Here is a 54,787-nt window from a genome sequence, read left to right on the forward strand (position 1 = left end):
AGAGGTGTATAAGAGACAGGGGTGGGGGCGGCCCGGCGTGCCGATACCGATCCTGGGGTCCTCCCGGCCATTGCGCCATCTGGTCTTCCCGTCACGTCGTCACTACTGGGCGAGAACCGTAGCAACAACCCCGAACGCTTCAGAAATGCTGGAAATCTCCCCGCCTCGCTTTACGTGATCTTTCGGTGCCCGCTGGTTGAGTGACCACCGCGACGTTGATCCGATCCCTACGGAGGCATGATGAAGGCGAAGGTCGTCCTGGCCGCTCTGACCGCGCTCGTGGCCCTTCCCGCCCTGGCGACGCCCGCGTCCGCCCGCCCCGCCGACCCCGCGCCGGGCGGGCCGCAACGGCCCCACGAGGCGGACGTGGAAGGCACCCGCAACCTCGACTCCCTGGCGGTGACGGCGACCGCCGGGCCGGGCCGCAGCGTGACGCTCGCCTGGGACCGCAGCAGCCGCGCCGAGACCGGGCAGGTGCCCGCGGGCGCCAGGCGGTTCGTGTTCCTGTTCGACCGGTCGGTGCGCTTCAACCCGGACGCCTTCCCCACCTGCGCGCGGGCCCTCATCGAGGAGAAGGGCGCCGCCGCCTGCCCGGACGGCTCCCAGGTGGGCAGCGGGCTGGCCGAGTACGCCACCGGGGAACCGCGCGAGGTGCTCGCCTTCAACAGCCGGATCGGCGGCTCGCCCGGCGTGCTGGTCGTGCTGCCCTCCAACGGAGTGGTGCTGGAGCAGACCCTGGAACATGTCTCGCACCAGTACCGCGAGCACTACCGGTGGGCGCTGGACGAGATCCTGCCGCCGAACGACACCCCGCCGCAGGAGCGCGCCGGCACCACCAGGTTCCGGTTGTCGTTCGGCGCCACCCGCGAGCACCGTGGCCGCACCGTGGGCTTCGTGGAATCCACGGCCAGGCCCGGGGCGGCGCTGAGGTTCGGGTTGTGGAGCGAGTTCGTCACGGGGCAGGTGCTGGTGCCGGTCGCCAAGGCGCGGCTCGGCCGCTGAACGCGCCGGCCTCCTCTCGGAAACCTCCACCCTCGGCCGCTGAGCGCGCCGGCCCTCTCGGAAACCTCCGCCCTCGGCCGCTGAGCGCGCCGGCCCTCTCGGAAGCCTTCGCCCTCGGCCGCCGGGCGCCTGGCGGCGGCCGTCACCTCAGCCGGGGTGGTCGCCGCGGTCGAGCAGGCGGCGCTGCTCCTCCTCGACCACCTGACGGGCGAGGGCCTGCTCCGAGATGTCCACGGCGTCGGCCGCCGACTCGGCCAGGTCGCTGCGCCGGGCGTAGGCGTCGAAGAGCCGCGACTTGCGGTGCAGGAGGGACAGCATGCGCTGGTCGACCGAGTCGACCGTGAGCAGCCGGTGCACCTGCACCTTGCGCACCTGCCCCATCCGGTGCGCGCGGCCGATCGCCTGGTTCTCCATGCTCGGCTTGACCTGCGGCTCGCACAGCACGACGACGGAGGCCGCCTGCAGGTTGAGCCCGACGCCGCCGGCCTGCACCTGGCTGAGCAGCACCGCGTGGCCCTTGGCCGCGGTGAACTCGTCGACCACCTGCTGCCGGCGCGCGGCGCCGACGTCCCCCGACAGCGGCCCGTGCACACGGCCGTCCAACTCAGCCTGTACGCAGGCGAGCACCGCGCGGAAGTAGGAGAACACGACCACCTTGAGCCCGTTGGCCTCGGCGTCCTCGACGAGTTCGAGCAGGCGCTTCAGCTTGGCCGAGGTGGCGGGCTCGGCGTAGGCGGCGCGGCGCATGGCCATGAAGTTGCCCTCGGCCACGGCCCGCCGGTAGGCGGTGAAGTCGGCGCCGCTGAACTCCACCCACTCGTCGGCGTCGACCCGGTCGGGCAGCTCGGCCAGCACGTCCTGCTGGTTGCGCCGCAGGTAGACGGGCGCGACCGCCTTCCTGAACGCCTGCGCGCCCGCCACCATGTCGCTGTTGCGCAGGCCGGCGGCCAGTTCGGGCCGCAGATAGGAGACCAGGACGCGGAATTCCTCCACACGGTTCTCCATCGGGGTGCCGGTCAGGAAGAGCACCCGGTCGACGCGCCCGCACCACGAGGCGACCGTCCGGGACCGCTTGGCCTGCGGGTTCTTGACGTAGTGGGCCTCGTCCACGACGAGCAGGCCGGGCGCGGCCTTCGTGTCGAGGCGGTGGAGGCTGTCGAGGGTGGCCACGGCGACGCCGCCCTGCCGCTCCCACTCCTGCTGGGCCGCGAGCCGGTCGGGCCCGTGCAGCGGGTGGGCGCGCAGGGTGCTGCGCGACTCGATCTCGCGCACCCAGTTGATGAGCACGCTCGTGGGGCACGTGACCAGGAAGTGCGTCGCCCCTTTCGCCGCGAGGTGGGCCATCACGGCGATGGCCTCGATCGACTTGCCGAGGCCCATCTCGTCGCCGATGATCACCCGTTCCTGGGCGAGGGCGAAGCGGGCGCCGAACGCCTGGTAGCCACGGAGCGACACCCGGCGGCAGGTGTCGTCGAGGAGCTGCCCGCCGACCTTGGCCGCCAGGTCGCCGGGCAGCGAGGTCTCGCCCGTCGGCAGGGGTTCGCCGGCGAGCTCGGTCAGCAGGCCGAAGTATTCGGGGGAGCGGGACTCGAAGTCGGTCCAGGCCTCCAGCTCGGAGGCGGGCGGGCGCAGCAGGTCGGCGGTGACCTGGGCGATCAGCAGCGGCGTCTCCTGGGAGGTGTCGAGCAGCCCCGAGATCTCGGCCAGCGCCTCGCGCGCCCGCCGGCGCCTCTTGGGCAGCGTGAACCACATGCGCAGGCGGCTGCGCGCCGGCCGGGCCGCGGCCAGCAGCGGCCCCAGCCGTCCCTCCAGGTCACGGGCGGCATCGAGGGCGCGGGGCAGGTCGGGGCCCACCCGAACCAGGCGGTGCAGGGCGATCACGAGGTCGGTGACCGGCTGGTCGTGGTGCTCGACGTCGATGCGCACGCTCGCGGCGTCGGCCGCCGCCCGCTCGAGCTGCCGCGCGGCCGCGTGGATGTGGCCGGCCGTGCGCGCGCCGATCCCCGGCAGTAACTGCAGCCGGTACGCCGAGGCCTCCAGCACCTGCCGCACCGTGGTGTATCCAGCGTTCTCCAGCGTGGCGACCCGCAGCCGGCCGTCGGTGACGTCTTTCAGACGGGAGACCGGGACCGACTCCAGTTGCGCCCTGGCCGCGTCGAGACGGACCTGGTCGAGGGCGGCCGCGGCCTGCCGATGCACGACGGCGTGCTCGCCCAGCAGCGCGCGTGCGGCGGCGAGGAGGCGGTCCGCGTCACGGAGTTCCACCGAACCTAGGATGCCGTAGCCGAGGTCGCGACCGTGTAACGGCCCGCGCGGGCCAGGGTGATCTTCCTGGCCCGCGCGGGCTGAGGTGATCTTCCTGTCCGGCGGGCGAGCGTCACAGCGTGAGAGCGCGGTCGAGCAGCGACTGCAGGGTGACCGCGCCGACCAGCCGGCCGTCGTCCACGATGGCCACCAGCGGGCTGCGCGTGCGCGCCATGAGCGCCGCCAGCTCCAGCACGGTCGCCTGCGGGTCGGCGACCGGCAGCTCACGCGGCTGCTCGGGCAGGCACTCACGGACGGTGCGCCCCCCGAGCTGCCGCAGGAACAGGTCGGCGTGGGCCTCGTCGACCACCCGGGCCAGAGCCGGGTCGTCGCGGCAGTAGGCGGGCACCGCGAGGCGCAGCACCTGGGTGCCGGGCAGGATGGTGATCGGCAGCCCGGCGTCGTCGACCAGGATGAGCCCGGGCAGGTCGCGTTCGGCGAGCAGCCGGGCCGCCTCCAGCGCCGGGGTGTCCAGGGTGGCCGTGGGGAACTCGGCCGCGAGAGCGTGTGCGCGCATCATGACCTCCGCTGCACGAGCCTAGCCCTCATGGCAGCTCGGCGAAGCGTTCGACCTGTTCGGTGCGGCCGGACACGAGAATCACGTCGCCGTACGAGAGCTCGGTCTCGGCGGTGGCGTAGGTGAACTCCTCGCCGGGCGGCTTGACGGCCACGATGGTGACGCCGTACTTGCGGCGCAGGTTGGACCGGCCGAGCGGGATGCCGACATATTCCTTGGGCGGCGTGGTCTTGGCCAGCGCGAAACCCTCGTCCACCTGCATGTAGTCGAGCATCCTGCCGCTGACCAGGTGGGCGACCCGCTCGCCCATGTCGTGCTCGGGGAAGACGACGTGGTGGGCGCCGATGCGGCTGAGGATGCGGCCGTGCTGGGTGCTGACGGCCTTGGCCCAGATGTCGTTGATCTCCAGTTCGACCAGCAGCGACGTGGTGAGGATGCTGGCTTCGACGTCGCTGCCGACGGCCACCACCGCCTGGTAGAAGTCGGGCACGCCGAGTTGGCGCAGCGCTTCGATGTCGGTGGCGTCGGCGGTCGCGATCTGGGTGATCCGCCCGGCGAGGCTCTGTGTGATCTTGGGCCGGCTGTCGATGGCCAGCACCTCGGTGCCGCGCCGGGTGAGCTCCAGCGCCAGGGACGTGCCGAATCGCCCCAGGCCGATGACCACGACGGGGTCGCCCTTGTACTCAGCCAACGATGACTCGCTCCTCGGGTAGCTCGTAGTGGCGGGCGCGCCTGTTGAGTGCCAGGGCGGAGCCCAGGGTGAGGGGGCCGATCCGGCCGATGAACATGAGCACCGTCAGCAGCAGGTGCCCTGCCGTGCCGACGGCGGGGGTGATGCCGGTGGACAGGCCGGCCGTACCGAACGCCGAGATCACCTCGAACAGCACCTGGTCGAGCCTGTGAGGGGTGAGCGCGAGCAGTGTGTACGTCGCGACGGTCACGAGGGCGACGCCCAGCACCACAATCGTGACCACCTGGCGCTGCGTCGTCTCGGGGAGCCGGCGGTGACCGATGTTCACCCGGCTCTCCCCGCGCAGCTCGGCCCAGACGATGAAGGCCAGCATGCCGATCGTGGTCACCTTGATGCCGCCCGCGGTGCCGGCGCTGCCGCCGCCAATGAACATCAGCAGGTCGGTGGCCAGCCAGCTCGAGGGGTACATCTGCCCGATGTCCACGACGTTGAACCCGGCCGAGCGCGGCATCACGGACGTGAAGAAGGCGGCCAGCAGCTTGCCGCCGTCGTCGAGCGGGCCGAACGTCCGGGGGTTGCGCCATTCGGTGGCCAGGAAGACGAGCGTTCCGAACACCAGCAACGTCACGGTCACCGCGACCGTGATCCTGGTCAGCACCGTCCACCGGCCCGGGTGCCGCCACGAGCGGGCCAGCTCGAACACCACGGGGAAACCGAGCCCGCCGACGATGGCCGCGACCGCGATGGTCAGGCAGATCCACGGGTCGGCGACGAACCGGATGAAGTTGTCCGGCCAGAGCACGAATCCGGAGCTGTTGAAGGCCGAGATCGCGTGGAAGACCCCGAGGTAGGCGGCGCGGCCTAAGGACTCGCCGTAGCCGATGACGAAGCGGCCCGCGAGCAGGACCGCGGCCACGGCCTCGCAGGCGAGGCTGAACAGGGAGATCTTCAGCACCAGCCTGCGCACGTCGCTCATGCTGAGGGTCTTGGTCTCCGTCTGCGCGGCGATCCGCGCCCGCAGGCCCAGCCGGCCCGACAAGAGCAGGGTGAACACGGTGGCCAGCGTCATGATGCCGAGGCCGCCCGCCTGGGACAGCCCGGCGATCACCACCTCGCCGAACGTCGACCAGTGCGACGCGGTGTCGACCACGGCCAGCCCGGTGACGCAGACGGCCGAGGCGGCGGTGAACAGCGCGACCACGGTGCCGGTGGACTCGCCCTCGGAGGTGGCGATCGGCAGCGAGAGCAGCGCGGTGCCGGCGGCCACGGTGAGCCCGAAGGCGGCGACCACGAGCTGGGCGGGATGCCGGAACCTGGCAGGAGCCGACGGTGTCGCGCTCATCATCGGTCGCCGCCCCGCATGTCACGCATGTGAACGCCCCTAGGGAACCCTCAACCGGCAGTCGAAGCACGAGACTCCCCTGCTCACAGCGCACTACGGTAACAGCCTCCGAGGACGCCGGCGCACCGGAGCCGCCGGTCCGTCCAGGCGCCCGGCGTCACTTGAGCGGATCATGGCCCCAGTTCATCAGCGAGTAGCGCCACCTGGACGACGTCACGTCGCCGGACGGACGTTGCGCGAGATGGCGGTGCACGTAACCGACGACCTTGTTCATGTGCTCGTAGTCGTCGTCCGTCCACTCGCCCTTCTTCTTCCGCAGGAGCGTGATGATCCTCCTGCCGGACTCGTGGCCGACCGACTCGCCGCCACCGTCCTTCTGGCCGACCGACTGCGACTCGTCGGTGGCCAGCCAGCGTTCGAGCTCGCCGGCGGTCATGTTCACGGCCTCGCCGAACTCGGCCGCGACCGTGCGCCGGTCGTCGCTCACTTGCCCTCCTTACGCAGCGCCGACGGCTTGTGCACGGCCTTCTTGCCGCTCTTCTCGCTGCGCACCACGTACTGGGGCTCTTCCGGAGAGGCCGCGACCGTGCGGCCGGCCTCCTTCTGCCTCTTGGTGAGCTTCTTCTCCACCTTGCCCTTGGCGGTGGAGCCGTGGCTGCTCCAGGTGACCTCGTCACCCTCGGACGGTTCCTTCTTCTTCCCCATGCGCTCCGGCTACCCGGCGCCCGCACGGGTAGCCCCGGCACACCCGTTCTTTACCCAGGTCAGGCGAGGGAACGGAAGAACTCCCGCAGCTCGGTGACCAGCACGTCCGGCGTATCCAGGGCGGCGAAAGGGCCACCGTGACCGAACTCCGGCCACCGCACCACGTGGTGCGTCTGCTCGGCCCGCGGACGGACCGGTGCCGGCGCGTGGGACGGCTGCAGCCGGGTCTCGTAGGTTGGGGACATGACAGGCGAAGCCTCCCTGCCGATGAACGTCGAGGAGACGGTCGCCGCCGAACGCGCAGCAGAGCGCGGCCAAGATCCTCGCCGCCGGCCACCCAGGGGAGGCCAAAGCCCTCGGCCGCACCGTGCGCGGCTTCGACGAGGCGACATGGAACGCCCACCGCTACGGCATCGTGGTGCGGGGGAACATCGCCAAGTTCGGGCAGCACGCGGAACTGGCCGCGTTCCTGAAGGGGACGTCGAACCGGGTGCTGGTGGAGGCGAGCCCGCTCGACCGGGTGTGGGGCATCGGCCTGGCGGCCACCGACGAGCGCGCCGCCTCACCCACGACGTGGCTGGGCCTCAACCTGCTCGGCTTCGCTCTCATGGCCGCCCGCGACGCGCTGCGCCCCGCCACCACGTGATGATCGCGATCACCTCGCCGCGCCGGACCTTCCCGCCGCCGGGCCGCGATCACACCGTCGCACCCTGATCGTGACGTTGCGGCCGCACCGACGCCCGCGGCGCATCACCGGGGAGCCCCGGAACCGGAGGGGAACCGGAGGTAGCCGGGCGGCACGTGGCCGACCAGCCACACCCCGTTGTCGCTGCGCATGAACACGTGTCCGTCGCCGTGCATCGCCCCGGCCGCCACCACGAGCACCACGGGAACGCCCCGGCGCCCGCCCACCCGCGTGGCCGTCTCCCGATCGGGGGACAGGTGCACGTGGTGCCGGTTCATCGGGCGCAGTCCCTCCTCCTTGATCGCCGCCACGAACCGCCCCACGGTGCCGTGATAGAGCACCTCGGGCGGCGCGACGGCGGGCAGATCGAGGTCGACCGGTACCGAGTGCCCCTGATTGGCGCGGATGCGGTGGCCGGCGATCGTGTAGCGCCGCTTGTCGTTGGAGGCGACGACCCGCCGCAGCTCCGCCTCCGTGAACGGGAACCCGTGCGAGGCGGCGGCCCGCAGCACCTCGTCGACCGGTGCCCACCCCTGGGCGTCGAGCTGCAGGCCGATGCGCTGCGGGTCGTGCCGCAGGTGCCGGGCCAGGTATTTCGAGATCCGGATCAGGCGACGCTCGTCCATCACGCCATGGTCCCGCGCCCGTCAACCGTTTTCCCGGGCAGGTCAGCTCTGGAGGCTGAGGGCCAGGCGGCGGGCCAGGCCGGTGTTCCTGCGCTGACCCACCCGGTGCACCGCCAGTTCCAGCGCCTCGCGCTGGCCCACCAGCACGACCCACGCCTTGGCCCTGGTGACCAGCGTGTAGAGCAGTTTGCGGCGCAACATGACGCCGCCGGACTCGGCCACGATCGGCGCGACCACGAACGGGTATTCGCTGCCCTGCGAGCGGTGCACGCTGATCGCGTAGGAATGGGTGAGATCGTCGAGCTCGTCGAACCCGTAGCGCACGCTCTCGCCGTCGTCCGTGCGGATCTCGATCAGCCGCTCCTCCGGGATCACCGCGGTGACGGTCGCGGTCTCGCCGTTGAAGACACCTTTGTCGTAGTTGTTGCGGATCGGCATGACCCGGTCGCCCACCCGGAAAACCGTCGCCCCCGACCAGTGCTCGGCCTTGCCGTCGGCGGCGGGGTTGAGCTGGTCCTGGATCAGCCGCCCGAGCGTGGTGGCGCCGGTCTCGCCCCGGCGCATCGGGCACAACACCTGGACCTGGTCGGGCTCGACCTGCTGCTTGCGCGGGATCGCCACCATCGCCAGGTGGGCGACCCGCCGGGCGACCTGCTCGGGATCGTCGAGTTCCTCGAACCAGAACCCGCCGCCCACCGCCGGCGACCGCCCGGCGCGGATGCGGTGCGCGGCGTCGACGATGCCGCTGCCGCCCGCCTGCCGGAAGACGTGGGTGAGCTGGACCCGGGGGATCTCCGTGACGCGCAGCAGGTCGGCCAGCACGTCGCCGGGCCCGATGCTCGGAAGCTGGTCACTGTCGCCGATCAGCAGCAGATGGCTGCCGGACGGCACGGCGGCGGTCAGCCGGGTCGCCAGGTGCAGGTCGAGCATGGACGCCTCGTCGACCACGATGAGGTCGGCCTGGGCCGGCCGCTCGTCGAACAGCGTCTCGGGATCGGGGTCGGGCTGCTGGGCGAGCATCCGGTGCACGGTCATGGCCGGCAGCCCGGTGAGCTCGGACAGCCGCTTGGCCGCCTTGCCCGTGGGCGCGGTGAGCGTCACCGTGCCGCCCGCCGCCCTGACGGTGGTCGCGATGGCCTTCACCGTGTGGCTCTTGCCGCACCCCGGGCCGCCGGTGAGGAGGCAGAGCGTGCTGGTCAGCGCCATGTTGACGGCGGCGCGCTGGTCGTCGTGGAGCTCGGGGTCCTCGCGGAAGGCGCGCAGCGGCAGCGTGGAGCGGGCCCGCGCCAGCCGGGTGAGCTGCTCGGCCAGCGCCATCTCGCGGGCGTGGACGTGCTTGGCGTAGGCGACCGCCTGCCCCGGCCGGTCAGGAGCGGCCTCCACGACCAGCCGGCGCTCGCCCACGAGCGCGTCGACCATCGGCCGCACCAGCTCCTGATCCTGCTCGATCAGCTCCGCCGTCTCCCTGACCAGGGCCGCGACGGGCACGAAACAGTGCCCGTCGCGGCTGCCCGCCGCCTCCAGCCGGTCGAGCAGGGCGGCCTTGACCCGTTGCGGGCTGCGCTCGGGAACCCCCGACTGCAGTGCGATCTTGTCGGCGACGCGGAAGGCGATGCCCCTGACCCGCCCGATGAGCCTGTAGGGGTCGGTGGCCAGGACCTCGTCGGCCTCCGGCCCGAACACCTGGTAGATCTTCGCGGCCAGCAGCGGGCTGACGCCCAGCCCCTGCAACGTCACCATGAGCGCGGCGATCGCCTTCTGCTCCTGCCACGCCTGCACGATCTGGCTCTGCCGCTGCGGCCCGATGTTGACCACCTCGGTCAGCCGCTCCGGCTCGGCGTCGATCACCTTGAGCGTGGCCTCGCCGAAGTGGTCGACGATCGCGTACGCCAGCCGCGGCCCGATGCCCCTGATCAGGCCGGACCCGAGGTAGATGCGGATGGCGCGGACCGACGAGGGCGTCACCCGCTCGCACGCGCTCACGGCGAACCGCCTGCCGTGGCGCGGGTGCCTGCTCCACTCCCCGAACAGCCGCAGCGTCTCGCCCGGCTGCACCCCGCCCAGCGCCCGCCCGGTGGCCACGAAGCCGGGCACGCCGTCGGCGCTCATGCGCGCCACGGTGTATGCGTCCTCGCGGACGTAGACGAGCTGCTCGACCGACGCCTCCACAGCAGCGATCCAACCACCCGCGACCGACAATCGTCCAAAACCATGGTCCGGGGGCACCGCTTCCACGACCCGTCCCGGCGCAGCGGGATCGCGGCTCCCGGCGACGCCCGGGTCCGTCACGGGCCGGTGTCGGCGAGGACGACCAGGCACTCGCGGGCCAGCTGCAGCTCCTCACGTACCTGGACCACCAGGACCGGTACGGCGGCTCCGGGCGCGCTGACCGGCCCGTCGTCACGGCGGTTGCCGCGTACGGGAGGCAGCACGCCGAGCAGGCCGAGACGCGCGCAGACGGCCTCGCGCACCTCCGGCTGGTCCCAGCCGATCTCCCCGGTGAACACGAGGGCGTCGATGCGCCGCAGCGAGGTGGCCGCGGCGGCGATCTCCCTGCTCACCCGGTGGGCGAACACGTCCAGCGCCAGCGCCGCCGCGTCGTTGCCCTCGCGCACGGCCGCGACCAGGTCCCGCGTGTCGCCGGACAGCCCGTCGGACAGGCCGAGCAGCCCCGAGCGCCGTTCCAGCCCTTCGCCGAGCTCCGCCACCGACAGGTGTCCTTCCGACAGCAGCCACACCAGCATCCCCGGGTCCACGCTGCCCGAGCGCTTGCTCATGGGCAGGCCGTCGAGCGGCGTGAACCCCATCGAGGTGTCGAGGCTGCGCCCGCCCGACACCGCGGACACCGAGCAGCCGCCGCCCAGGTGCGCCAGCACCAGCTCCAGCTCGGCGAGGGGCCTGCCGAGCAGGTCGGCCACCCGGTCGGCGGCCCACGCGTACGACAGCCCGTGGAAGCCGTGACGGCGCAGGCCGTGCCGCTTGCGCCATTCGGCGGGCAGCGGGTAGACGGCCGCGGCGTCGGGCAGGCCGGCGTGGAAGGCGGTGTCGGGGCAGAGCACGTGCGGCACGGCGGGCAGCTGCTCGCGGGCCGCGTCGAGCAGGGCCAGCGCGGGCGGCAGGTGCAGCGGCGCGAGGCTTGTGAGGCCGCGCAACGCCGACACCGTCTCGTCGTCGGCGACGGCCGGGGCACGCAGGAGGTCGCCGCCGTGCACGAGCCGGTGCGCCACGGCCCGTACGTCGCGGTCGAAGTGGCCGCCGAGGAAGGCCGACAGCTCCTCCCGCGCGGCGCCGGGGTCGGCGGCGCGCTCGGCGTGCGCGCTGTCGAGCACGCTGCCGCCCTCGACGAGGTCGAGGCGCAGGCTCGACGAGCCGGCGTTCACGGTCAGAATCGCCGCGGAGTCCGTCGTCTGCTCGTCCATGGCCCGCCTCATGACCGCGCGCTACCCGGCAGCGTCCCCGCAAAACTGGGCAAATCAAGGCTCCGTCTGGATTTGGCGTCTGCAGGGTTGCGTGGTCAGGGCGTCGGGTAGTCGTGCGCCATGGACATCACCGTGAAGGTGAACGGCACACCCCGCGCGGTCGACGTCGACCCGCGGATGTCGCTGCTCGACCTGCTGCGCGAGCGGCTGGGGCTGATCGGGGCCAAGAAGGGGTGCGACCACGGCCAGTGCGGCGCGTGCACCGTCATCATCGACGGGCGTCGGGCCAACGCGTGCCTGGCGCTGGCGGTGGCCGTGGACGGTTCCGAGGTCACCACCGTCGAGGGGCTGGCCGAGGGGGACGACCTGCATCCGCTGCAGGAGGCCTTCATCGAGCATGACGCGTTCCAGTGCGGCTACTGCACGCCGGGGCAGCTCTGCTCCGCCGTGGGCATGCTGGGGGAGCCGGGCCCGAGCGCGGTCACCGGCGACCTCGCGGTCGACCCCGAGCTGACGCCCGAGGAGATCAGGGAACGCATGAGCGGCAACCTGTGCAGATGCGGCGCGTACGTCAACATCGTCAGCGCGATCGGCGAGGCGGCACCATGAAACCCTTCGAGTACGCCCGCGCCGGCAGCCCGTCCGACGCGGTGGGCCGCTACCGGCCGGGCACCATGTACCTGGGCGGCGGCACCAACCTGGTCGACCTCATGCGGCTGGGCGTGGCCGAGCCCGACCGGCTGGTGGACGTCAGCCGGCTGCCGCTCGGCGAGATCGAGCAGGCCGGCGACCGGCTGCGCGTCGGCGCGGCCGTACGCAACACGGACCTCGCCGCCGACCCGCTGGTACGCACCCGCTACCCGATGCTCGCGCGCGCCGTGCTGGCCGGGGCGTCGGGACAGGTGCGCAACATGGCGACCGTGGCGGGCAACCTGCTGCAACGCACCCGCTGCGCCTACTTCCAGGACGTCAGCAGGCCGTGCAACAAGCGCCGCCCCGGCTCCGGCTGCCCGGCCATCGAGGGCGACCACACCAACCTGGCCGTGCTCGGCGCCTCCGGCTCCTGCGTGGCCACCCACCCGTCGGACATGGCGGTCGCGCTGGCCGCGCTGGACGCCGAGGTGCACGTCACCGGCCCGGGAGGCGACCGGATCATCCCGATGCCGGGGCTGCACCGCCTGCCGGGCGACGAGCCGGAACGGGACACGGTGCTGGAGCCCGGCGACCTGATCACCGCCGTGGAGCTGCCCGCGCCCCCGCCGGGGGCGTCCACGTACCGGAAGGTACGCGAGCGGGCGTCGTTCGCGTTCGCGCTCGTGTCCATCGCGGCGACGCTCGACGTCGGCTCCGACGGTGTCGTGAACGACTGCCGCATCGCGCTCGGCAGCGTGGCGCACGTCCCGTGGCGGGCCGAGCGCGCCGAGCGGCTGCTGATCGGCGGGCCCGCCACCGGCGCGGCGTTCCTGCGGGCCGCGGAGGCCGAGCTGGAGCAGGCCCGCCCGCTGCCGCGCAACGCCTACAAGCTGCCGCTGGCCAGGAACCTGATCGTCGCCACCCTTGAGGAGCTGGCACCGTGAACCGCGTCGAGGGCCGCGTCAAGGTCACCGGGCTGGCCACGTACGCGGCCGAATACCCGATCGAGTCCGTCGCCTACGCCTACCCCGTGCAGTCGCTGGTCGCCAAGGGCCGCGTCGTGCGCGTGCACGACGCCGAGGCGCGGGAGATGCCCGGCGTGCTGGCCGTGCTGTCGTGCGCGGACCCGCCCCGGCTGGCCGAGGACGCCGACCCCGAGCTCGCGCTCTTCCAGAGCGGCGACGTCGCCTACCGCGGCCAGATCGTCGCCGCCGTCGTCGCCGACACCTACGAGAACGCCCGCGCCGCCGCCGCGGCGGTGCGCGTCGAGTACGACCCGGACGACCACGACGTGGCCCTGCGCACCGGCCATCCCGGCTTCTACCGGCCGGACGTCGTCAATCCCAACTACCCGTCCGACACCGTCAAGGGCGACGTCGAGGCGGGCCTGGCCGGGGCCGCGGCGAGCGTCGACGTGACGTACTCGACGCCCGTCCTGCACAACAACCCGATGGAGCCGCACGCCGCCATGGCCGTGTGGGACCCCGAGGGCAGGCTGCTGGTCTACGACAGCACGCAGGGCGCGTCCCCGGACCGCGACACCATCGCGCGGACGCTGGGCCTGCCGCGGGAGGACGTGCGCGTGGTGTCCAGGCACGTCGGCGGCGGCTTCGGGTCGAAGGGCTCCACCAGGCCGCACGCGGTGCTCGCCGCCCTGGCGGCCAGGGCCGCGGGCCGCCCGGTCAAGATCGCGCTGACCCGGCAGCAGATGTTCGACGTCACCGGCTACCGCACGCCGACGATCCAGCGGCTGCGGCTCGGCGCCGACGCCGGCGGCCGGCTCACGGCGGTCGAGCACCTGGCGTACGAGCAGACCTCGACGCTGGTCGAGTTCGCCGAGCAGACCGCGACCCCGGCCCGGGTCATGTACGCCACGCCCGCGCTGCGCACCGCGCACCGGCTGGTCCGGCTGGACGTGGCCACCCCGTCGTGGATGCGCGCCCCGGGGGAGTGCCCCGGCATGTACGCGCTGGAGTCCGCCATGGACGAACTGGCCTGCGCCCTCGGCATGGACCCCGTCGAGCTGCGCATCGTCAACGACGCCGACGCCGAGCCGGAGAGCGGGCTGCCGTTCAGCTCCCGCAACCTCGTCCTGTGCCTGCGCGAGGGCGCCCGCCGGTTCGGCTGGCGGCACCGCGACCCCGAGCCGGGCGTCAGGCGCGAGGGGGAGTGGCTGGTCGGCACCGGCGTGGCCGCCTCCACCTACCCGGCCAGGCGCCGCCCTGCCCAGGCCTTCGCCTTCCTGCGCGACGACGACTACGTCGTCCAGGTGGCCGCCGCCGACATCGGCACGGGCGCCCGTACCGCGCTCACCAGGATCGCCGCGGAGACGCTCGGCGTCGCGCCCGATCGGGTGCGCCTGGAGCTCGGCGACAGCGACCTGCCGGACGCGCCCGTCGCGGGCGGTTCGATGGGCACCTCCTCGTGGGGGTCCGCCGTCGTACGCGCCTGCGAGGAGCTCATGGAGGACGGCAAGGAGGGCCGCGCCGACACCACCGACGAGGTCAAGGGAGACGCCAAGCTGGCCAGGCACGCCTTCGGCGCGCAGTTCGCCGAGGTACGGGTCAGCTCGGTGACCGGCGAGATCCGCGTGCCGCGCCTGCTCGGGGTCTTCGCCGCCGGCCGCATCGTGGACGCCAAGCTGGCCAGGTCGCAGTTCATCGGCGGGATGACGATGGGCCTGGGCATGGCGCTGATGGAGGAGACGCTCACCGACGAGGAGTTCGGCGGGTTCCTGCGCAGGGACCTGGCGCAGTACCACGTGCCCGCCTGCGCCGACGTGCCGCACGTCGAGGCGGTCTGGCTGGACGAGCAGGACGGCGAGCTCAACCCGATGGGCAGCAAGGGCATCGGCGAGATCGGCATCGTCGGCACGGCCGCGGCCATCGGCAACGCCGTCCACCACGCGACCGGCCGTCGCGTACGCGACCTGCCCATCACCCCGGGCAGCATTTTGTCCACGTTTTAGACGACGCGCCCGAGGAAGGAGGAAGGCGGCCACGGGCAGGAGGGTGCGGTGAAGAACGAGTCGCACGGGGAGCGGGCGGACCGCAACTTCGCCGAACTCCTGCAGGGCGCCCGCGTGGCGGTCACCGGCGTCCAGGTGTTGTTCGCGTTCCTGCTGACGGTGCCGTTCTCGCCGGGGTTCACCCGGATCGACGCGGTCGACCAGTGGCTCTACTACGCGGCGCTGGTCAGCGCCGCACTCGCGTCCATCTGGTACATCGCGCCGACCGCGCAGCACCGCGTGCTGTTCCGGCAGGGGCGCAAGGAGACGCTCGTACGCCGCTCGAACCGTTACGGCCTGGCCGGCGCGCTGGCCCTGGCCGTGTCGATGACCACGGCCACCATGTTCGTGATCGACCACCTGTTCGACGCCGCTCTGGCGGGGGTCACCGCGGGACTGCTGGCCCTGCTGGCGTTGTGGACCTGGTTCGGCCAGCCGGCGCTCACCCGGGCGGATCAGTCGCCGGACGGCATGCCCGAGCCGTCGTCGGGCGGCGCCGACGACCCCCGGGCGTAGGAGGCCCGGGCCACCATGTATGCCGCGACCGACACGGTGATCATCTGGGAGATCCCGGCCAGCAGCAGCGTGCCCGCGATCGCCCACGTGGGCCGGTGCAGCCACATGGCGAACAACACCAGCAGCACGCCCAGCACCTGCGGTTTCGTGCCGGCGTGCATGCGGTCCAGGGTCGTGCGGAACCGTACGAGGCCGACGCCGGCCGCCAGCGCCAGCACCGACCCCAGCAGCAGGCAGGCCGCCGAGGCCACGTCGAGCGGGCTCATCGCGAGGTCCCCGAGAAGAACCGGGCCAGCGACACCGAGCCGACGAACCCCAGCAGCGACAGCACCAGCAGGATCGGCAGGTCCGAGTAGTCGTCCATGACCACCGCGAACGCCCCGGCGCCGCACATCGCCATGGCCGTCAGCACGTCGAGCGCCACCGCCCGGTCCAGCATGGACGGCCCCCGCCCCAGCCGGTAGAGCGTGGCCACGGCCCCGCAGCCGAGCAGCCCGATCACCACCAGATACACCGTCGTCATCGCAATTCCTCCCTGTCGGCCCGGGTGCCGAAGGCCTCGACGATGCGCCGCTCCAGCGCCGTGATGTCGGCCCGTACGGCCTCGGTGACCTCGCCGGGCAGCCCCAGCACGTGCACCGCCAGCTCGCGCTCGTCGGGGTAGAACTCCGCCACCAGGCTGCCGGGCACGGACGTGATGGCGACCATGGTGAAGACGATCATGGACTCCGACGACGTGCGCAGCCGCACGCGTACGACCTGCGTCGGCGGCTGACCTGGGTGGACGACCCAGTACACCACCCGCGCGGTCGAGACCACCGTCTCCCTGGCGAACCAGAGCAGGAACCGCACCAGGCCGGCCGGGTTGACCCTGATGCCGGGGTCGACGGCGGGCAGCGGCAGCAGCCAGGTCACCACGAATCCGGCGGCCAGCCCGCCGATCACGTTGCCCGCGCTGAGCTCTCCCCACAACGCCGTCCACACCAGCGCCAGCCAGGCGACCAGCGGCAGCGGCACCCGCCTGCCGAACAGCCGCGGCGCCAGCACGTTCAGGTTCACCGTTGCCTCCCCAGGACCGCCGTGATGTACGGCTCGCGCGCCATGAGCTCGTCCGCCGCCCGCCCGGCCAGCGCCGACAGCGGCCCGGCCAGCACCGTGAACGACAGCCCGAGCACCACCAGCGCCGTCACCGACACGGCCAGCGCCGCAGGCAGCGACGTCGTGGTCACCGTCGGGTCCTCGCCGGTGTCCTCCTCGCTCTCCACGACCGTGCCCACCCGTTCGGCGCGCACGCCGCTCCAGAACGCCCTGTTCCACACCTTGGCGATGGCGTACAGCGTGAGCAGGCTCGTGACCAGGCCCGCGGCCACCAGCGTGACCGGCAGCCAGCCGCCCGCCGCCAGCCCGGCCTGGACCAGCAGCAGCTTGCCCAGGAAGCCCGACATGGGCGGGATGCCCGACAGGTTCATGGCGGGCACGAAGAACAGCACCGCGATCAGCGGCGTGGCCTTCATCAGCCCTCCGATCCCGGTGACCGACGTCGTTCCGGTGCGCCGCTCGACCATCCCCGCCACCAAGAACAGGCTCGTCTGCACGGTGATGTGGTGCACCACGTAGAAGATCGCGCCCGCCATCCCGGCCCGCGTGGACAACCCCACCCCGAAGACCATGTAGCCGATGTGGCTGACCAGCGTGAACGAGAGCATGCGCTTGAGGTCGGTCTGCGCCACCGCGCCCAGCACGCCCACCAGCATGGTGGCCAGCGCCAGCCACATCAGCAGCGTCGACACCGGCCCGCCGGGGAACAGCAGCGCCTCCAGCCTGATGATCGAGTAGACGCCGACCTTGGTGAGCAGCCCGGCGAACACGGCCGTCGCGGGGGCCGGCGCGGTCGGGTAGGAGTCGGGCAGCCAGGCCGACATGGGGAAGATCGCCGCCTTGATCGCGAACGCCAGCAGCAACGTCAGCTCCACCAGCAGTTTGACCTGCTCCGGCAGGCCGGGGAAACGCTCGGCCAGCTGCGCCAGCGCCAGCGTGCCCGTGGCGCCGTAGGTGATCGCCAGCGCCACCAGGAACAACATCGACGAGGCGAGGGCCATCAACGTGTACGTCGCGCCGGCCCGGATCCTGGCGTCGGTGCCGCCGAACGTGAGCAGCACGTACGAACCGCTCAGCAGCAGCTCGAACGCCACGAACATGTTGAACAGGTCGCCGGACAGGAACGCGTCCGCCACGCCGGCCACCATCACCAGGAAGGCCGGATGGAAGATCGCCATGGGAGCGTCGTGCTCCTGCTCGTCGTAGGCGTTGGCGACCGAGTACACCATGACGCAGAACGTCACCGCCGACGACACCACCAGCACCAGCGTCGACAGGCGGTCGGCGACCAGGCAGATGCCGATCGGCGACGGCCATCCGCCGATGTAGGTGACCAGCGGGCCGCGCGACTCGGCCGCCACCAGCAGCACCACGGACACGGCGAGCGACACGCCGAGGGTGACGAGGCTGATGAGCGACTGCAGCCGCCGCAGCCGCCCGCCGATGGCCAGCTTCACGCCGGCGGCCAGCAGCGGCAGCAGCACGGGCAGGCAGACGAGGCGCTCCACGGGAAGGAACGGCTCCACACTCACTCCCCTTCCGCGCCGAACCGGCGGCCCACCACGCGGCCCACCACGCGGCCCATCATGCGGCCCACCACGCGGCCCATCATGCGGCCCACCACGCGGCCCATCATGCGGCCCACCGGGCGCTCCACCAGGCAGCTCTCCACGCCGTCCACGCGGCCCATCAGTCGTCGCCCTCCAGGTCGGGGTCCTGCGCGAGCGCCTGGCGCTCGCGTTCCTCCCTGATGGCCGCCCGCATCTGCCTGCGCGCCTCCCGCTGCCGCGCCCGCAACCTTCTGCGCAGCTCCTTCTCCTCGGCCGCCTGCGCCGCCCGCCGGCGGGTGTGCTCCTTGCGCAGCTCCTCGATGCGCTCCAGGTTGTCGCCGGCTCCTGCCTCCTCCTGCAGTCCGACGTCCTCGAAGCGCCGGTGCAGCTCCTCCTCCGACAACCCCTGCTCGCGGCCCTGGCGCATCCACTCCTCGAGCTCCTCGTACACCCGGGACAGGCGCTGCTCCAGGTCGGCCTCCTGCAGCCGCTCCCGTTCGGCCTGCTCGGCCTGCAGGTTCGCCAGCTCGGCCCGCTGCCGGACAACCAACCGGCGATAGTCGTCCACCCTGCGGCGCACCGCGTCGCCCAGCTCGCCGCGCCGCGACAGCAGCCGTACGCGCCGGTCCTCGGTGTCGTCCTGGACCTCGTCACTGCCGGTGAGCTGCCACGTCCTGTGCACCATGGCCAGCAGGAACGCCGTCGCGCCCATGGTGATCACGATGGCGGTGAGCACTATGGCCTGCGGCAGCGGGTCGGCCATCCGGCCGGGCGGTGTGACCCCCAGGATGGGCGGGCCCCCGGCGCTGCTGCCCGCGGTGACGATCAGCAGGTTCACGCCGTTGCCGAGGACGATGACGCCGGCGAGCGTACGTACCAGGCTCCTTTCGAGCAGCAGCGTCGCGCCCGTCGTGAGGAGCACGAAGCAGGCCAGGAACGGCGCCAGGGATACCATCACGCGCCCTCCTCCGCGTCGATCTGGCGGTCCAGCTCGGCGCCGAGACCGCGCAGCACGTCCTGCACCATGCCGATCACCGAGATGTAGACACCGAGGTCGAACAGCAGCCCGGTGGACAGGTGCACATGCCCGACGAGCGGCACGCTCACGTCCGTGTCCAGCATGTCCAGCGCCGCCGAGCCGAACAGCAGCCCGATCGCCGCCGTGCCCGTCGACAACGTCAGCCCGACGCCCATCAGCACGCCCGCGTGCACCGGCACCGCCACGGCCAATTCGTTCCGCCCGCCGGCCAGGTAGCGCACGGTGATCGCCAGCCCGGCCACGATGCCGCCGGCGAACCCGCCGCCGACCCCGCTGTGCCCCACGAACAGCAGGAACACCGACAGCAGCAGCACCGTGTGGAACGTCAGCCTGGCCACCACGTCGAACGCCAGCGCCCGCGGCCCGCGCGGAAGCGTGGAGGCCAGCCAGTGCGGCTCCGCCGCCGGGTGCTCCGCCTCGGCCGGCTCGATCCGGTACGACCTGCGCCGCAGGAACACGAGGCTCGTCACGCCCAGGGTGAGCACCACGAGCACCGTGCTCTCACCCAGCGTGTCCCAGGCGCGGATGTCGACGATCAGCGCGGTGACGATGTTGCGCGCGCCCGCCTCCTCGGCCGCGGACGCCATGTGCGCCCCGACCGGTACGACGTCGCGGGCGCTCGACGCCAGCATGCCCGCGCCCGTGACCACCGCGCCCACGGCCAGCCCCAGCCCCAGCCTGACCGGGAACGGCAGCCGTCCCCTGCCCGAGTCGATCGGCAGCCGCCGCAGCACCAGGGCGAAGACGACCAGCAGCAGCGTCTCGGCCAGGAACTGGGTGAGCGCCAGGTCGGGCGAGCCGTGCGCGAGGAACAGCAGCGCGGTCCCGTACCCGAGCATGCCCACGACGACGGCGAGATGGATGGAGGCGCGGACGAGCAGCGCCAGCACGGCCGCCGCCAGCACCAGCAGGGCGATGACGGGCTGCCCCGGCCGCTGCCAGGCGACGATCGGCACGTCCAGGCGCGGCCCGCCCCCGTAGACGATGGAGAACACGCCGACGCCGACCGCGGCCAGCATGGTGAGCATGAGGTAGTCGGGCACCGAGCCGCGCTGCACGAGCCCGGTCAGCTGGACGGCGAAGCGGTCGAGGCGGCGTACGATGATCCAGAAGACCTGGCTGGAGTCCAGCACCGGCAGCATCGTCCCCGCCCTGGCCACCGGCTCCCTGGCCGCGAACAACAGCACGCCCGCCGCCAGCGCCGCCACCGACAGCAGCAGCGGCGGGCCGAACCCGCTCCACACCACGAGGTGGGTCTCGTGCCCGGGATCGCGCAGGGCCTCCGTGTAGGGCGACATCGCCTCCGCGTACGACGAGGCCGCCGGCGCCAGCGCCAGGCCCAGCACCGACAGCAGCGCGGCGGGCACGAACATGGCCGCGGGCACGCGGCTCACCGGCCGCTCCGCCACCCCCGGCTTGGCGGCGAACGCCCCCCACAGGAAGCGCAGGGAGTAGGCCGCCGTCAAGGCCGACCCGGCCACCACGCCCGCCAGCGCGAACGGCGTGTCGAGCAGCGACTCCAGCGCCGCCTCCTTGGCGGCGAACCCCACGAGCGGCGGCAGGCCCGCCATCGACGCCGCCGCGAGCGCCGCCGCCGCGCACACCCACGGCATCGCCCGGCCCATCCCGCTGAGCTCGCCCGTCTCGCGGCTGCCCGCCGCGTGGTCGACGATGCCCACCACCAGGAACAGTGACGCCTTGAACAGCGCGTGCGCCACCAGCATGGCGGCCCCTGCCAGCGCCGTCCCCCGCGTGCCCGCGCCGAACAGGGCCACCAGGAAGCCGAGCTGGCTGACCGTGCCGTAGGCCAGCAGCCGCTTCAGATCCGTCTCGCGCAGCGCCCGCCAGCCGCCGAGCACCATCGTGACCAGCCCGAGCGGCACGGCCACCGCCCGCCACAGCGTGACGTCGCCGAACGCCGGCCCGAGCCTGGCCACCAGGTACACGCCCGCCTTCACCATGGCCGCCGCGTGCAGGTACGCCGACACGGGCGTGGGCGCGGCCATCGCGGCGGGCAGCCACGTGCTGAACGGGAAGATCGCCGACTTGGCCAGCGCGCCCGCCAGCACCAGCACCAGCGCGGCCGCCCCGGCCGCCGGGGGATCGGCGACGATGGCCGACACCTGGTACGTGCCCGCCGCCTGTCCGACCAGCACGAACCCGGCCAGCATGCACAACCCGCCGAACGTGGTGACCATCAGCGCCTTCATCGCCGCCTGCCTGCTCACCCGGCTCTCCGGGTGGTACCCGATCAGCAGGTAGGAGAAGACGGTGGTGAGCTCCCAGAACACGTACAGAAGGAGCAGGTTGTCGGCCGTCACCAGCCCCAGCATCGACCCGGCGAAGGCCACCATGACGCCGCCGTAGCGGCCGAGCCCGTCGTCGTCCGCCGGCAGGTACGCGGCGCTGTAGACCAGCACCAGCACGCCGACGCCCGACACCAGCGCCATCATCACCACGGACAGCTGGTCGGCGCGGAAGGCCAGCTCCATCTGCATCACCGGCGCCCACACGGTGGACTCGGCCGCCGGCAGCCCCCGGATCGCCACCCACAGCGTGAAGGCGAAGGCGGCGGCCGGCGGCACGGCCAGCACGACGAGGGATCCGCGCCCCATGCGGGTGGCCAGCCAGGGAGCGCAGACCGCCGCCACCGCGTGCAGGATCAGCAGCAGCTCCATGGGCTCCTCGGGTGGGAGATTCCGGTTACGTCCGCCCAATCTCTCCCGTCGTGCCGCCGCGGGCGCGCAGGCACGACCGGGGTTGACCCGAACCTCACCACTCCCACACCGATGGGTGGGACGCGGGGTCAGCCCCCCGGACGCGCGCTCACCCCGGAGCCGTCAGCTCCGTGGACGTGCGCTCAGCCGACCTCGTCAGCGCGTCAGCCGGCGGCGTCGACGCGCCGGCGCACCTCGTCGGCCAGTTGCCCGAGCGACCGGTCGAGCAGCTCGCGCACCTCGTCGGCGTGGGTCCCCGAGCCGGGCTCGTCGAGCAGCGAGATGTGCACGGTCACCTCGCTCGTGCCGCTCGCCGAGTCGGACACCTGCAGCCAGCCGGCGTAGCCGGGATTGTCGCGCCCGCCCCACTCCACCCGCAGCTGCTCGTCGGAGGCACGGAGCAAGCCCTCGTGCGTGCCCGTGCCGGGAACCAGGTCGCCGCCCGCCTCCACGGTGCCGGGGCCGCTGCCGGTCACCGTCAGGCCCTGCGGCAGCCACCTGTCCATGATCTCCACGTCGGACGCGACGCCGTACACGATCATGCTGTCGGCCGGCATGCCGCGCGTCGCCTCGAACTCCGCCATCGCAACCCCCTGAACAATGCTCCCGCCGTACCCGCGTGATGTGCGGGCAAACAGCCGCCGGAGCGCCGGGCCCTGCCGCTACCGTTGCTGTCGGCGCGAGTCCGTGCGGCGAGGGGAGCGGGGCGATGGCGGAGTTGCCACGGGTGCCGCCGGAGATGTTCCGGTTCACCACCACCGAGCGGGCCGACCTGCACACCGCCGTGCTGTGCGCCTTCGGCGAGGCCAACGAGCGGCTGGAGACGGCGCTGACGTCGGAGGAGGTCCGCGAGCGGCTGCGGGCGATCGGATGGTACGCCCCGGTCGCCGACCACGACCTGTCCGGCACGCTCAAGCAGCTCGCCGGCTGGGGGCTGCTCGACGTGATCTTCAACCACGCCGGCACCTTCGCCACCGCCGAGGAGTACGAACGCAAGAACCTGCAGTACTCGCTGACCAGGCGCGGCGAGGCGGCGTTCGCCGGGGTGCAGCACGCGATGGCGATGCTGGCCTCGGCGGGCGCCCTGCAGACCGCGGTCCTCGACGCCGTCGCCGACCGGCTGGGGGAGCTGGAGACGCTGTTGCGCGACCCCGATCCCGGGCGCAACCGGCGCGTCTTCACCTGCCTGCAGGAGCTGGAGGGCCACCTCGACGGCCTGCGCAACAACACCAAACGGTTCAACGGCGAGCTGCAGCGGCTGCTGCGCCTCGAAGGCGCCGACCTCGCCACGTTCCACGAGGTCAAGTCGGCCACGGTGGCCTACCTTCAGGAGTTCGTGACCAACCTGGAGCAGCGCGGCGACACCATCGCCGCCGCCCTGGAGAAGGTCGAGGAGCACGGCGTCAGCGTGCTGCACGCACGGGCGCTCGACGGCGCCGACCTGCCGAGGGTGCCCGGCACCGACCACGCCACCCCGTGGCTGGCGGCGCGGGCGGCCAAATGGGACGGGCTGCGGTCGTGGTTCGCCCGGCACGACGGCTCGGGTGACGGCACCGGTGAACCCGTCGTGCCGCGCGTGCGGCACCTGCACGACGTGGCCAGGCGGGCGATCGTGGCGCTGCTGCAGGTGCTCGACCGGATCACCGACTCCCGCCGCCGCTCCTCCAGCGCCGCCGCCGACTTCCGTACGCTGGCCCGCTGGTTCGCCACCGCGCCCGCCGAGGACGACGCGCACCGGCTGTGGGACGCGGCGTTCGGGCTCGGCTCCGCCCGCCACGCGCACCTCGGGCACCCCGACGCCGAGCTGATCCCCCCTGGGGTCCCCTGGTCGGAGGCCGAGCCCGTGGAGGTGTCGGCGCTGCTGCGCTCGCGCGGTCGCACCGAGCGGATGGGGCGCACGGGCAAGGTCCGCGACGTGGCCGAGCTGCGGGCCGGGCGCCGCGCGCGGGCCGAGAAGGAACGCGCCGAGCTGGAGGCCGCCTGGGCCGCGCTGGCCACCACGGGGACCGTACGGCTGTCGCAGCTGGGGGAGCTCGACCACGAGGCGTTCGGGCGGCTGCTCGACCTGCTCGGCCGGGCCCTCGCCGAACGCCCCGACGCGACCGGCGTGCGGCGGGCCGTCACCTCCGACGGGCGTGTCGAGATCGTGCTCAGGGCGCCCGGCGACGGGGCCGTGGCGGTGCTGCGTACGTCCGAAGGGTGGTTCCGCGGCCCCGACTACCTCATCGACGTGCGCGCGCTCGGCGACTCCCACGCCGGCCGGTCCGCGGCCGGATCCCGGGCGGCGGGCGCATGAGCAGCCTCGCCAACCAGCTCGTCAGGGCCGAGAAGGAGGAGATCGCCCGGGCGATCAGGACCCTGCTCGGCCGGCCGCTCGTGTCCCTGCAGAGCGACCCCGCCGCCTTCGACCTGATCAGGAAACGCCGCCAGCCGCTCATCCAGTGGTTCGACTACTTCTGCGGCTGGCGGCTGGTCGTCGAGCCACGCCAGGGCTACGCCCGGCTGGTCAAGATCAGGACCAGGCCGAGCGCCACCCGGCCCGCCCGCCGGCGGCGTGCCACCAGGGCGCCCTTCGACCGCCGCCGCTACACGCTGTTCTGCCTGTGCGCGGCCGAGCTGCTCACCTCGCCCGTCACCACGATCGGCATGCTCGCCCAGCGGGTCGTGCAGGCGGCCGCCGTCGAGGCCGGCGTGCCCGCGTTCGACCCGGTCAAGGCCGCAGAACGGGCCGCCCTCGTCGACGCGCTCAAGCTGCTCGAACACCACGGCGCGATCACCGTCATGGACGGCACGACCGACTCCTACCTCGACGACGAGGACGCCAAGGTGCTCTACCGGGTCGACACCACCCGCGTGATCAGGCTGCTCGCCGCGCCCGTGCCGCCGTCCCGGATCGCCGCCCGCGCCGCCGAGGAACCGGACCCCGGCACGCTCGCCGAGCTCACCGCGGCCCTCACCACCGAGAGCCGCTACGGCGGCGACGAGCCCACCGAGACCCAGCGCAACCTGTGGGCCCGCCACTCGCTCATCCGGCGGCTGCTCGACGAGCCCGTCGTCTACCGCGCCGACCTGAGCGGCGCCGAGTCCGACTACGCCGCCTCGCTCACCGGCCGCCAGATCCTGCGCCGCGCCGCCGAGGAGGCCGGCTTCGTGCTGGAGGAGCGGGCCGAGGGGTTCCTGCTCGTCGACCCCGACGGCACCGCCACCGACACGAGGTTCCCCGACGACGGCAGCCACGCCAAGGTGGCCGCCCTGCTGCTGCTCGACCTGCTCGTCTCCGCCGGTCCCGTCACCGCCCGGCGGCTCGACGCCGAGGCCAACGGGCTGCTGCGCCGGTTCCCGCAGTGGGCGAAGGCGTACCAGTCCGACGGCGGCGGGGCGCGGCTGGCCGCCGACGCGCTGGACGTGCTCACGATGTTCGGGCTGGCCCGCCGCACGGGTGACCGGGTCGCCGCCCTGCCCGCCGCGGCCCGCTACCGGGTCGATCGCGGCACGGCCGTCCAGGAGGATGCATGACAGTCACCGAGCTCACACCCGCGCACGCCGCGCAGGTCGTGGAGGACCGCTGGGTTCCCGTACGCGCGGGCATCCTCAACGTGTGGCGCTACTACGACGAGGTGTTCGAGTTCCACCGGGGCCGGCTGCTGCTGCGCGGGCCCAACGGCAGCGGCAAGTCCAAGGTGCTGGAGCTGCTGCTCCCGTACCTGCTCGACGCCAGCCTCAAGCCGAGCAGGCTGTCGACGTTCGGCGGCACCGAACGCACCATGCACTGGAACCTCATGGGCGACGGCGCCGCCGGCGCCACCCGGGTCGGCTACGTGTGGATCGAGTTCCGGCACTCCGGCGGCCGCTGGTTCACCTGCGGCGCCCGGCTCCAGGCCACCGTCCACACCAAGAACGTCACCGCCGCCTACTTCACGACCGAGGCCCGTGTCGACACCGCTGACGGCATCCGGCTCAGCGGCGAGAGCGGCCAGCCGCTGACCAAGGCCCAGCTCGCCGAGGAACTCGGCACGTCGGGCACGGTGCACGAGTCCGCCGACGCCTACCGCACGGTCGTGCGCCAGACCCTCTACCGGGGGCTCAACGAGCAGCGCTACGACTCTCTGCTCACCGCGCTGCGCCAGTTGCGCACCCCCAAGCTGTCCGAACGCCTCGATCCCGGGCTGCTGTCGGAGCTGCTGTCCAGCGCGCTGCCGCCGCTCGGCGAGGGCGAGATCCACGAGATCGCGGAGGGGTTCGAGCGGCTCGACCGGCAGCGCGAGGAACTGCGGCTGCTCGACCGCGACGTGGAGGAAGCCGACCGGCTGGCCGCCCGTCAACGCGGATACGCCCAGCGCGTCCTGCGGGCCGCCGCGGCGGCCGTCACGTCCGCCGGCTACACGCTGGACTCGCTGGCCGCCGAGGTGCGGAACAAGCGGGAGGCGCTCAAGGGGGCCGAGGGCGAGCTGGAGGCCGCCACCGTGCGGCTGGCCGAGGAGGAGTCGCAGGAACTGGCGCTGACCGCGCAGATCGAGGGGCTCAAGGAGAGCGAGGCCTACCAGGCCGGGGGCGAGCTGCACCGGCTGCGTACGGAGGCGCAGTCCGCGCACGAGACGGCGGCCCGGCAGCGCGACCAGGCCGGGACTGCGGCCCGCGCCGCCGCCGCCAAGGAGGAACTGGCCGCCCGGGCCCAGGACGGCGCCCGTACGGCCGCCGCGCTGGCCGACCGCGCCAGGGGCGAGGCCCGCAGGGCGGCGGAACGCGCCGGCCTGCTCGGCGTCCACGAGGAGAGCGAACGCGCCGCCCACAGCGCTGGTCACGGCGCTGGTCACGGCGCTGGTCACGGCGCTGGTCACGGCGCTGGTCACGGCGCTGGTCACGGCGCTGGTCACGGGGCTGCTCAGGACGCCGCCCATGGTGCCGGCCACGGTGCCGGGGGCGAGGTGGGCTCCCCGCCGGGCGGGCCGGACGGCGAGCAGGGCGGCGAGCCAGATGGTGCGCAGGACGGGGAGGAGGACGTACGCAGGGCGCGGGAGCTGCTGCGTGCCGCCGTGTCCAGCCGCGCCGCCCAGATCAGGGAGGTCCGGGCGGGCATCGCCGGGCACCAGGAGGCCGTCAACCGCCGCGCCACCGCCGAGCAGGACCGCGACGACGCCAGGGACGACCTCGGCGCCGCCAGGGCCGCCCACGACCAGGCCGAACGCCTGCGCGACGAGCGGGCCCGCGACCTCGCCACGGCTCTGGCCGAGTGGGCGGGCGGCTGCACCCAGCTCCAGCTCGACCCCGGCGAGCTGGCCGACCTGGCCGAACGGTTCGAGCAGGCGGACGAGCTGGTCGGCGCCGCCCGCACCGCCGCGGCCGTCCGCTACGCCGCCCGGGAGCAGCACCTGACGGGGCTGCGCGACCGGCTGGTCGCCGAACGGGCCGACCTCACCAAGGAACGCGAACGCCTCAACGACCAGACCGTCCTGGATCCGCCCGCCCCGCACACCCGCACCGCGAGCCGGAAGGGCCGTCCGGGCGCGCCGCTGTGGCGGGCCGTGGCGTTCAGGTCGGGTCTCGACCCGGTCGCGCAGGCGGGCGTGGAGGCCGCGCTCGAAGCGGCCGGGCTGCTCGACCTGTGGCTGCTGCCCGACGGCGGGTTCGACGCGGGCGAGCACGACGCCTTCGCCGTGGCCTCGCTGGCCAAGCCCGCGCCCGGCTACAGCCTCGCCCACGTGCTGTTCACGGAGGCGGACTCGCCGGTGCCCGCCGACACGGTGTTGTCGGGCATCGCGTTCGCGCCCAGCGCGATCGGCGTCGACCATCCGGCCGTCATCGGCGCCGACGGCACCTGGCGGCTCGGACTCGCGGCGGGCCGCTGGGTCAAGCCCGAACCCTCCTACATCGGCGCCACCGCCCGCGAACGCGCCCGGCGCCGCCGTATCGCCGAACTCGACGACCGGCTCGGGGAACTGGCGGGCACCATCGCCGAGTGCGACCACCTGCTCGCCGTGGTCGAGGGCGACCGCGACACGCTCGCCGCCGAGCTGCGGCGCCGGCCCGACAGGACACCGTACGCCGAGGCGGTGCAGGAGCTCGACGGCGCGGTACGACGGGTGGCGCTGCTGGAGGACCGTCTCCACGCCTGCGAGCAGCGCCTGCACGAGCGCGAGCAGGACGTCGCCAGGTCGCTGCGGCGGCTCACCGAGCTGGCCGCGAGCCACGCGCTGCCCACGGGCCCGCCCGCGCTCGACAACCTGGAAGACGCCCTGCGCACCGCCGAGATGACCGGCACCGTCTGGCACGACCGGCGCGCCGCCGCCCGCGCCGCCAGGGAACGCGCCGGGCACGCGCGCGAGACGGCCCGCGAGTACGAGGCGCTGGCCGTGGCCGCCGTCGAACGCGCCGAGGAGGCCGCGGCCGCCGCCGTCGTGCTGGCAGAGAAGCTGGCCGCGGTCGAGTCCACGGTCGGCGCCGAGCACCACCGGGTCCTCGGGCAACTCCAGGACGCCCAGACCGCCTACCACGCCTGCCGCCGGCTCATCAAGTCGGTCAACGAGAGCCTGGCCCAGCTCAACGCCAGGCTCGGCCGGCTCAGGGGAGAGCTGGGCACGGCGGAGGAGCGGCACGCCGAGGCCGGGCGCACGCGGGACGAGGTGTCCGAACGGTTTCGGCGGCTGGCGGCCGGGCACCTGCCGGCGGACGCGCGGGTGACGGTCGAGCCGGCCGCGGGCACCGGGGTCAGGGCGGTGCTGGAGTCGGCCAGGGCCGTCGCCGAGCAGCTGTCGTCCGTGCCGTACGAGCTGAAGAACGTCAGGGAGGCCGAGGCACGGCTGCAGGACGCCTTCCACCACGCCAGGGAGATCCTCGCCGACCGGGCCGACCTGGAGCTGGCACCCGACGACGACGTGCAGATGCTGACCGCCACCGTCAGCGGCGTGCGGGCGGGGGCCGCGGCCCTCAGCGCGGCGCTGCGCAAGGAGCGCGACGAGCGGCGTTCCGACATCACCGAGGCGGAGCGCGACCTGTTCGACCGGACGCTGGCCGGCGACACACGCCGGCACCTGGCCGACCGCATCAGGCAGGCGAGCGCGCTGGTCGAGGGCATGAACCAGCGCCTCGAACGGGTCCGCACCGCCTCGCGGGTGGCCGTGCGGCTGGTCTGGCAGGTCGATCCCGCCCAGTCGGCCGGCACCCGCGCCGCCCGCGACCTGCTGCTGCGCGACCCCGCCGGGCTGAGCGAGGCCGACAAGGAGGCCCTTTACGTCTTCTTCAGGGACCGCGTGGAGGAGGCGCGGGCCGACAACTCGTCGGCGAGCTGGGAGGACCAGCTGATGAAGGTGCTCGACTACACCTCCTGGCACCGGTTCGTGGTCAGGCTGGAGCGGGGCGACGGTCAGGGCTGGCAAGACCTCACCAGGAAGCTGCACGGGGCGCTGTCCGGCGGGGAGAAGGCGATCGCGCTGCACCTGCCGTTGTTCGCCGCGGTGGCCGCGCACTACCAGACCGACCCGGGGTGCCCGCGCTTCATCCTGCTCGACGAGGTGTTCGTCGGGGTCGACAGGACCAACCGCGGGCAGGTGTTCGACCTGCTGGTCGACCTGGGGCTGGACCTGGTGCTCACGTCCGACCACGAGTGGTGCGAATACCGGGAGCTGGACGGCATCGCGATCCACCAGCTCATCACGGGGGACGGCGACGACGCGGTGACCACGGCCAGGTTCGTCTGGAACGGCTACCGTACGGTGCCGGCCGAATGACCGTGCCCGACCGGTTGCGCGTCCCCGAGCTTCGGCCGGTGTGGCTGGCGCTGCACGAGCGGCTCTCGTCCGGCCGCCCCGTCAGCCGGGTCAGGGTGACGGGCCTGGCCGACGGGCAGCAGGCGGCCGTCGCCGACCTGCTCGGCCTCGACCGCTACCCCGGCCCTTCGATCACCATCGAGGTGTCCCGGCTGGCGGCCGTGCTCGGCGGGCTCGACGTGCGCGCCGTCACCGAGGAGATCGCCGGCCCGCTCGGCGACCGCCGGCGCAGACGCGAGGAGCGGGAACAGGAGCGGGCGGCGCTGGACGCCTGGTTCGCCGCGCACCCCGTGGTCGTGGCCGAGCCCGCGCTGCTCGCCCTGCCGGCCGCGCGCGCCGGCCGCGACCTGATGGAGCGGGCCCTGGCCGTGCTGGCGGCGCTGCCCGCCGCGGGACGGCCGCTGGCGGCGGTGGCCGCCGACGTGACTGGCGACCCGCACGCCCTGGACGACGGCACGCGGCTGTCGTCGCTGGTGCTGAAGGCGCTGTCGGTGCTCTACGACGTGCCCGCGCCGGAGGGCGCGCAGGCCAGGCGGGCGCTGTGGGAGCGGGCGGGGGTGGCCTGCGACGCGCTGTCGACGACGGTGCTGGTCGCCGGCTTACGGCCGGCCGGTGAGGAGCCCCTGGCCAGAGCCCTGCGCGTCTGGGACGGCAGGCCCAGCGTGATCACCCTGGCACAGCTGCACGACACGCAGGAGCTGCGGGTGCGCGAGCGGGTCGTCTGGGTGGTGGAGAACCCGACCGTGCTCGCGCTGGCCGAGCAGCGCCTCGGCGGCGACTGCCCGCCCATGGTGTGCACCTCCGGCTGGCCGAACAGCGCCGTCATCCGCCTGCTCCGGGCGTTTCCGCGGGACGTCAGGCTGCGGTATCACGGCGACTTCGACGGGGAGGGCCTGCGGATCGCCGCCTACACCATGGCCAAGACCGGGGCGGAACCGTGGCGGATGTCCGCCGGCGACTATCTACGCGCTCTCGCGGACCGCCCTCCGTCCGGCCCTCCGTCCGGCCCTCCGTCCGGCCCTCCGTCCGGCCCTCCGTCCGGCCCTCCGTCCGGCCCTCCGTCCGGCCCTCCGTCCGGCCCGCCGTCCGGCCCGCCGCCGGGCCGGGTGACCGACGCCCCCTGGGACCCCGGCCTGGCCCCGGCCCTGCGCTCGCACGGGCTCGCCGTGCCCGAGGAACTGGTCGCGGAGTGCCTGCTCGCCGACCTGGCCGCCGCCGTCAGCCCTCGAAGCGGACGGTCGCGTCGGTGTCGGTGATGCGCGGCACGTGTACGGACAGGCCGTTGATGCTGCCCCGGGTGCCCGCGCCGAGGGTGGTGGCCGCGCCGGAACTCGTCGACTGGATCGTGACGGCGTGGAACATGCCGGCGAGGTGCACCTTGGAGACCCGTACGTCGGACAGGCGGAAGCGGGGGTCGATGGGGAAGGTCACCGGTTCGGTGATGGTGAGTGTGCAGGTGCCGTCGTAGCAGTCCTTCAGGTCGTTCTTCGCGTCGGCGCTCGCGGGTGCGGCGAGTGCCGCCCCCGGGAGCATGCAGGCGGCGAGGGTCAGGGCGGTGATGGCCTTCCTGGGCATACGCTCTCCTCAGTTCGTTCCGGATCCGGCGCCTGGTGTGCCGGTACGGTCACTCTCCGTGGTGAGAAGCGTGCCCGAGATCGGACACGGTTAGGCAACAATGTGTGCTGCCATGGATTCCCAGAAGCGAGGGAAGAGCTTACCTTGGTATGGGAGCGCTCCCAAAAACCGAGAGATGTGATGCGCATGCCCCTCCGCCACGGGTGCCCGCCCGCGACGCCGATCCGGACGGCGGAGCACCTGCTGCCCTCGGTGCCCGCCGGCGTCGGCGAGGCGCGCGATCTGGTCCGCGCCGACCTGACCGCGTGGGGCCACGACGACATACTCGACGACTGCCTCGTCATCGTCAGCGAACTCGTCACCAACGCCGTCGTGCACGGCGGGTCGGCGTACGCGCTGCGCCTGGAGGACCACGACGGCCGCCTCTACGGCGAGGTGTTCGACCCGGGCGACGGCCTGCCGCGTCCACGTGCCCCCGCACCCGACACACCGTCGGGCCGGGGCCTGCAGATCGTCGCCGCGATCGCCGACGAGTGGGGCGTACGGGCGGCCGACGGCGGCAAGGTCGTGTGGTTCTCGGTCACCTGTACCGCGTCGGCGGGCGTGACGGCTCTTCAGCCGATCAGATCCAACCGCGCCGGGTCGCCTCCATCGCCACCTGGAAGCGGGTCCGCGCCCCCAGCCGCCGCATCAGCTTCGTGATGTGCCGCTGCACCGTGCGCTCGCTCCACCCCAGCGCCCGGCTCGCCGCGCGGTCCGTCGCACCCGCAGCCAGCAGGGTGAGCAACCGTTCCTCGTCGTCCGACAGCTCTCCGCCAGGGGCCGTCATGCGGACGGGGACGCTGCGCTCCCACAGAGCCTCGAACAGCGCCACCAGGGCGTCGAGCAACGGTGACGGATGGATGAGGTACGACGCCGTGACCGTGTCGTCGCCGGCCCGCAGCAGCGGGATGATGGCCAGCCGGTCGTCGGAGATGGCCAGCTTCATCGGCAGGTCGGCGGCGATCCTGGCCTGTTCCCCGTGCTGCATGCCGGCCGTCACGTCCTCCAGCCAGCCGGGGAGATCCAGCACGCTGGTGTCGTAGATGACGCGATATTTCACACCACGGCGGAGCAGGTTGAGCTCGATCGGGTTCGACTCGGCGTGCTGCTGGGGAGCCGCGTACGGCGGCCGGTCGAACCCGCGCACCTGAGCCCGCGTGTCCTGCTGCATCCGCACCCAGCGGTGGTTGACCTCGTCGCGGCCCGAGACCACCTCGATCAGCTCGCCCGGGTGGGCGAAACGGGTGCCGGCGCGGTAGACGTCCATCAGCGATCTGATGTGGGAGCGCACCCCGTCCAGCTCGCGTTCGCGTTCGCGCAGGATCGCCTCCAGGCTGCTGTCGGGCGAGACCGCCACGTAACGGACCGGCCGGCCGGCCGAGCGGGTGGCCAGACCCAGCTCCACCAGCGACTGCAGGATGCGCCGCGCGGCCGTGGCGGGAAGGTGGCAGTCGTCGGCGATCTCGGTCGCCGTCGCCTGCGTCCGGCGGACCAGGGTGTCGTACACCTCCTCGTCCTGAGGGCCGAGTCCGATGGCCTCGAGCACGCCGCTCCTCCTGAATGTCGGGATCACGTCATGTGACGGAAACTCGTCACAAACCGATCTTGTCAGGAAATATCGGGAGATGTCAGCGTTCCAGGTGCACCATCGGCCCACGTGGCCACAGCACCGAAGGAGCACCATGCCGCCATCCTCCCGACGATCCGCCACGCGTCGCCTGCTCGCCTCACTGTTACCGGCCGTCATGCTCGGCGCGCTGGCAGCGGGCCCGGCCGCGGCGGAGACCCGTACCGCGGAGCCGGAGGCCCCACCGAAGATCGACCAGAAGCTGACCGCGCAGCTCAAGAGCGCCGACGCGCGCGTCGAAGCGGCCGTCGTGCTGCGCGCCCCCCACACGCCGCCCGGCGCGCCGGAGTCCCGCGCCGAGGCGCGGGACACGCTGCGGCGCAGCGCCGAGGCCAGCCAGAACCCCGTGGTCCGGCTCGTCACCTCACGCGGCGACCAGGTGGTCAACACCTTCTGGCTGAAGAACATGGTCCTGGTACAGGCCACGCAGGGCACGCTGAACGCCCTGGCGGAGCTCGAGACGGTCGAGCGCATCATCCCCAACTTCACCTTGACCGCGCCCGACCCCGGGAAGGGCGCCACCACCAAGGCCGCGGGAACCTCCACGTGGGGCATCGCCAAGATCGGCGCCGACCGGGTGAGCAGCGAGCGCGGGCTCACCGGCAAGGGCGTGCGCGTGGCCGTGCTCGACACCGGCATCGACATCACGCACCCCGACCTGCAGGGCAAGCTCGCCACCGCCGACCCCTCGGACCCGAGGCATCCGGGCGGCTGGATCGAGTTCGGCCGTGACGGCATGCCGGTGGCCTCGGAGCCGCACGACAGCAGTTCTCACGGGACGCATGTGGCGGGCACGATCGCGGGCGGCGACGCCTCCGGCACCCGCATCGGCGTGGCGCCCGGCGTCAGCCTGATGGGCGCCCTGGTCATCCCCGGCGGGCAGGGCACCTTCGCCCAGGTGATCGCCGGCATGCAGTGGGCGATCGCGCCGTTCGCGGCCGACGGGACCAAGGTGGGCGAGCCGGCCGACATCGTCAGCATGTCGCTGGGCGGCGAGGGCTACGCCGACGAGATGATCCAGCCGGCCAGGAACATCTACTACGCGGGCGCGTTCCCGTCGTTCGCCATCGGCAACAACTGCCGTCCCGGCGCGTCGGGCAGCCCGGGCAACGTGTACGAGTCCGTGGCCGTGGGCGCGACCGACGCCGACGACAACGTGCCCGGCTTCTCCTGCGGCGGGGTGGTCAACCGGACCGACTGGTTCGACGCCCCGCCCGAGTGGCCGGACTCGTACGTCGTGCCCGACGTGTCGGCGCCCGGCGTCGAGGTGCTGTCGTCCATGCCCGGGGGCGGGTACCAGGCGCTCAACGGCACCTCGATGGCCACACCGCACGTGTCGGGCACGGTCGCGCTCATGATGGAGGCCCGTCCTGACCTGACCGTGGACGCCGCGCTGGACATCCTGACCGGCACGGCCGTCTCCGACGACCGCTACGGCCCACGCCCCAACCCCCGCGTCGGCGCCGGCCGGATCGACGCCTACGCCGCCGTCGCGGAGGCCGCGCTCGAAAGCGGCGTGCGCGGTGTCGTCACCGACGCACGTACCCGCAGGCCGCTGGCCGGCGTGAAGGTGGCCAGGACGGACGGGCGCAGCGTCGAGACCGGCGAGGACGGGCGTTTCGAGCTGCGGCTGCCCGAGGGAAGGCACCGTCTGACGCTGTCCCGGTTCGGCTACGAGGACCGCACGGAGACCGTACGCGTCCGGGCCGGCCATCTCTCCGACGAGCGCATCAAACTGGAGCGTACGAGCTGGGGCACGCTGTCCGGGCGGGTGACCTACGGGCCGACCGGGTCGACGGTGCCCGGCGCCACGGTCACGGTGCTCGACGTGCCCGACGACCTGTCGGCCACCACCGACAAGCACGGCCGCTACACCATCAAGGACGTCCCCTACGGCGACGGCTACCGCGTCTCCGCGAACGCCCCCGGCATCTCGCGGTCGGAGCCCGTGCGGACGAACGTCGGCAGGGGCAGGAACACCGCCGACCTGACCCTCCCACGGCGTCCCGGCACCGAACGGGTGTCGCTGGGTACCGACGGCCGCCAGGCCAACCACGAGACGTGGTGGCCGGAGCTGAGCGGGGACGGGAACGTCGTGGTGTACGCCAGCTTCGCCTCCAACCTCGTCGGTGACGAGGACACCAACGGCGAACTGGACATCTTCGCCACCGACCTGCGGACCAGGACGACCGAGCGGGTGTCGGTGCCGACCGGCGGAGGCCTGGGCGACTCGTTCTCCCTGTCGCCGACGGTCAGCCACGACGGAAGGTTCGTCGGCTTCACCAGCGGGTCGACCAACCTGGTGCCCGGCGACACGAACGGGCAGACCGACGCGTTCGTGCGTGACCGGCAGACCGGCACGACCGAGCGGATCTCCCTGTCGTCCGAGGGCGCCCAGGGCGACGGGATCTCCGGCGCGCCGGACTTCTCGTCGGACGGCCGGTTCGCCGTCTTCGTCAGCGACGCCGCCAACCTCGTGCCCGGCGACACGAACGGCCGCGCCGACATCTTCCTGCGCGACCGCCAGGCCGGCACGACCGAGCGGATCTCCGTCGCCCACGACGGGTCGCAGGCGGGCGACCAGTCCCGCGAGCCGTCCATCAGCGCCGACGGCCGTTTCGTGGCCTTCCAGAGCGACGCGGACGGCCTCGTCCCCGGCGATGACAACGGCCAGACGGACGTCTTCGTCCTCGACCGCGAAACCGGCGCGCTCAAGCTGGTCGTGGTCCCGCATCCGGAGACCGACACCAGGTCCCCGGTGCTCAGCGCCGACGGCAACGCGCTGGCCTTCACCAACGGCGTCGGGCTCGGCCAGATCTATGTCCAGGACCTCACGACCGGCACGTCGACGCTGGTGTCGGCGAACAAGGACGGAGGCGAGGCCTCCAACATGTCGTTCGCGCCGTCGCTCAGCGCCGACGGGGGCCTGGTCGCCTTCTACAGTCTCGCCGACGACATCGTCGAAGGAGACACCAACAGGTCGAACGACGTGTTCGTCCGCGACGTCGCGGCCGGCACCAGCAGGAAGATCTCAGGAGCTCCCAAGGGAGCCGAGGGCGACGGCGGGGCCGACCTGCCGTCCATCAGCGCCGACGGAAGGTACGTGGCCTTCGAGAGCTCCGCGGGGAACCTCGTCGAAGGAGACACCAACCACCGCTCCGACGTCTTCGTGCACGACCTGGCCCCTGGCCCCGAGCCGCTGTTCGCACCGGGCGAGCTGAAGATCACCCCGGAGCACTCCCGGTCGGGGCGCGTACGGGTGCGGGCCCAGGTGAAGAACGTGGGGGAGCGGGCCGGCGAGTACGCGGCCGTCCTGCGCGTGAACGGCCAGGAGGACCAGAGCAGGACCCTGTCCCTGCGGCCGGACAAGAGCGGGCGGGTCTCGTTCGACGTACGGCGTGGCGAGCCCGGCACGTACACCGTCGACCTCGGGCCCCTGTCGGGACGGTTCACGGTCCGCCACTGACGACCGACCGGCCGGGCCGCGCGGCGCGAAGCGGCCCGGCCGGCCGGTCACCGGCCCGGCCGGCGCGGTCACCGGCGCGGTCACCGGCGCGGTCACCGGCGCGGTCACCGGCGCGGTCACCGGCGCGGTCACCGGCGCGGTCACCGGCGCGGTCACCGGCGCGGTCACGTGCTCGTTCGCTGGGAAGGGCGGACGTCACGGGGGCGGTGGGAGCTCGCCGGAGCCGCGGACGATCAGCCGGGTGGGCACCACCTGCCTGCGCGCCTTGGACCGGTCGCCGTCCAGCCGTGACAGCACCAGTTCCGCCGCCGCGGCCCCCATCCGCGCCGGGTTCTGCGCCACCACCGTCAACGGCGGGTCGAGGACCTCGGCCAGCGGCAGGTCGTCGAACCCGACCAGCGCGACGTCCGTGCGCCGCGCCCGGGCCAGTGCCACCACCGCTCCCATCGACGCGAGGTTGTTGGCCGCGAACAGCGCCGTCGGCGGGTCGCCCAGTGTCAGCAGTCGCAGGGTGGCCCGGGCCGCGGCGTCCTGGTCGTGCCCGGTCTCGACGAGGGAGCGGTCGAACGGCAGCCCCGCCCGGTCGAGGGCGTCGCGGTAGCCCTGGAAACGTTCGCGGCGGGTGTAGAGCGAGGCGGGCAGGTCGCCCACGAAACCGATGCGGCGGTGGCCGTGCGCGATCAGGTGGGCGACGCCGGCCCGCGAGCCCTCCCGGTTGGCGCTGACGACGCTGTCGGCGGTCAGTCCCACCGCCGGGCGGTCGAGGAAGACGATCGGCAGCCCGGCCACCCGCTCGCCCCGCAATCCCCGGTGCTCGCTGGTGGCCGACGGGACGATCATGAGGGCGCTCACCCTGCGGGCCAGGAACGTCGTGACCAGCGACTGCTCCAGGGCGGCCGTCTCGCTGGACGAGCCGACGATGAGCGTCAGCCCGCGGGACCTGATGGCGCTCTCGACGCCGCCCGCGACCGTACCGAAGAACGGGTTGCCCATCTCGGGGATGATCAGGCCGATCGCGGCGTCGCGCGCGCCGACCCGCATGTTGCGGGCCATCAGGTTGGGCTGGTAGCCGAGCTTCTTGACGGCCGCCAGGACGCGCTCGCGGGTCTCGACGGCGACCGGGCCGTCGTCGTTGAGCACCCGCGAGACCGTCTTGGCGGTGACGCCGACCTCGCGCGCCACATCTGTCATCGTCGGACGCCGCATCCCGCCCATGCTAGTGGCCCGTCCCCGCAGGCGGCGGAGCCCCCGTACGGGACCGCACCCCGGCGGCCGGGCCCGGCGGGGCGCTCGTACCGGATCGTGTCACGACAGCCCGATCGCCTCCGCCGCGTCCCTGTCCTTCACCACGGACTTGCCGTCCGACACCTGGATGGCGCCGGTCATGATGGCGACCACCTCGGCCATGCTGTGCTCACCCGGGACGATCTCGGCGACCCTGCGGCCCAGGCGCTGGATGTGCACGCGGTCGGCGATCTCGAAGACGTGCGGCATGTTGTGGCTGATCAGCACCACCGGCGTGCCGCGGTCGCGTACCTGCCTGATCAGGTCGAGCACCTGGCCGGACTCCTTGACGCCGAGCGCCGCCGTGGGCTCGTCCATCACCACGACGTTCGTGGCCCACGCGACCGCCCTGGCCACGGCGACGCCCTGGCGCTGACCGCCCGACAGCGACTCGACCGGCTGAGTGAGCGAGCGCAGCCCGATCTTGAGCTCGGCCATGTGCTTGGCCGACTCCTCACGCATGCGCTTCTTGTCCAGCATGCGGAAGACCCGCCCGAGGATGCCCGGTTTCCGGAGTTCCCGGCCCAGGAACATGTTCGTCGCGATGTCGAGCGAGGCGGCGACCGCGAGGTCCTGGTAGACGGTCTCGATGCCGTGCCTGCGGGCGTCGAGCGGGTCGCGGAACCGCACCGGCTTCCCATCGAGCAGGATCTCGCCGGAGTCCGGCTGCAGCGCGCCGGTCAGCGCCTTGATCAGGCTTGTCTTGCCGGCGCCGTTGTCGCCGATGACCGCGAGCACCTCGCCGGGCATCAGGTCGAAGTCGGCGCCGTCGAGCGCGGTCACGTGGCCGTACTTCTTGACCAGGCCGCGCGCCTGGAGCACGGGTTCGGTCATCGGGTCCTCCTGCGGGAGAGCTGGTCGACGGCGACGGCGAGGATCACCAGGATGCCCGTGATGAGGGTCTGGTAGATCGACGGTACGCCCATCAGCTGCAGGCCGTTCCTGAACACCCCCACGATGAGCGCACCGACCAGGGTGCCCAGCACCATGCCCCGGCCGCCGAACAGGCTGGTGCCGCCGAGCACGACCGCCGTGATGCTGTCGAGGTTGTCGGTCTGGCCGGCCTGCGGGTCGCCCACGCCGGTACGCGAGACGAGCAGCAGGGCCGCGATGCCGTACACGAAGCCGGCCAGCGTGTAGACGCCCACGGTCAGCCGCCGCGTCCTGATGCCGGTCAGCCGGGCCACCTCGGGGTTGTTGCCCAGCGCGTACACGTGCCGGCCCCACGCGGTCGAGCCCAGCAGGTACGCGAACAGCAGGAACAGCAGGATCGTCAGCAGCGAGCCGTAGGTGACGTTCGTCTGGCCGACCTGGAACGTCTGCCCGAGGAACGTCAGCAGCGGCGGCAGGTCCGTGATGGTCTGCTCGCCGGAGTAGATGTGGGTGAGCGCGAACGCCACGTTCAGCATGCCGAGCGTCACGATGAACGGCGGCAGCGAGATCCGCGTCACCAGCAGCCCGTTGACCAGCCCGAACCCGGCGCAGACCGCGAGCCCGGTGGCGACCGCGAGCAGCGCGGGCAGACCGCTGTCCACCGCCAGCTTCGTCATCACGATGCCGCCGAACGCCATGATGGCGCCGTTGGCCAGGTCGATGCCCGCGGTGAGGATGATCAGGGTCTGGCCGATGGCCAGCGTGCCGACCACCATGACCTGCTGAATGATCAGCGAGAAGTTCGCGCCGGTGAAGAACTGCTCGGTGTTGAGGCCGAAGTACAGGCAGGCCAGCAGGAGCGCGGCCAGCGGGCCCGCGACGGGGGTGCTGATCAGGCGGCGCGGCAGCGACGCTTCCATCACGGCCACGTTCAGCCCCAGCAGTTCGCCAGGCCGAAGGCGGTGTCCTCGGCTTCGACGCCGTCGGCCGCCTGGTCGGTGATCAGCGTGACACCGGTGTCGGTGTAGCCGGTGGGTTTCTGGCCGCCCTTGGCGTACGCGGCCACCGCTTTGACGCCGTCCTCGGCCATCTTGAGCGGGTACTGCTGGCTGGTCGCGGCGATCTGCCCCGACTGCACGGCCTTGACGCCGGTGCAGCCGCCGTCCACGGAGACGATCAGCACCTCCTTCTCGCGGCCCTTGGCCTTCAAGGCGGTGTACGCGCCCAGCGCGGCGGGCTCATTGATGGTGTAGACGAGGTTGATGTCAGGGGCCTTCTGCAGGCAGTTCTCCATCGCGGTCTGGCCCTTGGCCTGGTCGCCCCTGGTGTCCTGGGAGCAGACCACGGACGGGTCGCCCTCCTGGATGCCGAACCCCTTCAGGAACCCGTCGTGCCGCAGCTTGCCGACCGTGATGCCGGGGGCCAGGTCCAGGGTGGCGATCTTGGCGGGCTTGCCGGCCATGGCGGCCTTGGCGTACCGGCCGATCAGCTCGCCCGCCTTGAGGTTGTCGGTGGCGAACAGCGCGTCGGTGGCCTCCTGCGGCTCCGTGGGAGTGTCGAGCGCGATGACGAGCACACCCGCGTCACGCGCCTTCTTGATCGCCGGGACGATGGCCTTGGTGTCGCTCGGGGTGATGAGGATGCCCTTCACCCCGGCGGCGACCATGTTCTCGATGGCGGTGATCTGGGCGGCGTTGTCGCCGTCGAACTTGCCCGCCGCGCTCATCAGCTCCATGCCGCCGGCCTTTGCCGCCTGCTGCGCGCCCTCTTTCATCTTGACGAAGAACGGGTTGGTCTCGGTCTTGGTGATCAGTCCTACCTTGGGGGTGGCGGAGTCGCCTGCCCCGCCGCTGCCGCCGCAGCCGGTGACGAGAAGCACGGTGACCAGGCAGCCGGCCGAGAGCTTTGCATTCATGGCGCTGTCCTATCAGGGGGGATACGATGTCATCGTTGACATATGTCAACGTTGACATCTGCCGTGCTGCGATGATGGACTCCCATCCGAAATACGTCAATGCCCTGCTGCCGTAACGAATCGGCAACGTGCCAGAAAGGCAGGCCCGATGATCGCCGTCCTGGGCGAGTGCGTCGCCGACAGCTTCACCACCCGCCCCTCCGTCGCCACGCCCCCTGCAGACGACGGTACGGCGGGTCAGGCGCCCCGACCAGACGGCACAGCCGACGCCGTGGAAGGCACGCACGGCGAGGGCAGCACGGGCGGCACGGACGACATGGACGACATGGACAGGCTGGACGGGCTGGCGCTGCGGGTGTTGCCGGGGGGCGGGCCGGCGAACACGGCGGTGGCGCTGGCCAGGCTGGGCACTCCCACCCGGTTCCTGGGCCGCCTGTCACGCGACGTGTTCGGCGAGATGTTCCGCGACCGCTTCACCGCCTCCGGCGTGGACCTGTCGGGGTGCGTCGAGGCCGAGGAACCGAGCACGCTCTCCGTCGCCGCTCTCGACCCGCGCGGGCGGGCCACCTTCACCTTCTACACCGAGGGCGCGGCGGACTGGCAGTGGCGGCCGTACGAGCTGGACGCCGCGCGCGTGGGCCCCTTCAGGTGCCTGCACACGGGTTCGATGGCGCTGGTCGGGAAGCCGGGACGTGAGGCGGTGGAGGAGTTCGCGCGCTCCGCCGCCGGGCATGCCACGATCTCGATCGACCCGAACGTGCGTCCCAGCTTCGCCACCAGGGACGACTATCAGGTCACCCGCTGGTGCGAGTGGACCGACATCCTCAAACTCAGCGACGACGACCTGGACTTCCTGCTGCCCGGCACGTCGATGGAGCGCGCCTGCGACGACTGGCACGCCGCCGGCGCCCGGCTGATCGTCGTCACCAGGGGCGCGGCGGGCGCGCTGGTGTCGGTGGACGGCGAGCGGGCCCACGTGCCGGCGCCGGAGGTGGACGTGGTGGACACGGTCGGCGCCGGTGACGCCTTCACCGCCGGCTTGCTGCACGCCCTGGACACCCAGGGCCACCTGGGCGGGCGTCTCGGCGATCTGGACCTCGCGACGGCGGTGGCGGCGGCCGGGTTCGCCGCCCGGGTGGCGGCCCTGACGTGCTCGGTGGCAGGCGCCAACCCGCCCCGGTCGCACCGCCTCACCACCCCGCCCCCGCGCTGAGCCTGGAGCGGGGGCGCGCGGTCACGTGCCGCGCAGGCCGGCGAAAAGGTCGTCCTCGCGGGCGGGGGCGTCGACCTTGCACAGCTTGCGCTCGAAGGCCTCCAAGGAGAAGGCCTGCTGCTGGAGGTGCTCGGGCATGTCCAGGACGAAGATGTTCTCCCCCTGGCTCTCGTGCGCCTTGAGCGCCTTGAGCTTGCGCTCGGTGTAGGGGCCGACGTCGACGAGGGTGGTGACCCGCTCGTCCGGCGTGCCGAAGTCGCCGGACGGCTCGAAGCCGAGCTCGACACCGTGCTCGCGCAGCAGCTCGAACATCTTCTTCATCTCGGCGCGGGGCATGGCCGTGTAGTAGAACTTCTCGGGGATGCCGGTCGCCTCGACGGCCGCGACCGTGATGCGGTGCGCCTGGACGTGGTCGGGATGGCCGTAACCGCCGCCGCCGGTCTCGTCGTAGGTGACCACGACCTGCGGCCGGTAGCGCACCATCAGCGCGCCCAGCTTGGCGGCCGCCACCTCGACCGGCACGTTGGCGAACGCGCCGGCGTGGGCGTTGCCCTCCCATCCGTCCATGCCGGAGTCGCGGTAGCCGAGCAGCTCCAGGTGGTCGACGCCCAGATGGGTGACCGACTCGCGCAGCTCGGCGAGGCGCCGCTCGGCGACCGCCGCGTCGTCGTGGCCGGCCTCGCCCGGCTTGGCGCCGCCCTCGGCGTCGCCCTGCTCGCCGTTGGTGCAGGTGACCAGGACGGTGCGGACGCCTTCGGCGGCGTAGCGGGCAAGCACGCCGCCGGTGCTCAGGCACTCGTCGTCGGGGTGGGCGTGCACGACCATCAGGGTGAGTTGCCGATCCATGACCCGAACACTAGCGCCCGGCTCCGACAGACCGTACTCGACCGGCCCACGCCGTCAGCGAACCGCCCGCCCTGGCCGAAGAACCAGCACGATCGACGCCGCGCGATCACGCGCGGCCACCGGTCCTCGCCAGCTCGTCCGCGCGGAGCCGGGCGGCCGCGGCGGCGGCGCGGTCGCCGAGGTGATCGGCCAGCGCCGCCTGCTTGAGCCAGTTGTACGGGCTGCACGGCCGCACGTTGATCCGCTCGCTCACCAGCGCCCGCGCGACGTCACGGAGCCCCGCCCGCAGGGCCGCCTCCAGCAGCGTCCTGTGCACGGCGTCCCGCTGCGCGTGGCTGCCCCCGAACTCGTTGACCCGATGCCTGATGGGATGGAGCAGCTCCACCACCGAGGCGTGGTCGCCCCGCCCGAACGCCACGATGGCCCGGCACACCGGCAGCCCGACCTGCAGTGTCATGGAGTGGTTGGTCACGCCGGGACGCGGCTCCCGCGCGTACGCCGCCCGGCTCGCGATCAGCCGCTCGGCGTCGGCGATGCGGCCGGCGCCGACGTACGCCATGACCGCGTGCATGTCGTTGAACGCGTAGAACGGCTCCGCCACCCGCGGCGGCCAGGCGTCGGCCAGCGCGCGCCAGCGTTCGTGCTGCTCCGAGCCCTCCAGGTGCAGGCGCCAGAGCAGGGCGGCGGCGTCGAGCAGCTCCATGCACGACTGCCCGCCCGCCAGCACCGCGTCGTAGATCTCCAGCACCCGTGCCACGTCGCCGGACTCCAGCGCGTACAGGCAGTAGTGCCACCAGGTGTGGACGTTGAAGAACGTGCCGGTGGACCAGTCGGGCAGGCGCGCGTCGAGGTAGCGCAGGCCACGGCCGAAACGGCCCTGCATCTCGTACGTGTGCGCCACCGCGTGGACGCCCCACACGTCGCGCGGGTTCAGCTCGACCGCGCGCAGCCCCACTTCCTCCGACCGGTCGTAGTGGCCCGCCTCTTCGAGGCCGAAGGCGTACATGCCGAGGACGTGCCCGAGGTGCGGGTCGTCGTCGTGCCAGGCGTTCAGTGCGCCGCCGACGCGGTCGCGCAGCGAGCGCGCGTCACCGGTGAGGAAGTCGATCTGGTGGCCCGCGATCAGTGCCAGGGCGTCGCGCGGGTGCTCCACGGTGATCCAGCCCAGCAGTGTGCCGCACCGCAGAAAGTCGCCGTCGAGCAGCGCCTGCACGGCGGCCACGTGCGCGCGCTCGCGGGGGAGCAGCGACGCCCCGCCGCTCGCGCGGCGGAACTCCCCGAACCGTGCCCGCGCCTTGCGCGCGTCGTCGGCCTCGGTGGTGAGCAGCCCCAGGTAGGCCGACAGGACGTTGCCCATCGGGAAGCCGGGGGAGTCGGCCAGCGCCGCCTTCGTCTCAGCGGCGACCTCCACCCGGAAGTGCAGCAGCTCGTCGACGGCCCGGTCGTAGTGCCGCGCCGCGGCGGTGCTCGCCCCGCTCATCGCCAGGCCGTGCTGGTCGTCGGTCACCGGTTCAGAGTAACGGGGGAGACACCCGCCGACCCGCCCGTGGAGGCTGGCTAGTTGAGTTGAACTCAACTAACTTGGGAGTGTGGAGCCTCTGACAGAACGCGCCGCCACCACCCGCCGCCGCATCCTCGAGGCCGCCGCGGCCGAGCTCATCGAGACCGGTGACGTCGAGGTCGCGGCCGTCGCCCGCCGCGCCGGGCTCAGCGCCGGCCTGCCCTACCGCTACTTCGGCACCCGCAGCGGGCTGATGAGTGCCCTGCTCGCCGACTTCTACGAGCGCCTCGTGACCGAGACCGTGCTCGGCCACTTCGACGGCACCACCTGGCTTGACCGCTGGCGGGCCCAGCTCACCGTGTGGGTCGACTGGGTGTACGACGAGCCGCTCGCGCCCGTCGTGCTCGGCCGCATGGTCGGCGACGCCCAGGTCGCCGCCATGGAGGCCCGCTGTGCCCGGCAGGTCATCGCCCTCGGCGCCGAGCACGTCGCCGCCGGTCAGGCCGAAGGGTGCGTCACCCCGGGCCGCGACCCCGGCCTCATGTCGGCCGCCGTCGTCGGCGGGATGCGCTCGATCCTCGCGGTCGTGCTCGACCAGGACCCGCGCCCCGGCCGGGCCGCCGTGCTCCAGGAGATCTGGGAGTTCACCACCGCCGCGCTCGGCGCCGCACGCGCGGAGGCGTCATGACCGGGACGGGGGCGATGTCCGCGCTGCACCGCGACGGCCACCTGGTCCTGCGCGACCTGCTGACGCCGGCCGGCTGCCGCCGCATCCGCGAGGAGCTCACCCCGCTGCTCAGGCCCGCCGGCCGCGACCCGTTCCGGTCGCGGCACACCCACCGCGTGTACGGCGTGCTGCACAACACCCGCGCCACCGACCCCCTCATCGACCACCCCGGCGTGCTCGCGCTCGTCGACCGGCTGCTGCTGCCCAACTTCCTGCTCTCGCAGCTGGAGGTCGTCGAGGTGGGCCCGGGAGCGCCCGCCCGGCCGCCGGCCTACGACGACCGGCACTACCCGGTGCCCCGCCCGCGCCCCGCGCTGTCCGTCGCCGCGCTCTGGACCCTCGACCCGGGCACCACGCTCACGGTGTGGCCGGGCAGCCACCGCTGGGCGGGCCGCCATCCCGCCACGCCGGGCGTGCTGCTGGCGCCCCCGCCGGGCTCCTGCACCCTGCTCCTCGGCACGCTGTGGCACGCGCGGCCCCCGCAGCCGTCCCTGCCGTCCCTGACCGTCACGGCCCACTACTGCGAGCCCTGGCTGCGTACGAGGGAGGCCTTCCTCCTCTCGCCGGGCAGGGACGTCGCCAGGCAGCTGAGCGCGAGGACCCGCCGCATGCTGGGCTACAGCATCCACCCGCCCGAGCTGGGGCTGGTGGACGGCATGCACCCGCACCGGCTCTTCGCCTGAACCCCGGGGCTCGTGGCCTCGCGCCGGGGCCCGCTCAGATCAGGCCGAGGGCCAGCATCGCGTCGGCGACCCGGCGGAAACCGTCGATGTTGGAGCCGGCCACGTAGTCGCCCGGCATGCCGTACTCGTCGGCGGTCTGCAGGCAGCGGTCGTGGATGTCGCGCATGATCTCCTCAAGCCGGCGCTCGGAGAACTCGAACGTCCACGAGTCGCGGCTGGCGTTCTGCTGCATCTCCAGCGCGCTGGTCGCGACGCCTCCCGCGTTGGCCGCCTTGCCGGGGCCGAAGGCCACGCCCGCCTCCAGGAACACCTTGATGCCCTCCGGCGTGGTGGGCATGTTCGCGCCCTCGCCGACCGCGATGCAGCCGTTGCCGACCATGACCGCGGCGTCGCGGCCGGTGATCTCGTTCTGCGTGGCGGACGGCATCGCCACCTCGCACGGCACCTCCCACACGCTGCGGCCCGCCACGAAGGTGGCGTTGCCGCCGCGGCGCTCGGCGTAGACGTTCAGGCGGCCGCGCTCGACCTGCTTGATCTGCTTGAGCAGTTCCAGGTCGATGCCCTTCTCGTCGAGCACGTAGCCGGAGGAGTCGGAGCACGCGACGACCCGGCCGCCGAGCTGCTCGATCTTCTCTATGGTGTAGACGGCCACGTTGCCGGAGCCCGACACCGCGACGCGCCTGCCGTCGAACGACGTGCCGCGCGCCTTCAGCATCTCGTCCACGAAGAAGGCGCACCCGTAGCCGGTGGCCTCCGTACGGACCTGCGCGCCGCCGAACGCCAGGCCCTTGCCGGTGATGACGCCCGACTCGTACCGGTTGGTGATGCGCTTGTACTGGCCGAACAGGTAGCCGACCTCCCGGCCGCCGACGCCGATGTCACCGGCGGGCACGTCGGTGTACTCGCCGATGTGCCGGTAGAGCTCCGTCATGAAGCTCTGGCAGAAGCGCATGACCTCGCGGTCGGAACGCCCCTTCGGGTCGAAGTCGGAGCCGCCCTTGCCACCGCCGATCGGCAGGCCCGTCAGGCTGTTCTTGAAGATCTGCTCGAATCCCAGGAACTTGACGATCCCCAGGTAGACCGACGGGTGGAAACGCAGTCCGCCCTTGTACGGCCCGAGCGCGCTGTTGAACTCCACCCGGAAGCCGCGGTTGATCTGCACCTCGCCGCGGTCGTCGGCCCACGGCACGCGGAAGATGATCTGCCGCTCGGGTTCGCAGATCCGCTCTATGATCTTCGACTCGGCGTATTCGGGGTTCTTCCCGAGAACCGGGCCGATGCTTTCGAGCACCTCGCGCACAGCCTGGTGGAACTCCGTCTCACCAGGGTTGCGGCGTAGGACGTTGTCGTAGATCGACGACAGCTTCTCGTGCACACGTACTCCCTAGGCTCACTGCATGCGCTCCCTCACTGTAAGGGGCGGCCTGTTGTGAGCTGCACCCGTATGCCCCATTAGGGAAGAAATCGCGCCACCTGTGCGCCTTCAGGCCCGGCCGGTCAGCGGAACGCAAAATCTTCCGCGGACCGCCGGCCGGCGGTCACAGGAGCGCGCGCCGCGCTGTCATAGCTGACGCGGTCGCCCACCGCGATCGCCCGGCCGTATCGGCGCGCGACCCACCAAGGAGGCCCACATGCGGGAGCACCGATCGAACGCCTGGCAGACGGCGGTCACCATCGTGCAGGAGGCGGAGCCGCCGTTCATCCCGGAGGGAGCACATGAGATGACGCTGGTCGTCGAGTTCCCGCCAGGAGATCCCGGTACGCCGCCGCACCGCCACTCCGGGCCCGCCTTCGGTTTCGTGCTGGAAGGCGAGATGCTGCTGGAGCTCGAAGGCGAGCCCGAGCGGGTCGTACGCGCCGGCGAGGCGTTCTGGGAGCCCGGCGGAGACGTCATCCACTACCAGGACGGCAACAACCGCGACGACATCCCGCTCCGGTTCACCGTGACGATGTTGTGCGACCCCGGCGAGCCGATGCTCACCCTGGTGGACGACGACGAGCTCGCCCAGCGAGCCGACCGGCGCGCCGCCCGCCCGGTCTGAGTGCCCGCCCGGGCACGGGCGGGCACGGGCGGGCACTGTCAGTCGCGGAGGAGGAGCGGGGCGAGGCGGGCCAGGTCGTCGACGGCGCCGGTCAGGTCGGCCGTCAGCGAATGGAGCACGACGTGGTCGGCGCCGGCCGCCAGCTGCTCCCGCGCCCGCGCGGCGATCGCGGCGTCGTCGCCCCAGGCCACGATGGCGTCGATGAGGCGGTCGCTGCGCTCACCGTCGAGGTCGGCGTCGCCGTACCCGAGCCTGCGGTAGTGGGCGGTGTAGTGGTTCTCGCGCGCACCCATCGTGACGAGGTCGCGGATCCGCCGCCGGGCGCGGCCCGCGTCGGCGTCGCGGACGACGGCCTGGTGCGGGATGAGCAGGGGGCCGGGGCCGAGAGCGTCGCGCGCGGCCCGGGTGTGCTCGACGGGTTGCAGGAAGGGGTGGACTCCGCCGGCCCGCTCGCCGGCCAGCCGGTGCGCCCTGGGGCCGAGGGCCGCGAGCACGCGGGGGTAGCGGACGTCCGGCTGGTGGCGGGTGGCGGCTTCGTCCATGGCGTCAAGGTAGGCGCGGAGCTCGGCCAGCGGGCGCTCGCCGCCGTGGCCGCCGAGACCGAGGATCACGCGGTCCGGGTACGCCTCGGCGAGAGTGGCCGCGCCGCTGTGCGTCGCCTGCGGGTCGCGCCTCCTGATGTTGGCGACGCCGGCGCCCGCGACCAGCCGTTCGGTGGCGGCGAGCATGACGGCCAGCTGGGTGAAGATCTCGCGCCCGGCGGCGGGCGAATCCGCCGGCGGTTCGCCCGTCCACACCGAGCCGTACCCGAGCCGCTCGATCCGCGCGAACTGCTCGCGTTGCGTGTCCACCGGCGTGCGTACCAGCGTCATCGGCATGATCCACACGCCGAATCGGCCGAGGCGGTCCTTGGTCGGGGTCATCGTCACTCCTCGTTTAGCGGAGCCTGCCTCCGCTTATCTGCGATCTAAGATACGGAAGCAGACTCCGGTTTGTGAACCCCTCCAGGAGGCGGACGTGGGCGACACCACCACCAGACGCGCCATGCGGGCCGACGCGCGGCGCAACCGTGACCGGCTGCTGGCCGAGGCGCGCACCGCCTTCCTGGACCACGGCACCGACGCCTCGCTGGAGGACATCGCCGCGCGGGCCGGGGTCGGGGTCGGCACCCTCTACCGGCACTTCCCCACGCGGGAGGCGCTGCTGGCGGAGCTGCTGCGCGAGCGGTTCGACGCCCTGGCCGCCGACGCCCAGAAGCTCGCCGGCCACCCGTCCCCCCGCGAGGCGCTGATCACCTGGACGCTGGACTTCGTGCAGACCACCACCGTCTACCGGGGGCTGACCGCGGCCGTGACGGCCACGCTGAACGACCCCGGCTCCGCCCTGCACGCCTCCTGCGAGATGATGCGCGACGCCGGGACGGCCCTGCTCACCCGCGCGCAGGAAGCGGGCGAGGTGCGCGGCGACATCGCGCCGCTCGAGTTCCTCGCCCTGGTCGCGGGCTCCTCATGGGCGCGCGAGCAAATGGCGGGCGGCGACCTCCACGGAGATCGCCTGCTCCTGCTGCTCTTCCAAGGGCTGGACTGCCCCGACGCCGGGGACCGGCCGGCTCGCTAGTGCCGCGCCGTGGCGGCCGCCGGCGCCGGAGCCAGCACGCTCAGCAGGTCGGCGGCGTCCAGCCGGCGGGCCGCTTCGAGCCCGTACGAATGCAGCGCGTGCACCTGCGCCTCCGGCAGCGCAAGGTCACCGGAGACCAGCACCGCGAGGTCCGTGCCGTCGGGCGGGCCCTCGAACGGCGGCGCCGCGGCCCGTGCGACGAGCCGCGCGGCGAACTCCTCGGCGTCCTCGCCGGGGCGGCGCTCGTACCGGTGGAGTGAGCCGTCGCGGCGGCGTACCACGACGTCGTCGGCGCGGGCGGCCGCGTGCAGGCAGGCCACCTCCCACAGCGTCACCCGTCCGGCGAACGCGCTCTCCATCGCGGCGCCCACCGCGGCCACCTCGCCCGCGCTGCGCGCCACGTTGTGGCCGTAGCCGGCGGCGGACAGGTTGAGGTCGGTCCAACGCATCGTACGCGTCCACAGGTCGGCCACCAGCGGCACGACGATCTTCGCCGCCCCCGCCAGATCGAACCTCTGCCGCACCGCCAGCGGGTCGAACAGCCCCTCCGGCTGCTCCATGAACCCGGCGAAGCCCCGGGGCAACTGCTCGAACGGCACGTCGTTGAAGCTGAACACCACCGGTACGAGGTAGCGGGCGGGCAGGGCGCGTACGTCCACGTCGATGAATTCCGACGCCCCGAGCGGCTCGGGCGCGGAGGTCAGGTCACCCGAGTGCACCAGCCCCTTGCCCAGCCGCAGCCGCGTGTAGTCGCACAGGCCCGCGAAGCGCCAGTCCTCGTCGAACACCGCCACCGACAGGTCGAGGTCCACCCGCACGCCGGGCGGCTCGGCCCAGTGCAGGAAGAACCGGATCCGCTCGGCGCGGGGGATGGGCTGGGTGCTGCCCCGGGCCAGGCGGACGAGCGCCGCGCCCGCCTTACGCTCAGAGGTGGGCGCGACCAGGTCGGCCAGCCCCTCGTCCAGCAGCGCCCGGCGCAGCGGCGGCAGGCCGGCGGCGCGCCGCAGCAACTCTCCCGTCAGCACCCGCTCGGCCGTCAGCGTCACCTCGTCGGGCAGCGTGGGCCGCCGGTCGGGCATGGTCCGGAACCGCGCCGTGCCGCCGCGCGGAAGGAACAACCGGGTGCCGCCGGGCGGCGTCCTGACCTGGCCGAGCGCGGCGATCAGCACCCCGGGCGCGACCCGCCGCACGGCGTCCCCGAGCACCTCCAGAACCGCCCCGCCGCCTGTCGCGTCCCTCTCAGGGAGGGCACCTGGGGCGTACGCCGAGCGCAGCAGGTGGGACAGGCGGCGGAGCAGTTCACCCGGGCGGTGGGAGAGCAGCGTGACGGCGTCGGCGTGGCGGCCCTGCGCCAGCGCCGTCTCCACGCGCGACGCGAACGTCGTCGCCCGCACGCGCCCGTCCCGTATCTCCAGCTCGGGATGCCCGTCCGCCCGCTCCAGCAGGGCGCGGCCGAACGCCGTGCCGGGGTCGAGCCGGGTGCCGCGCACGGCCGCGAACGCCAGCGCCGCCCCGGGGAAGCGGGTGTGCTGCTCGTGCGGGTGCAGGACCTCGGCCATGTGCTTCCACGGCTCGCGGTGGCGCAGCAGGTCCTCCACGAGGTACGGCATCCCGTCCAGGCACGCCAGCACCGCCCGGCGCATCGCGCGGGACAGCGACGTGCGCCGCTCGGGCCGGCTTTCCAGCCCTGGGTCGCCGCCCATCAGCGTGTACAGCACCCGCAGCACGTCCGTCGCGGTGCCGGCGTGGCGGGGCAGCAGCTCACCGGCGCCGTTGCGCAGCGCGTACGCCAGCACCACCGCTCTGGTCTCCTTGACCGGGATGGTCTCGGGCAGCCAGGAGAGCGCCGCGGGCCGGGAGGCGTCCAGCAGGACCTCCAGCTCGGCCCGCTCGTACGCCGCCATGGGGATGCGCCGCGCCAGCATGGCCTCGGCCAGGTCGCGGCAGGCGGCGCCGGGGTCGGCGCACAGCCCCAACAGCACCGTGGTGGTCACGGCCTCGCGGTGCGCAAAGACCTGGCGCTCCGACGGGCGCAGGAAGGGGTCGTCCGGGTCGATCCGCCGGTGGCAGATGGGGCAGGCGCTGAAGTCGGCGCCGTCCCAGCACGTACGGCAGACCAGGTGCGCGCAGGGCGCCACGGGCTGCACGGTCCCGGTCTCGCCGCACAACACGCACGGACGGGCCGGCTCCTGCAGCAGCAGGGCGAACACCCGACGCACGTAGAAGTCGGAGGTGTCGGCCGGCACGCTGTCCGGAAATTTCCGGAACAGTGGCACGTGCGTGGCGTTCGCCCCGACCTCCTCACGCAGGCAGTGCAGCAGCCGCCGCCCCACCCGCGTCAGGTCGGTCATCTCGAGCCCCGCCAGCGCCCCGTACAGCTCCGCCGACATCAGGAACCCGAGCTGCAGCAGCTCGAACTCCAGTGCCGCCACTCCGGACGGCCCGTCCGCGCGCACCATGCCGAGCCGCCTGGGCAGCTTGCCGATCGGTGGCGGCATGGACGATCCGGCGGCCAGCAGCCCGGGCGCGACCAGCCGGCGGCGGCGCAGCAGAATCTCGCCAGGACCCTTCACACGCCCTCCCCCGGGAAGTGAGTAAGGCCGCGCGGGGCACACCCCGCGCGGCCCGCGAGGCGGGGAGCGGGCACGCTGTTCAGTCACATGAGTGAGAAGGAAGCACACCCAGGAGCCGCCTGTCAGGCACCATACGCGAACTGATCACGACATGCCGCAGTTTTTCCGACAGGCTTCGTGTTTTCCGACAGGCTTCGTGACGCCGTTCGCCGACCAGATGTGACCGCTCGTCGTAAAGCTGATCCGGATCCGAAATACGGCATACCGTATGTGTTACGCGTATCTTCGTGGCAATCAGTACGAGGTTCGCGAGTCCCACAGGTTTCCTGAGTCGTTCCCGTACCGTGGCGGCGCCCACGTGGAGCCGGTGGCTGGTGCCGCCCGCCGCGCTCTCCGTGCACCTGGCGATCGGTCAGGCATACGCGTGGAGCGTGTTCAAACCGCCCCTCGAATCCTCGCTCGGCCTGTCGGGCACCCAGAGCGCACTGCCGTTCCAGCTGGGCATCGTCATGCTCGGCCTGTCCGCGGCCTTCGGCGGCACGCTGGTCGAGCGCAACGGGCCGCGCTGGGCGATGTTCGTCTCGATGGCCTGCTTCTCCTCCGGGTTCCTGCTGTCCGCGCTGGGCGTGGCCACGGGTCAGTACTGGCTGGTGGTGCTCGGGTACGGGTTCGTGGGCGGGATCGGGCTCGGGATCGGCTACATCTCCCCGGTCTCCACGCTGATCAAATGGTTCCCCGACCGGCCCGGCATGGCCACCGGCATCGCGATCATGGGGTTCGGCGGGGGAGCGCTCATCGCCTCGCCGTGGTCGGCCCAGATGCTCGGCTCCTTCGGCACCGGCACGGGCGGGATCGCCACGACGTTCGTCGTGCACGGCGTCGTCTACGCGCTCTTCATGTCCATGGGCGTGCTGCTGGTGCGCGTCCCCGCCGACGGGTGGGCGCCGAAGGGATGGCGGCCGCGCGAGGCGGCCACCCGCCGGCTCGTCACCACCGCCGACGTCTCGGCCCGCAACGCCATCCGCACCCCGCAGTTCTACCTGCTGTGGCTGGTGTTGTGCCTGAACGTCACCGCCGGGATCGGCATCCTCGAAAAGGCCGCGCCGATGATCGCCGACTTCTTCTCCGGCACCTCCATGCCGGTCGCGGCGGGGGCGGCGGCGGGCTTCGTCGCGCTGCTGTCGCTGGCGAACATGGCGGGGCGCTTCGGCTGGTCGTCGACCTCCGACCTGATCGGGCGCAAGAACATGTACCGCGTCTACCTGGGCGTGGGCGCGCTGCTCTATCTCGCGATCGCGCTGGCGGGCGACACCTCCAAGCCGCTGTTCATCATCTGCGCGCTCGGCATCCTGTCCTTCTACGGCGGTGGCTTCGCGACGGTCCCCGCGTACCTGAAGGACCTGTTCGGGACGTACGAGGTCGGGGCGATCCACGGCAGGCTGCTCACCGCCTGGTCCACCGCGGGCGTGCTAGGCCCGCTGATCATCAACGCGATCGCCGACGGGCAGGAGGCCGCGGGCCGGTCGGGTCCCGCCCTCTACACCACGTCCCTCTACATCATGATCGGCCTGCTCGCGGTCGGATTCGTCGCCAATGAGCTGATCCGTCCGGTGCACGAGAAGTACCACGAACGGCCACGGCAGGAAAATGTGGCGGGGAAGGGACAAACGGTATGACGGACGCCACGGAATCCGCGGACTCCACGGACGTGACACATCGCCGGACCGGGCTGATGGCGCTGGCATGGGCGTGGGTGGGGGTGCCGTTCGCGTACGGCGTCTACCAGCTGTTCCTCAAGCTCGCCCAGCTCTTCTCCGGCTGAATGATTGATGAAATAAATTCACTTTCCACTGCCGCACCCAGATAATCACGTCTGATTTCCGGTGGACATTCCTTTGAATGACCATCGGATCTCGGAAGTGCAGCGAAAAACGGCAGTGCATTTGGCATTCTGTTGACCGAACGTCGTCACCCGGTCGCAACACGCGGGAAAACGCACCCGGACAAGGAATGCCATGGTCACCTCGGATCTCCTGCTTGGGGCGCTGCTGGGCTGCTGCGCCGTCGTCGTGGTCGGAGGCGTCGTCGTCGCGCTGACGGTGCAGGCCCGCGCCAAGCGCACCGCGCTGCAGGCCAAGGACGTCGCGGAGAAGGCCGCCCGCCACGCCGTACAGGACAAGGCCACCGCCGTCGAGCAGGCCCAGGTCGCCCGCTCGCAGGCACACGCCAACTGGCAGTGGTACGAAGCCGCCCAGTCCGAGGGCGCCAGGCTGGTCGAACGCCTGCAGGCCGTGGCCGACATCGAGGCGAGGGGCTACACCGGCGTCGAGGTCCCCGGCCTGTTACACCCCTATTTCGCCGGCAGCCCGCTCGACAAGCACCACCAGGCCGCCGAAGACCTGCTCCGCGAGGCGGTCGAGATCACCCGCGCCGGCGTGGGCAGCGCGGCCAGAGCCGGCGTGCGGGGCGTCACCGACGAGGCGCAGATGTTCCTCACCCGGCTCCAGCTGAAGATCGACGATGAGCTGCGCGAGTTCCCCCAGGCCGGCGTCTACCACCAGAGCCTCGTCGACATCGACCACCTGGCCACCCAGGCCCTGCACAGCGTGCAGCGCCTGCGCCTGCTGGCCGGGTCGTGGCCGGGCATCCAGCGCGCCGACTGCACCTTCCGCGAGATCATCGAGAGCGCCCGCGGCCGCATCGGCCCCTACAACCGCGTCGAGTACACCTACCTGCCGGAAGTGGGGGAGACGTGGGTCGAGGGCCGCGTCGTCGAGCCCGTCACGGTGGCGCTCGCCGAGCTCATGGCCAACGCCACCAGCTACTCCGACGACCTGGTCAGCGTCTACGTGCAGCAGATGCAGGCCGGCTACCGCATCGTGGTGGAGGACACCGGCCTCGGCATGAACCCGTTCCAGCTGGCCGAGGCCGAACGGCTGCTGTCGCAGCGCACGGCGCTCGACGCGGCCGCGCTGAAGGACGAACGCAAGCTCGGGTTCGCCCTGATCGGGCGGCTCGCGCACGACTACGGGTTCCGCGTCGACGTCAGCGCCCCCTCCACCAGCGGCGGCGTGAAGGCGATGTGCCTGATCCCGCTCGCCCTCATCTGCCAGGGTCCCCGCGTCCAGGCCGATCCGGCCCACTCCGGCGGGGAGCCGCCCGAGCCCGAACCAGCGCCCGCCCCGGCCC

At 72.6% G+C, this 54,787-nt stretch carries 48 protein-coding genes and 1 pseudogene; 20 read left to right on the top strand and 29 right to left on the bottom strand.

Translation table 11 applies throughout. The annotated features are described in order from the left end of the window. The first annotated feature begins 237 nt into the window (after positions 1–237). Entirely contained in the window at positions 238–1,002 is a 765-nt protein-coding gene (locus E1295_RS18570; RefSeq protein WP_220448785.1) for a hypothetical protein, read from the top strand. Positions 1,003–1,149: 147 nt separating this feature from the next. Here the strand turns inward: E1295_RS18570 and E1295_RS18575 are convergent, their stop codons facing one another. From E1295_RS18575 to E1295_RS18605, 7 genes are all read right to left on the bottom strand, one after another. Then, complete coding sequence (locus E1295_RS18575) at positions 1,150–3,267, bottom strand: DEAD/DEAH box helicase (protein WP_246080122.1); 2,118 nt, start codon at positions 3,265–3,267, stop codon at positions 1,150–1,152. Positions 3,268–3,379: 112 nt separating this feature from the next. After that, positions 3,380–3,826, bottom strand: a complete 447-nt coding sequence (locus E1295_RS18580; RefSeq protein ID WP_246080123.1) for a CBS domain-containing protein — start codon at positions 3,824–3,826, stop codon at positions 3,380–3,382. Between the two features lie 25 nt (positions 3,827–3,851). Next, a complete protein-coding gene (locus tag E1295_RS18585) occupies positions 3,852–4,514 on the bottom strand; it encodes a potassium channel family protein (protein ID WP_181958008.1) in 663 nt (220 codons plus the stop codon). Beyond that, positions 4,507–5,859 (bottom strand): TrkH family potassium uptake protein, encoded by a 1,353-nt coding sequence (locus E1295_RS18590; protein WP_132631584.1) that lies wholly within the window; start codon positions 5,857–5,859, stop codon positions 4,507–4,509. Before E1295_RS18590 ends, E1295_RS18585 begins: the two co-directional genes overlap by 8 nt. A 154-nt stretch (positions 5,860–6,013) precedes the next feature. Continuing rightward, positions 6,014–6,343, bottom strand: a complete 330-nt coding sequence (locus E1295_RS18595; protein WP_132631585.1) for a DUF3140 domain-containing protein — start codon at positions 6,341–6,343, stop codon at positions 6,014–6,016. Continuing rightward, positions 6,340–6,561 carry a hypervirulence associated TUDOR domain-containing protein gene (locus E1295_RS18600; RefSeq protein ID WP_132631586.1) on the bottom strand — a complete coding sequence of 74 codons (222 nt, stop codon included), beginning with the start codon at positions 6,559–6,561 and terminating at the stop codon, positions 6,340–6,342. Before E1295_RS18600 ends, E1295_RS18595 begins: the two co-directional genes overlap by 4 nt. A gap of 59 nt (positions 6,562–6,620) precedes the next feature. Next, positions 6,621–6,806, bottom strand: a complete 186-nt coding sequence (locus tag E1295_RS18605; protein ID WP_132631587.1) for a hypothetical protein — start codon at positions 6,804–6,806, stop codon at positions 6,621–6,623. Between the two features lie 68 nt (positions 6,807–6,874). On the opposite strand from E1295_RS18605, the pseudogene E1295_RS18610 reads away from it, so the two are divergent. Next, positions 6,875–7,207: pseudogene (locus tag E1295_RS18610) on the top strand (NADAR family protein); the annotation flags it as partial. A 104-nt stretch (positions 7,208–7,311) separates the two neighbouring features. On the opposite strand, the gene E1295_RS18615 reads toward E1295_RS18610, so the two are convergent. From E1295_RS18615 to E1295_RS18625, 3 genes are all read right to left on the bottom strand, one after another. Next, complete coding sequence (locus E1295_RS18615; RefSeq protein WP_132631589.1) at positions 7,312–7,872, bottom strand: RNA 2'-phosphotransferase; 561 nt, start codon at positions 7,870–7,872, stop codon at positions 7,312–7,314. Positions 7,873–7,914: 42 nt separating this feature from the next. After that, positions 7,915–10,041: an SF1B family DNA helicase RecD2 gene (gene recD2, locus E1295_RS18620; protein ID WP_132631590.1), complete on the bottom strand. Its 2,127-nt coding sequence runs from the start codon at positions 10,039–10,041 to the stop codon at positions 7,915–7,917. A 116-nt stretch (positions 10,042–10,157) separates the two neighbouring features. Beyond that, on the bottom strand, positions 10,158–11,291 hold the full coding sequence (locus E1295_RS18625; RefSeq protein WP_246080124.1) for an acetate/propionate family kinase: 1,134 nt from the start codon (positions 11,289–11,291) through the stop codon (positions 10,158–10,160). Between the two features lie 120 nt (positions 11,292–11,411). Here E1295_RS18625 and E1295_RS18630 point away from each other — a divergent pair, with 120 nt between their 5' ends. From E1295_RS18630 to E1295_RS18645, 4 genes are read left to right on the top strand one after another with little or no spacing between them, the layout of a single operon-like run. Next, positions 11,412–11,900, top strand: coding sequence for a (2Fe-2S)-binding protein (locus E1295_RS18630; RefSeq protein ID WP_132631592.1), 489 nt, complete (start codon positions 11,412–11,414; stop codon positions 11,898–11,900). Then, positions 11,897–12,868: an FAD binding domain-containing protein gene (locus tag E1295_RS18635; RefSeq protein ID WP_132631593.1), complete on the top strand. Its 972-nt coding sequence runs from the start codon at positions 11,897–11,899 to the stop codon at positions 12,866–12,868. Before E1295_RS18630 ends, E1295_RS18635 begins: the two co-directional genes overlap by 4 nt. Beyond that, positions 12,865–14,892: a xanthine dehydrogenase family protein molybdopterin-binding subunit gene (locus tag E1295_RS18640; protein WP_132631594.1), complete on the top strand. Its 2,028-nt coding sequence runs from the start codon at positions 12,865–12,867 to the stop codon at positions 14,890–14,892. The genes E1295_RS18635 and E1295_RS18640 overlap by 4 nt, the downstream gene beginning before the upstream one ends. Positions 14,893–14,940: 48 nt before the next feature. After that, positions 14,941–15,447, top strand: coding sequence for a DUF6328 family protein (locus E1295_RS18645; RefSeq protein ID WP_132631595.1), 507 nt, complete (start codon positions 14,941–14,943; stop codon positions 15,445–15,447). On the opposite strand, the gene mnhG is transcribed toward E1295_RS18645, so the two are convergent. From mnhG to E1295_RS18680, 8 genes are all read right to left on the bottom strand, one after another. Then, on the bottom strand, positions 15,387–15,713 hold the full coding sequence (mnhG, locus tag E1295_RS18650) for a monovalent cation/H(+) antiporter subunit G (RefSeq protein WP_132631596.1): 327 nt from the start codon (positions 15,711–15,713) through the stop codon (positions 15,387–15,389). The two genes, E1295_RS18645 and mnhG, sit on opposite strands and share 61 nt — an antisense overlap. Further along, entirely contained in the window at positions 15,710–15,970 is a 261-nt protein-coding gene (locus E1295_RS18655) for an MrpF/PhaF family protein (RefSeq protein WP_132631597.1), read from the bottom strand. The genes mnhG and E1295_RS18655 overlap by 4 nt, the downstream gene beginning before the upstream one ends. Continuing rightward, positions 15,967–16,506 (bottom strand): Na+/H+ antiporter subunit E, encoded by a 540-nt coding sequence (locus E1295_RS18660; RefSeq protein WP_132631598.1) that lies wholly within the window; start codon positions 16,504–16,506, stop codon positions 15,967–15,969. The genes E1295_RS18655 and E1295_RS18660 overlap by 4 nt, the downstream gene beginning before the upstream one ends. Then, positions 16,503–18,071: a Na+/H+ antiporter subunit D gene (locus E1295_RS18665; RefSeq protein ID WP_246080125.1), complete on the bottom strand. Its 1,569-nt coding sequence runs from the start codon at positions 18,069–18,071 to the stop codon at positions 16,503–16,505. The genes E1295_RS18660 and E1295_RS18665 overlap by 4 nt, the downstream gene beginning before the upstream one ends. 2 nt (positions 18,072–18,073) lie before the next feature. Beyond that, positions 18,074–18,235: a hypothetical protein gene (locus E1295_RS48760; protein ID WP_166427294.1), complete on the bottom strand. Its 162-nt coding sequence runs from the start codon at positions 18,233–18,235 to the stop codon at positions 18,074–18,076. Continuing rightward, entirely contained in the window at positions 18,235–19,050 is an 816-nt protein-coding gene (locus E1295_RS18670) for a Na(+)/H(+) antiporter subunit C (protein WP_132631625.1), read from the bottom strand. Before E1295_RS18670 ends, E1295_RS48760 begins: the two co-directional genes overlap by 1 nt. After that, positions 19,050–21,812 carry a Na+/H+ antiporter subunit A gene (locus E1295_RS18675; protein ID WP_132631599.1) on the bottom strand — a complete coding sequence of 921 codons (2,763 nt, stop codon included), beginning with the start codon at positions 21,810–21,812 and terminating at the stop codon, positions 19,050–19,052. Before E1295_RS18675 ends, E1295_RS18670 begins: the two co-directional genes overlap by 1 nt. Before the next feature lie 203 nt (positions 21,813–22,015). After that, complete coding sequence (locus E1295_RS18680; protein ID WP_132631600.1) at positions 22,016–22,435, bottom strand: SRPBCC family protein; 420 nt, start codon at positions 22,433–22,435, stop codon at positions 22,016–22,018. Positions 22,436–22,560: 125 nt separating this feature from the next. Here E1295_RS18680 and E1295_RS18685 point away from each other — a divergent pair, with 125 nt between their 5' ends. From E1295_RS18685 to E1295_RS18700, 4 genes are read left to right on the top strand one after another with little or no spacing between them, the layout of a single operon-like run. Beyond that, complete coding sequence (locus E1295_RS18685) at positions 22,561–24,147, top strand: TIGR02677 family protein (RefSeq protein ID WP_132631601.1); 1,587 nt, start codon at positions 22,561–22,563, stop codon at positions 24,145–24,147. Next, positions 24,144–25,367, top strand: a complete 1,224-nt coding sequence (locus E1295_RS18690; RefSeq protein ID WP_132631602.1) for a TIGR02678 family protein — start codon at positions 24,144–24,146, stop codon at positions 25,365–25,367. Before E1295_RS18685 ends, E1295_RS18690 begins: the two co-directional genes overlap by 4 nt. Continuing rightward, complete coding sequence (locus E1295_RS18695; protein WP_132631603.1) at positions 25,364–29,575, top strand: TIGR02680 family protein; 4,212 nt, start codon at positions 25,364–25,366, stop codon at positions 29,573–29,575. Before E1295_RS18690 ends, E1295_RS18695 begins: the two co-directional genes overlap by 4 nt. Then, positions 29,572–30,870 (top strand): TIGR02679 family protein, encoded by a 1,299-nt coding sequence (locus E1295_RS18700; protein WP_132631604.1) that lies wholly within the window; start codon positions 29,572–29,574, stop codon positions 30,868–30,870. The genes E1295_RS18695 and E1295_RS18700 overlap by 4 nt, the downstream gene beginning before the upstream one ends. On the opposite strand, the gene E1295_RS18705 is transcribed toward E1295_RS18700, so the two are convergent. Continuing rightward, on the bottom strand, positions 30,833–31,189 hold the full coding sequence (locus tag E1295_RS18705) for a hypothetical protein (RefSeq protein WP_132631605.1): 357 nt from the start codon (positions 31,187–31,189) through the stop codon (positions 30,833–30,835). The two genes, E1295_RS18700 and E1295_RS18705, sit on opposite strands and share 38 nt — an antisense overlap. Before the next feature lie 186 nt (positions 31,190–31,375). On the opposite strand from E1295_RS18705, the gene E1295_RS18710 reads away from it, so the two are divergent. Beyond that, positions 31,376–31,891 (top strand): ATP-binding protein, encoded by a 516-nt coding sequence (locus E1295_RS18710; protein ID WP_132631606.1) that lies wholly within the window; start codon positions 31,376–31,378, stop codon positions 31,889–31,891. Here E1295_RS18710 and E1295_RS18715 read toward each other — a convergent pair. Beyond that, on the bottom strand, positions 31,812–32,777 hold the full coding sequence (locus E1295_RS18715) for a helix-turn-helix transcriptional regulator (protein ID WP_166427295.1): 966 nt from the start codon (positions 32,775–32,777) through the stop codon (positions 31,812–31,814). The genes E1295_RS18710 and E1295_RS18715 overlap by 80 nt on opposite strands. A gap of 136 nt (positions 32,778–32,913) precedes the next feature. Between E1295_RS18715 and E1295_RS18720 the strand changes: the two genes are divergently transcribed. Continuing rightward, the gene (locus tag E1295_RS18720; RefSeq protein ID WP_166427296.1) at positions 32,914–36,324 is read left to right on the top strand and encodes a S8 family serine peptidase; all 3,411 of its coding nucleotides are present in this window, start codon (positions 32,914–32,916) and stop codon (positions 36,322–36,324) included. 195 nt (positions 36,325–36,519) lie between these two features. Here the strand turns inward: E1295_RS18720 and E1295_RS18725 are convergent, their stop codons facing one another. From E1295_RS18725 to E1295_RS18740, 4 genes are all read right to left on the bottom strand, one after another. After that, positions 36,520–37,530, bottom strand: coding sequence for a LacI family DNA-binding transcriptional regulator (locus E1295_RS18725; RefSeq protein WP_220448786.1), 1,011 nt, complete (start codon positions 37,528–37,530; stop codon positions 36,520–36,522). Between the two features lie 99 nt (positions 37,531–37,629). Beyond that, a complete protein-coding gene (locus E1295_RS18730) occupies positions 37,630–38,442 on the bottom strand; it encodes an ATP-binding cassette domain-containing protein (protein WP_132631609.1) in 813 nt (270 codons plus the stop codon). After that, positions 38,439–39,401: an ABC transporter permease gene (locus tag E1295_RS18735; protein ID WP_132631610.1), complete on the bottom strand. Its 963-nt coding sequence runs from the start codon at positions 39,399–39,401 to the stop codon at positions 38,439–38,441. Before E1295_RS18735 ends, E1295_RS18730 begins: the two co-directional genes overlap by 4 nt. An 11-nt stretch (positions 39,402–39,412) precedes the next feature. Continuing rightward, complete coding sequence (locus E1295_RS18740) at positions 39,413–40,396, bottom strand: sugar ABC transporter substrate-binding protein (protein ID WP_132631611.1); 984 nt, start codon at positions 40,394–40,396, stop codon at positions 39,413–39,415. Between the two features lie 148 nt (positions 40,397–40,544). Here E1295_RS18740 and E1295_RS18745 point away from each other — a divergent pair, with 148 nt between their 5' ends. Further along, positions 40,545–41,609, top strand: coding sequence for a carbohydrate kinase family protein (locus E1295_RS18745; RefSeq protein ID WP_246080126.1), 1,065 nt, complete (start codon positions 40,545–40,547; stop codon positions 41,607–41,609). 21 nt (positions 41,610–41,630) lie between these two features. Here E1295_RS18745 and E1295_RS18750 read toward each other — a convergent pair whose 3' ends face one another. Further along, positions 41,631–42,455: a PIG-L family deacetylase gene (locus E1295_RS18750; protein ID WP_132631612.1), complete on the bottom strand. Its 825-nt coding sequence runs from the start codon at positions 42,453–42,455 to the stop codon at positions 41,631–41,633. A 106-nt stretch (positions 42,456–42,561) separates the two neighbouring features. After that, positions 42,562–43,962 carry a tetratricopeptide repeat protein gene (locus E1295_RS18755; protein WP_132631613.1) on the bottom strand — a complete coding sequence of 467 codons (1,401 nt, stop codon included), beginning with the start codon at positions 43,960–43,962 and terminating at the stop codon, positions 42,562–42,564. A gap of 82 nt (positions 43,963–44,044) precedes the next feature. Here E1295_RS18755 and E1295_RS18760 point away from each other — a divergent pair, with 82 nt between their 5' ends. Together E1295_RS18760 and E1295_RS18765 are read left to right on the top strand one after the other, a co-directional pair. Then, positions 44,045–44,644, top strand: a complete 600-nt coding sequence (locus tag E1295_RS18760; RefSeq protein ID WP_132631614.1) for a TetR/AcrR family transcriptional regulator — start codon at positions 44,045–44,047, stop codon at positions 44,642–44,644. After that, entirely contained in the window at positions 44,641–45,366 is a 726-nt protein-coding gene (locus E1295_RS18765) for a phytanoyl-CoA dioxygenase family protein (protein ID WP_132631615.1), read from the top strand. The genes E1295_RS18760 and E1295_RS18765 overlap by 4 nt, the downstream gene beginning before the upstream one ends. 34 nt (positions 45,367–45,400) lie before the next feature. Here the strand turns inward: E1295_RS18765 and gdhA are convergent, their stop codons facing one another. Continuing rightward, positions 45,401–46,741, bottom strand: a complete 1,341-nt coding sequence (gene gdhA, locus E1295_RS18770) for an NADP-specific glutamate dehydrogenase (RefSeq protein WP_132631616.1) — start codon at positions 46,739–46,741, stop codon at positions 45,401–45,403. Between the two features lie 256 nt (positions 46,742–46,997). Here gdhA and E1295_RS18775 point away from each other — a divergent pair, with 256 nt between their 5' ends. After that, positions 46,998–47,408, top strand: coding sequence for a cupin domain-containing protein (locus E1295_RS18775; protein ID WP_132631617.1), 411 nt, complete (start codon positions 46,998–47,000; stop codon positions 47,406–47,408). 38 nt (positions 47,409–47,446) lie between these two features. Here the strand turns inward: E1295_RS18775 and E1295_RS18780 are convergent, their stop codons facing one another. Next, positions 47,447–48,331, bottom strand: a complete 885-nt coding sequence (locus E1295_RS18780) for a TIGR03620 family F420-dependent LLM class oxidoreductase (protein ID WP_132631618.1) — start codon at positions 48,329–48,331, stop codon at positions 47,447–47,449. A gap of 94 nt (positions 48,332–48,425) precedes the next feature. On the opposite strand from E1295_RS18780, the gene E1295_RS18785 reads away from it, so the two are divergent. Continuing rightward, complete coding sequence (locus E1295_RS18785) at positions 48,426–49,025, top strand: TetR/AcrR family transcriptional regulator (RefSeq protein ID WP_220448787.1); 600 nt, start codon at positions 48,426–48,428, stop codon at positions 49,023–49,025. On the opposite strand, the gene E1295_RS18790 is transcribed toward E1295_RS18785, so the two are convergent. Further along, positions 49,022–51,598, bottom strand: coding sequence for an MXAN_6230/SCO0854 family RING domain-containing protein (locus E1295_RS18790; RefSeq protein WP_246080127.1), 2,577 nt, complete (start codon positions 51,596–51,598; stop codon positions 49,022–49,024). The genes E1295_RS18785 and E1295_RS18790 overlap by 4 nt on opposite strands. Before the next feature lie 287 nt (positions 51,599–51,885). Here E1295_RS18790 and E1295_RS18795 point away from each other — a divergent pair, with 287 nt between their 5' ends. From E1295_RS18795 to E1295_RS18800, 3 genes are all read left to right on the top strand, one after another. Beyond that, on the top strand, positions 51,886–53,274 hold the full coding sequence (locus tag E1295_RS18795) for an OFA family MFS transporter (RefSeq protein ID WP_246080128.1): 1,389 nt from the start codon (positions 51,886–51,888) through the stop codon (positions 53,272–53,274). After that, positions 53,271–53,420: an MFS transporter small subunit gene (locus E1295_RS48765; protein WP_166427297.1), complete on the top strand. Its 150-nt coding sequence runs from the start codon at positions 53,271–53,273 to the stop codon at positions 53,418–53,420. Before E1295_RS18795 ends, E1295_RS48765 begins: the two co-directional genes overlap by 4 nt. 193 nt (positions 53,421–53,613) lie before the next feature. Next, on the top strand, positions 53,614–54,787 hold a 1,174-nt coding region (locus E1295_RS18800; RefSeq protein ID WP_132631619.1), incomplete at its 3' end, for an ATP-binding protein.

The sequence above is a fragment of the Nonomuraea mesophila genome (assembly GCF_004352805.1).
GTDB lineage: Bacteria > Actinomycetota > Actinomycetes > Streptosporangiales > Streptosporangiaceae > Nonomuraea > Nonomuraea longispora.

Bases quoted from the DNA above. Each gene is read 5' to 3' on its own strand.
- E1295_RS18570 (WP_220448785.1), top strand. From the start codon at position 238: ATGATGAAGGCGAAGGTCGTCCTGGCCGCTCTGACCGCGCTCGTGGCC.
- E1295_RS18580 (WP_246080123.1), bottom strand. From the start codon at position 3,826: ATGATGCGCGCACACGCTCTCGCGGCCGAGTTCCCCACGGCCACCCTG.
- E1295_RS18590 (WP_132631584.1), bottom strand. From the start codon at position 5,859: ATGATGAGCGCGACACCGTCGGCTCCTGCCAGGTTCCGGCATCCCGCC.
- E1295_RS18600 (WP_132631586.1), bottom strand. From the start codon at position 6,561: ATGGGGAAGAAGAAGGAACCGTCCGAGGGTGACGAGGTCACCTGGAGC.
- E1295_RS18605 (WP_132631587.1), bottom strand. From the start codon at position 6,806: ATGTCCCCAACCTACGAGACCCGGCTGCAGCCGTCCCACGCGCCGGCA.
- E1295_RS18615 (WP_132631589.1), bottom strand. From the start codon at position 7,872: ATGGACGAGCGTCGCCTGATCCGGATCTCGAAATACCTGGCCCGGCAC.
- E1295_RS18625 (WP_246080124.1), bottom strand. From the start codon at position 11,291: ATGGACGAGCAGACGACGGACTCCGCGGCGATTCTGACCGTGAACGCC.
- E1295_RS18630 (WP_132631592.1), top strand. From the start codon at position 11,412: ATGGACATCACCGTGAAGGTGAACGGCACACCCCGCGCGGTCGACGTC.
- E1295_RS18635 (WP_132631593.1), top strand. From the start codon at position 11,897: ATGAAACCCTTCGAGTACGCCCGCGCCGGCAGCCCGTCCGACGCGGTG.
- mnhG (WP_132631596.1), bottom strand. From the start codon at position 15,713: ATGAGCCCGCTCGACGTGGCCTCGGCGGCCTGCCTGCTGCTGGGGTCG.
- E1295_RS18655 (WP_132631597.1), bottom strand. From the start codon at position 15,970: ATGACGACGGTGTATCTGGTGGTGATCGGGCTGCTCGGCTGCGGGGCC.
- E1295_RS48760 (WP_166427294.1), bottom strand. From the start codon at position 18,235: ATGGGCCGCGTGGACGGCGTGGAGAGCTGCCTGGTGGAGCGCCCGGTG.
- E1295_RS18670 (WP_132631625.1), bottom strand. From the start codon at position 19,050: ATGGTATCCCTGGCGCCGTTCCTGGCCTGCTTCGTGCTCCTCACGACG.
- E1295_RS18675 (WP_132631599.1), bottom strand. From the start codon at position 21,812: ATGGAGCTGCTGCTGATCCTGCACGCGGTGGCGGCGGTCTGCGCTCCC.
- E1295_RS18680 (WP_132631600.1), bottom strand. From the start codon at position 22,435: ATGGCGGAGTTCGAGGCGACGCGCGGCATGCCGGCCGACAGCATGATC.
- E1295_RS18685 (WP_132631601.1), top strand. From the start codon at position 22,561: ATGGCGGAGTTGCCACGGGTGCCGCCGGAGATGTTCCGGTTCACCACC.
- E1295_RS18690 (WP_132631602.1), top strand. From the start codon at position 24,144: ATGAGCAGCCTCGCCAACCAGCTCGTCAGGGCCGAGAAGGAGGAGATC.
- E1295_RS18695 (WP_132631603.1), top strand. From the start codon at position 25,364: ATGACAGTCACCGAGCTCACACCCGCGCACGCCGCGCAGGTCGTGGAG.
- E1295_RS18700 (WP_132631604.1), top strand. From the start codon at position 29,572: ATGACCGTGCCCGACCGGTTGCGCGTCCCCGAGCTTCGGCCGGTGTGG.
- E1295_RS18705 (WP_132631605.1), bottom strand. From the start codon at position 31,189: ATGCCCAGGAAGGCCATCACCGCCCTGACCCTCGCCGCCTGCATGCTC.
- E1295_RS18710 (WP_132631606.1), top strand. From the start codon at position 31,376: ATGCCCCTCCGCCACGGGTGCCCGCCCGCGACGCCGATCCGGACGGCG.
- E1295_RS18720 (WP_166427296.1), top strand. From the start codon at position 32,914: ATGCCGCCATCCTCCCGACGATCCGCCACGCGTCGCCTGCTCGCCTCA.
- E1295_RS18725 (WP_220448786.1), bottom strand. From the start codon at position 37,530: ATGCGGCGTCCGACGATGACAGATGTGGCGCGCGAGGTCGGCGTCACC.
- E1295_RS18730 (WP_132631609.1), bottom strand. From the start codon at position 38,442: ATGACCGAACCCGTGCTCCAGGCGCGCGGCCTGGTCAAGAAGTACGGC.
- E1295_RS18735 (WP_132631610.1), bottom strand. From the start codon at position 39,401: ATGGAAGCGTCGCTGCCGCGCCGCCTGATCAGCACCCCCGTCGCGGGC.
- E1295_RS18740 (WP_132631611.1), bottom strand. From the start codon at position 40,396: ATGAATGCAAAGCTCTCGGCCGGCTGCCTGGTCACCGTGCTTCTCGTC.
- E1295_RS18745 (WP_246080126.1), top strand. From the start codon at position 40,545: ATGATCGCCGTCCTGGGCGAGTGCGTCGCCGACAGCTTCACCACCCGC.
- E1295_RS18750 (WP_132631612.1), bottom strand. From the start codon at position 42,455: ATGGATCGGCAACTCACCCTGATGGTCGTGCACGCCCACCCCGACGAC.
- E1295_RS18765 (WP_132631615.1), top strand. From the start codon at position 44,641: ATGACCGGGACGGGGGCGATGTCCGCGCTGCACCGCGACGGCCACCTG.
- E1295_RS18775 (WP_132631617.1), top strand. From the start codon at position 46,998: ATGCGGGAGCACCGATCGAACGCCTGGCAGACGGCGGTCACCATCGTG.
- E1295_RS18780 (WP_132631618.1), bottom strand. From the start codon at position 48,331: ATGACCCCGACCAAGGACCGCCTCGGCCGATTCGGCGTGTGGATCATG.
- E1295_RS48765 (WP_166427297.1), top strand. From the start codon at position 53,271: ATGACGGACGCCACGGAATCCGCGGACTCCACGGACGTGACACATCGC.